Below are 48,403 nucleotides of genomic sequence, written 5' to 3'. Positions count from 1 at the left end.
TCTCGAAAGACCTTATCGTCGGGAGCAGCGGCACGCCGCTTTTTTCGAAAAAACACCGATGGCAATATAGATATCTTATCCTTTTTCCGACTTCTCTCGTGGCCGAATTGCATCGGTGGCCATCCCGCTCGTCGATCATCGACGAAGGTTCGAGCGATATGCAATCACGGCGCGATCACCTTGGCGGGGGTGCGGGACAAGCGCGTCTTCGAGGCCCCTTCGAAGGCCATGGTCGCAAAGACCGCATTGCCGAGCATGATCATCGACGCCGCCCCTCCGGCGGACTCGACCTCTTCGATCGTACGCCGCACGCCGACATGGTGCAACAGACCGCTCTCGTCGGAAAATTGCCTGGCGACCGCTACATAGCGGGCGAAATCGTCCACCTCCCGCTCGGCCAGGTGCGAGATCGCCGTCAGGGTCGCATCGGCGGCGGCATTGATTCGTGCCACCCGCCCGGGGTCACTCAGGATATCCTCGGTATGGATGGGGGAGAAATATCGATAGAACACATCCTGTTCGGGGACCGGCAAGGCCCTGGCGGCCAAGGGATCACCCGGCACCAGCTTGATCAGACAACCGCCATGCAGCTGCCCGCAGACATCGCCCAAGCCGGTCAGATTCCTGACTTCGGCGACATGAGCGATCATCGCCAACTCGCCGGCGGTCTTGCCGAGATCCAAAGCATGATCGAGGGCGAAGGCGGTGGCCAAGGCCGAAGCCCCGCTCAATCCGAAACCTCCGCTCAAAGGAAGAGGGCTTTCGAGACGAACCCGAATCGATCGCAAAGGGCAAAGGGCCTCGACCACGTGGCGCACGGTGGCGAAATCGAATATCTCGCCGTTGAAGGATATCTCGCTCGAAGCCCCTTCCTCGACGCTTGCGATGATCCCTTGGGCGACCGTGAAGCCCATCCCCAAGGCATGCATCCGCTCGGGACGCTCGGCTCGAACGATGCGAAATATCCCGGAGAGATTGCCCGGAGCGAATGCCGATGCCTGCATGAAAAATCCAAAGGAGGAAGTCGAAAAACCCGTATTCTATAAGAATGCTTGCCATCGGGGATGGAAGCGATTTTCGAATCGCTCGATGGATTTGCATCGGCCGCAATGCGCAATGGAGGAAGAATGGAGGATCGTCACGATGCCATCATCATCGGCGCCGGGGTCATCGGCGCCGCCACCGCATTGGAGCTGGCAAGGCTCGGCTATCGCTGTCTCGGTCTGGATCGCCTCCCGGCCGCCGGCTACGGATCGACCTCGAATTCGTGCGCGATCGTCCGCGTGCATTACTCGACCTTCGACGGCATCGCCTTGGCTTGGGAAAGCTATCACTACTGGCACGATTGGGCGAAATACCTCGAAGTCCCCGCCTCGCACGATATCGCTCGCTTCGTCGAATGCGGGTGCTTGGTGATGAAAACCGAGCACAATCATTATTTGGAAAAGCATCTGCGATTGTCTGATGAACTCGGCATCCCTTATGAACAGTGGAGCGCTCAAATGATTCGCAAGCGGCTTCCGATCTACGACACCCGCCGCTTCGGCCCGCCCCGGGCGATGAACGATGACGACTTCGACAAGGCGACCGGCAGCGAACTCGCCGGGGGCGTTTTCTGGCCCACTGCGGGCTACGTCTCCGATCCCCAATTCTGCACCCGCAATCTGCAATCGGCGGCGGAGGCCAAGGGCGCCGAATTCCGCTTCGGCTGCGAGGTCGTGAGTATCTTGAAAAGCGATGACGGGCGAGTGCGCGGGGTGCGCCTCGAAGATGGCACGGAAATCGCATCGAATATCGTGGTCAATATCGCCGGACCGCACTCGGCGGTGATCAACGAAATGGCCGGGGCCGACGAGGACATGACCATCACCACCCGGGCGCTGCGCCAGGAGGTAGTGCATGTACCGGCTCCCGAAGGATTCGATTTCGAGCGCTTGGGGATGGTGGTCTCCGATAGCGATATCGGCTGTTATGTCCGTCCGGAAACCGGCAACAATATCTTGATCGGCAGCGAGGATCCCGAATGCGATCCGCGCGAATTCGTCGATCCCGACGACTACCAAAGCAACTTCACCGAACAATCGCTGACCCAAGCCTGCCGCTACGCCCTGCGGGTGCCGAATCTCGGCATTCCCTCGACCCCGCGCGGGGCGGTCGACCTCTACGATGTATCCGACGATTGGATACCGATCTACGACAAAAGCGGAATTCCGGGTTTTTATATGGCCATCGGTACCTCCGGCAATCAGTTCAAGAACGCTCCGGTGGCCGGGAAAATGATGGCGGCGCTGATCGACCATTGCGAAAAAGGCCACGATCACGACCTCCAACCGCTGTCGTTTCATCTGACCCATATCGATCGGGATATCGATATGGGTTTTTATTCACGTCGTCGATCGATCAACAACGAAAGCAGTTTCTCGGTGCTCGGTTGAGCCTTAAAGATGCCGGCGGATTGCGCCTTCGAGCGATCGACGATGGCGATAACGATAAGAAGATAAAGGATGGATAACATGAATATCTACGGCGATCTCGATTCCGGCAACTGTCTCAAGGTGAAATATGTCGCCGATTATCTGGGGCTTTCGTATCGATGGATCCCGGTGGATATCATGCAAGGGCAAACCCGAACTCCCGATTATCTTCGCATCAACCCTATGGCTCAGATCCCGGCCGTCGAATTCGAGGACGGCCGCTGTCTTGCGCAATCGAACGCCATCTTGCGCTATCTTGCCTCGGGCAGCGATCTGCTACCGAACGATGCTTATCGACAAGCCAAGATCGACGAGATGCTCTTTTGGGAGCAATATAGCCACGAACCCTATATCGCGGTTTGTCGCTTCGAAATGGTCTATCGGGGAAAATCAGCCGACCAAAGAGAGGCTTGGCGGGTGGAAAGAGGGGAAAAGGCCCTTGATTTCATGCAAGATCACCTAAGAACAAGGCAATATCTGGTCATGGATCGCTTTTCCATCGCCGATATCGCCCTGCTGGCCTATACCCGGCTGGCTCCCCAAGGGGGATTCGATCTCGGCGCTCGTTCGCACCTTCGGCAATGGATCGAACGATGCGAGGATGAGCTCGACTTGGGGTCGGTAACGCCCCCCTGACGCTTCGCCGGCAACGCCCTCTCGACGCTTGGCCTCGAAGCGGATGATTCGATAGCGAGTCGGGTAGGGGATTTCAAAAATCCGTCGGGGCTCCGCCCTCTTGCTTGCGACGTTCCACGAAATCCGCAAGAGCCTCGCGATCCGCATCGAGCATCGGGGGCGTTTCGTACTCCTTCATGATCTTCTTCCATAAGGCGTTGGAACGCCTCGGGGTATCGATCGCGCCGCGCTCTTCCCAGTTCTCGAAATTGCTCCAATCCGATACGAAGGGCTCGTAAAACGCATGCTCGTAGCGAGCCCGGGTGTGATCGCAGCCCAGAAAATGACCTTGCGATCCGACCTCTTGAATCACGTCGAGCGCGATATCGTCGCCGGTTGCGGATACCGGCTTCATATAGGCGATCATCTGTTGCAGGGTCTCGCAATCCATCACGAATTTTTCATACGAGGCGCATAGCCCTCCCTCCAACCAGCCCGCGGCATGGTAAACCACGTTCACCCCGGCGGAGACCACCGCCCACAGGGAAAAAGCGCTCTCCCATGCCGCTTGGGCATCGGGGCAATTCGCGGCACAGGCGTTGGATGCGCGCAATGGCAATCCGTAAAAACGCGCCATCTGGCCGGAGATTTGGGTCGCGCGCAGGTATTCCGGGGTGCCGAAAGCGGGGGCCCCGGTGCGCATATCGACATTGGAGGTGAACGATCCGAGCACGCAAGGCGCCCCGGGGCGAACGCATTGCAGCAAGACGATGGCGGATAGCCCTTCGGCGACGAATTGCGCGATCGCTCCGGCGAGGGTTACCGGGGCCATCGCCCCCGCCAAAGTGAAGGGGGTGACAAAAACCGGCTGGCCGCGGCGCGCCAAGCGCATCGCTCCGTCGAGCATCGGCCAATCGTGCTTGAGGGGCGAGGAGGAATTGATATTGGTATACATCCTCGGGGCGGACTCGAATTCCTCGTGCGTCAGCCCACCGGCGAGCCGCACCATTTCCATCACATCCTCCACTCGCTCGCTACCGAGCGAGTAGGCATGCGCCACCTTGTCGGTCATCACCAATTTGTCATACAGGCAATCGAGATGGCGCGTCGATGGATGGAGATCCATCGGCTCCACCGGATATCCCCCGGCCATGTGGATGCAGTTGAAATACTGCACCATCTTCAAAAAATCCCGATAACTCTCGCGATCCCCCACCCGCCGCCCGCGATCGATATCCGAGCAGTTCGGGGGGCTCGATACATTGACGAAGACCATATTGCGCCCCCCGATCGGCACCGCCCGTTCAAGGTTGCGAGGGGTCATCGTGAAACTCGAGGGCGCAAGCGCCAGTTTTTCCATCACCAAGGCGCGATCCATGCGCACATTGGTCCCGTCCTTCGAGGTCTCGCAGCCCGCCTCTTTCAGGATATTTCGAGCCTCTTGATTCAAAAATTCGATCCCGATCTCCTCGAGGATTCGCATCGCGGCGTCATGCACCGCATGCACCTGATCGGCATCGAAGGGTTCGGTCGGGGCGTCGCCGTTGACGGGAATCTGCCATTTCAGTTGCCGGATCGCCGGCCCCGAGCCCCGACGATTGGCGCTTCGGCCGCCGCTTCGGCGAGAAGTCCGCTTCGTCGCACCGCTTTGCGAATCGCTCATCGAATCCCCTTTGATCGTCTGATGGTCCGGCAATGGTCGATGATATGCAAAATCCCGAGGTCTTTTCGAAAGAATTTCATCGCAAGGATCGAATCCTTCGAGAGGAGAACGGGTATTTCGGCGGCTTTTCCCGAGTATCGAGGCGAGATTAAGGCGAAGGAAATACGAAGAATGAATAGCCATCGGTCTTTCGAAGATTCAAGGAAACGATATCGATCATAAAATGCAATCGTCTCTTTCGATCCCGAACCATCGAGTCTCGAGCCTTCGAGGATCGACGAACATCGATGGCGGCGGGCTTTTATCGGCTCGATGCGAAATACGAGGGAGCGACAATTCGTCTTCGAATTCGCCTTCGAAATATCCATCCCCGATGCCGCCTGCGAAAGAAAATCCGGCATTTTCCCATCTTCGGAAAAGGATTGAGAATATGGCTTTGAAATCGATTGAAAAGAAACGCTTCGGACGCAGCGGGCATCAAAGCACCCGAACCATCTTCGGAGCGGCGGCGCTCAAGAACGCAACCCCGGACGAGGCGAGTCGGGCCTTGGATATCCTGCTCGAATACGGGGTGAATCATATCGATGTGGCCCCCCGCTACGGCGACGCCGAGCTGCGGGTGGGATCATGGATGCAGGCGCATCGCGATCGCTTTTTTCTGGCCACCAAAACCGGGCTTCGCAGCTACCGAGAATCCAAAGACGAGATCCGGCGCTCGCTGGATCGGCTCCGCGTCGATTCGGTGGATCTCCTTCAACTGCACTCTTTGGCCCATCCCGGGGATTGGGAAAAGGCGATGGGCGAGGGGGGTGCGCTCGAGGCGGTCATCGAGGCCAAGGAAGAGGGACTGACGCGCTTTATCGGGGTCACCGGACACGGCTGGACCATCGCCTCGATGCATCTCAAGAGCCTCGATCGATTCGACTTCGACTCGGTATTGATGCCGTGGAATTTCGTGATGTACGAAAACGAGCGCTATCGCGGCGATTTCGATGCCCTGTGCCGACGATGCTCGACGCGCGATGTGGCGGTACAAACGATCAAATCCATCGCCCGCGGCCCGTGGGGGACGACCACCGAGAATCGCAATACTTGGTATCAGCCTTTGGAGGATCCCGATGATATAAAAACCGCCGTCCATTGGGCACTCGCCCGCCCGGATATCTTTCTCAACACCGTCGGCGATCTCGACCTGCTTCCGCTGGTGCTCGATGCCGCCGCTTGCTTCGAGGGATCGCCCGGCGACGATGCGATGCGCAAGGTCGCCCGAGGCCGCAATGCCACATCGCTGTTCGGTATCGGCACCTGATCGGGGAGGTTTAGAGACGGCGATACGAGCCGATGATACGAAGCGGCGATCAGGTCAACGAGAGCCTCAGGGGGGAAAAAGAGCGGGCGATCAGCTATCGACCCCCGAGATCGACCACGATTTCGTCCACTTCTTATCCTTGCTGTCGATGGCCTTGACTTCGAGTTCGCCCGGGGCATCGGGGACGAAATAAAAGTGAAGGCTCGGATCCTCGCTCAAAGAGATATCCGACTCCACCGTCAGTATCGGTTCGTTGCGATAGAGCACTTCCATCTTCTTGACGAAATGCGCCGGGACATAGTGCCGAGTCACTTGGTCCATCTGCATCCCGGTGCTGTTGGGGTGGCTAAGAAGAACCTGAACCGGGCTCGGCTCCCCCAATACCGGGGCTTCGGATTGGCGCAACTTCATCTTGCCGATGCGAGCCATCGCCGCATCCATATCCTTTCCCGCCGGCGCCGAACATCCACCCGAGGCCTTGACGAATCGCTTCGTCATATAAAGCTCGCCGTCATCGGTTTCGGCGATGGCCCGCACATTGGTATAGGAATTGACGCGCACCCTGGTGCTGACGGCGGCGATGCCGCTTTTCTCGGTGAAGTGAAAGCGACCGGCGATCGGAGAGGGGTTGTCATCGATCACCAATGTGATCGTTTTGATATGGCGATCCGCGCTTTGGGCGAAGGCGGGTCGGATGCTGATGGGAACGATCGCGGCATCATGCGCCCGCTTCGGGGCTTCCAAGGCCAGCAAGGCCTCGCCGTCGTGAATCGTCCGATCCTGAAAAAGCATCTCCCGCAAATGATTCCAGCGAGTCTCATCCTTCTGCGCACCGAATGCAGCGGATGTCAGTCCTAAACAAAGCCCGAGCAGCCCGGCAAGGGCCATCGCCTTCGAAAATATCCTCGTCATGGATTCACCCTCCCCCCGAAAAGGCGTCGATATTCGGCTCGATCTCAATATGCTTTTGAAAGGCCCTCCCTTATCGGGGAGTCGTCGATTCCGATCGGCCATCGGCAAAGTCTATCCCAAAAAATATCGATCCTCGATGCGATATCGACCCATCGAAGCGAGACGGCCGGGAATCGGTGAAAAAACCCATCTTTTTCGAGCGCACAGGGATATCTTCCGTTCGCCCTTGACCCAAGATACATCTCCATCGAGCGTTTTTCGAAAATCGGGCGGGCGAGATTTATACTATCCTTCTTGCGGGATCGAACATAATGGGCTCGTATACGATTTTCCGCGAATCCGGCGATCGCCCAACCGATCTTCGAAGGCGATCTCGAAAATAAAGACGATCTCCTCGATAGGGCATCTCGATGAACGAAACGCAGGTTTTGCGAATCGAGGGCCTTTGCAAGCGCTTCGGGGGGGTCAAGGTGCTTGATGGGGTATCGTTCGCCGCCTACGAACACGATGTGATCTCCATTTTGGGTAGCAGCGGATCGGGGAAAAGCACGATGCTTCGCTGCATCAACCTCTTGGATACGCCGGATGCCGGGGATGTCTACATTCGAGGGGAGCTGATCCGGATGCGAATGCGCGGCCGAGAGCGAGTCGCCGAGGATCTGCGTCAAGTGGAGCGGATCCGATCCCGCCTTTCGATGGTTTTCCAGCAGTTCAACCTATGGTCGCACATGACCGTGTTGCAAAATGTCATCGAGGCCCCGATACGGGTTCTCAAGGTTCCCAAGGCCGAGGCCGTCGAACGCGCCGAGGCGGTGCTCGAACGAGTCGGCATGGGGGATCGTCGAGATGCTTGGCCCGCGCATCTTTCCGGTGGCCAACAACAGCGGGTGGCCATCGCTCGCGCCTTGGCGATGGAACCTCAAGTCATGCTCTTTGACGAGCCGACTTCCGCTTTGGATCCCGAATTGGTCGGCGGGGTGCTGAAAACGATGCGGGATCTGGCCGAAGAGGGTCGCACGATGCTGGTCGTCACCCATGAGATGGATTTCGCGCGGAATGTTTCCAACAAGGTCATCTTCCTCGATGCCGGGAAGATCGAGGAAAGCGGCCCGCCCGATGAGGTCTTCGACCATCCGAAATCGGAGAGATTCAAGCGTTTCTTGGCACAATGAATCTCGGATTTCCGGGACGAAGATCGATCGAGACGGAGTCGAGCCTTGACTTTTCGATCCCTCTCGCAGTCATTGATCGATGGCCGGGAATCTGCATTCGATCATTTTCGTTTTCAATGTCAATCCCACTCATCAATCCCACTCAAAGGAACCCGGATAATGATAGGTACCACCGTGAAAAAGACGATCCTGATCGCGATCACCACCGCCATGGTCGCATGGTCCGCCCTCGCCGGCGCCAAGGATTGGTCGAAGATACGCATCGGCGTCGAAGGGGCCTACCCTCCCTTCTCGATCGTGGATCAGGACGGGGAGCTCAAAGGCTTCGATATCGATATCGCCCGCGCCCTTTGCAAGCAGATGGAGGCCGAGTGCGAGCTCGTGCAGCAGGATTGGGACGGCATCATCCCCGCCCTGATCGCCCGGAAATACGATGCGATCATCGCCTCGATGTCGATCACCGAGGAGCGTAAAAAGAAGGTCGCCTTCTCCGATAAGTACTACCAGACTCCGGCGAAGTTCGCCCGCATGAAAGGCAGCGGGATCGAGATTTCGAAAGCGGGGCTGATGGGCAAGAGCGTCGGGGTGCAGCGCGGGACCATCCACGATACCTTCTTGGAAGCCGAATTCGGCGACGGCACCGAAATCAAGCGCTACGCCACCCAAGAGGAGGCCTATCTCGATGCGCTGGCCGGAAGGGTGGATCTGCTGCTCGCGGACTCCATCGCCATGGCCGATGGATTCCTCGCCACCGAAAACGGCAAGGATTGGGAATTCGTCGGCCCCGATTTCACCGAAGTGAAGTATTTCGGTGAAGGAGCGGGGATTGCCATCCGCAAGCAGGATGCCGACTTGGTGATGAAATTCAACGAGGCGATCAAGGCCATCCGCGCCGACGGCACCTATCAATCCATCCAGGATCGATACTTCGACTTCAATGTCTACGGGGATTGATCGATCCCTAAGAGCGTTATCGAAGACGACATCGGGCGTTCGCCGAAGGCTTGCAAGATAGCGGGCCTTGGCGAACGCCCGCCGGTTGTCGATGATCGATGGAAACGAAGGATTCGAAATCTTCTTCGCTTTACAAACCCCGAGCGAAAAAAAGCATGCCTGCCAAATTGGCGATGGTCTACGACTTCGACGGAACTCTGATCGACGGGATCATGAGCGATTCGATCGTCGAGGGCTTAGGATTGGATCCCAAGACCTTTTGGGAGGGTTGCAGTGATTATGCCCACCGGCATGGGATGGATAAAATCTGCAGCTATATGTTTTTGCTGCTGCGGCAGGCGAAATCGAAAAACAAGCCATTGACCTTGGAGTCCATGCAAGAAGTCGGTCGGGGCTTGGAGTTGCGGGCGGGCTTGGAGGGCGATGATTCGTGGTTCGAGCGGATCAACGGGCTTTGCAAGGATGCCCGGGCGAGTGTCGAGCACTATGTCGTGACCTCGGGCCTTGCCGAGATCGTGGAGGCCAATCCGATCGTGGGCGAGGGCAGGATCGCCCGCGTTTTCGGATCGCGCTTTCACTATGACGAAGACGGCGCTCAGTGGCCCGCCAAGGTCGTCAACTACACGACCAAAACGCAATATCTATTTCGCATCAACAAGGGAGCGCTCGACGAGGGCGACGAAGACGAGCCCAATCGATATATGCCGCCCGAAAAACGCCCGATTCCTTTCGAGAACATGATCTTCATCGGCGACGGCTTCACCGATATCCCCTGCTTTTCCCTCGTCAAGGCCAATAAAGGGCACGCCTTTGCGGTATTGGGCGCCGACGATGACAAGTCCAAAAAGACCATCGAGCGCCTCGTCGCCGACAAACGCGTCGATGGGATCAGCTTGAAGGATCACTTCAAACCCGATGGTATCCTCTTCAAGTCGATCGGGCGCATCGTCGAAAGGATAGGGGCGAGGGGATAGGAAGAAACGGCAAGGGCATCGAAAGGCGACGATCCGAGCGGCGATTTCGGCCGCATCGAACCTTCGATCTCTTGACTTGTTACCACTTCGAGGAGAGAAATTATGTACTTTGTGATCTCTTTCGGTGTCTTGCTGGCCTTCGTTCTGGTGATCTTTACCGCCATCAAATGGTGGAATATGGAGCTCGTCGGCAAAGATCCCGTTCCTCTTCTCGTATTTTGCGCCATCTTGTTCACCTCCGGCTTGGATGTCGGCTTGATCATGTTTCCGCTGGCCTTCGATTTCCCCCTCTACGCCGATATCGACACCACCCCCGCTTATGCCTTCACCAATCCCTTGGCCATCGAATTCGGCTATTGGGGATTCTTGATATGGGCCTTTTATTTCCTGACCGGATTTTATTTCTGCGTGATCGAACCTCGGGTGAAGTTCTTCGAAATCCCTTGGGTCAAGATCGTCAACAATATCGTCATCATCGCCACTTGCGCCTTTACCGGATCGCTCTTTCTCATCTATCTTCCCTATTACATCCCGGGGATCGGCGACGGCGAAACGGTGGTTCCCGCTTTCTATGCCCTGACCTTTTTGGTGATCCTCGCCGCCGCCTACTCCTCCACCGATATCAAATTCGTCAAAAGACTCTCGGTCGCCTCCACGGTGCTCTTCTTCGGGTTGATCATCTTGGCGTGGACGATGGCCGGTATGGGGCTCGGGGATTTCGGCAACTCGGTGGCGAATCTGCAAGGCTATTTCCGAAATTTGCATCGCTTCGTTCTACCGATGTCCGACTATCATCAATTCTTTCTCTTTTGGTGGTTTGCATGGTCGATCATGATCGGCCAATTCACCTCCCGTTTCGTCGGCGGCCTCAAGACATGGCAGTTTCTTGCCGCCTTGCTGGTGATCCCCTCGATCCCGCTGGCGTTGTGGTTCGGTGTTCTCTATCACTACTACACCGCAGGGATCTCCACCACGGGACTGATGAACTGGGCCATGGTCGTGGTCGGGGTGATCTTCGTGGTCAACTCCTTCGACAGCCTGATCCGCCTTTATACCGACAACCTCGGGATGACCACCGAAAAGCTGGGCAAAGGGCGTTATCTGGCATTGAACGTGATCTTGCTGTCGATCCTGACTTTGCTTTTCGAAAGCCAGTGGCTGCAGATCGAGTGGATCGGAACGGTGGTCATCGCCCTCTATGTCTTTTGCCTTAGCCTTATCGTATCGAGGCATCGAAAGGAGGTGATGGGCATTCGCACGATGCCCGAGGGCCAAAGCCTTTGACTTGGGCGAGATACGCACATGCAAGCCGATTACATCGTCGTCGGGGCGGGGAGCGCCGGTTGCACGGTCGCCTTCCGCCTTGCCCAAGCGGGGCATTCGGTCATCGTCATCGAGTACGGGGGCTCGGATAAAAGCCCCCTGATCCGAATGCCGGGAGCGCTGAGCTACCCGATGAACATGCCGATCTACGATTGGGGGTATCGCACCGAACCCGAACCCGGATTGAAGGATCGGCGCCTTGCCTGCCCCAGAGGCAAGGTGATCGGGGGCTCGTCTTCCATCAACGGCATGGTCTATGTGCGCGGACACGCCAAGGATTTCGATACTTGGGAGGAGATGGGAGCCCGCGGCTGGTCCTTCGCCGATGTCCTACCCTATTTCAAACGCCAAGAGGCATGGGAAAGCGGTGGGCATGGCGGAGATCCGGTGTGGCGGGGGACGGATGGTCCTTTGCATGTCACGCGCGGAGAACGCCGCAATCCCTTGACCCTGGCCTTCGTCGAGGCCGGAATCCAAGCGGGCTATCGATATACCGGCGACTATAACGGTCATCGACAGGAAGGCTTCGGACCGATGGATCGAACCATCTATCGAGGGAAGCGATGGTCGGCCGCGAATGCCTACCTCTATCCGGCACTCGAAAGCGGTCGCTGCCGCATCGTCCGCGGGCTTGCACAACAAATCATCATCGAAAAAGGCTGCGCCCGCGGCGTGCGGCTACGCCAAGGGAAAAGCAGCCGAACCCTCTTCGCCGACCGGGAGGTCATCCTCGCCGCCTCCTCGATCAACTCCCCCAAGCTCCTGATGCTCTCGGGGGTGGGGCCGGCGGATCATCTGCGCTCTCACGGCATCGATGTGGTCGCCGATCGCCCAGGTGTGGGGCAAAATCTGCAAGATCACCTTGAGGTCTATATCCAATACGCCGCAAAAAAACCGGTCTCCCTCCATCGATACTGGAATCCCTTGGGGAAGATGAAGGTCGGCTTGCAGTGGCTGGCGAATGCCTCCGGCCCCGGGGCCTCGAATCAATTCGAAAGCGGAGGGTTCATCCGCTCCGCTGCGGGCATCGAATATCCGGATATACAGTTTCACTTCCTGCCCCTTGCGGTGCGCTACGACGGCCGATCCGCCGCCCGAGGACATGGCTTCCAAGCCCATGTGGGGCCGATGCGAAGCCTCTCCCGGGGGCGGGTGCGACTTCGAGGTGCGGATCCGGCGCAAGATCCGATCATCGAATTCAACTATCTGTCGCACGAAAACGATTTCAAGGATTTTCGCAACTGCATCCGCCTGACGCGGGAGGTCTTCGCGCAAAAGGCTTTCGAGGACTTGATCGATCGCGAGATCCAGCCCGGGATATCGGCACAGTCCGATGCGGATATCGATGAATTCGTTCGCAATCATGCCGAGAGCGCCTATCATCCCTGCGGGACCTGTCGGATGGGGTATGCGGACGATCCGATGGCGGTCGTCGATCCCGAATGCAAGGTCATCGGGATATCGAGGCTGCGCATCGTCGATACCGGCATTTTTCCTCGCATCACCAACGGCAATCTCAACGGCCCGGCGATCATGGTGGGAGAAAAAGCCTCGGATCACATTCTTGGCAAGGATCCCCTCCCCAAGATCGCAGATCCCCCTTGGATCCATCCGAACTGGCGCGATTGTCAACGCTAGGAGCGTAAATCCCCTCGATCCGCTCGATCGTCGGCAACAGGCCCTCATCCCTTTTTCGTCAGCGCTTTTTCATCATCGGGAGATCTCTGATGCGACTTTTTTACTCGCCCTCATCGCCTTATGCGCGCAAAGTGCGCATCCTTGCCCATGAAGCCGCACTCCTCGATCGAATCGAGCTCGTTTCGACGGCTCCTTCGCCCACCGCTGTGGCGATGGATCTGAATGCGGCCAATCCCTTGGGAAAAATCCCTTGTCTTATCACCGACGAGGGCGAGAGCCTCTTCGACTCCCGCGTGATTTGCGAATATATCGACTCCATGCACGACCAAGCGCCCTTCTTCCCGGCCTCGGGTGCAAGTCGCTGGCAAGCGCTGACGATGCAGTCTTTGGCGGACGGCATTTTGGATGCCGCGGTCATCACCCGCTACGAGACCTTCTTGCGCCCGAGCGATCTTCGCTGGAACGACTGGGTGGAGGCTCAACTCGGAAAAATCCGACGAGCGCTGGATCGAATCGAATCCGCGCAGGAAAGGCCGAATCGAAATCCGGATATCGGATCGATCACCCTGGCGGCGGCATGCGGCTATCTCGATTTTCGCTATGCCGATGAAAACTGGCGCGACTTGCGCCCCAATCTTGCGCACTGGTACGAGGAATTCGCCGGGCGCCCCTCGATGCAGGAGACGGCTCCCGAATAAGAAGGCTTTTCTTGGATCGGGGGAGGGGGGTGCCAAGGGGGGAATAAGGAAAAAGCGAGCATCGTTCACCCGCTCCCGCCCTTGCCTACACCGCTCCTCGCATAACGACCATCTCGACCATGTCCACCATGCCCTCGATCCCGAACCTCTCCTCGATTCGCTTCGACGATCCCCTGCCCGAAGCGGTCGATGTCGTGGTCATCGGGGGCGGGATCGTCGGCGTCTCCACCGCGTGGTTCTTGGCCCGACGAGGCGTTCGGGTCGCGCTGATCGATAAAGGTCGGATCGCCGCCGAGCAATCAAGCCGCAACTGGGGTTGGATCCGCCAGCAAGGACGAGACCCGGCGGAGATCCCGATCGCGATGGAATCGAGAAGGATCTGGGAGGGGCTGGCACGAGAAACCGGCGAGCGCGATCTGACCTTCACGGTCTCCGGCTGCCTTTATCTTTCGAAGGACAAGGACAGCCTCGAAGGACACGAAGCATGGAGGGAGCGGGCCAAGGAATATCAGCTCGATACCGAAATGCTCTCGGCCGACCAAGCCCGGGGGGCAGCTCCCGGCATCGAGGGCCATTGGGTCGGAGGCTTGCTCACCAAGAGCGACGGACGAGCCGAACCCTTCGTTGCCGTTCCGGCGCTGGCGCGGGCCGCGCAAAGGGTCGGGGCTCTCATCACCGAGGGCTGCGCTGCGCGCACCATCGAGAGCGAAAACGGCGAGGTCTGCGCCGTTCATACCGAACGCGGCCGTATCCGCTGCGAGAGCGCGGTGCTTAGCGCCGGGGTGTGGACAAGCATCTTCGCGGGCAATCTCGGACTCGATCTCCCTCAGCTGGGAGTCCGCTCATCCGTCGGCCGCACCGGGCCCGCACCGGATGCGGGCCTTCCCAATCTTTTCGCACCGGGGCTTGCGCTGCGCCGCCGCGAGGATGGCGGCTATACCGTGACCACCGGCGATATCGCGGAACATTTTCTGGGAAGGAATTCGCTCAAATACGCGATCAAATACCTGCCGCTGGTACGCAAGGCGAATCGGGATATCAGGTTGCGCCTCAAATCGCCCGCCGATTGGCCCGGGGCATGGGGGGCGAAGACCCGTTGGAGCGCCGACGAGATCACCCCTTTCGAGAGGATGCGAATCCTGAACCCGGCGCCCTCGGCGATGGTCAAAAAGCGGCTGTTGAAAAGCCTGCGCCGCTGCGCACCTTGGCTGCTTCGAGCGGGGATCGCAGACTTCTGGGCCGGGGTCATCGATGTCTCCCCCGATGCCGTTCCCTATCTTTGCCATGCCCCCTCGCCCGCGGGGCTCGTGATCGGAACCGGCATGAGCGGGCACGGCTTCGGAATCGGTCCGGCGGCGGGGAGGATCCTTGCGGATCTGGTGCAAAATCGTCCCGTCGGGCATGATCTGAGTCGCTTTCGTTTCGAACGATTCAGCGACGGCTCTCGGGTGTCTCCCGGTCCTTATTGATCCTACCGACCCGATTCGTCGGATCGTTGAAAAGGCTCGCTTTGCGAAAAGGCGGCTCAAAAGATTCTCGATGCCCGAAGAGCGTCTTTCGTATCCTCGAGCCGATTCGTTCACGATCTAGAAGATCCACTACCGAACGCCGAACCGCTGACGGATAATCAATGAATCTCGGTCTTCGCTATACATCCTTGGTCTCGAGCCTGCCCGCCACCACCCCCTTCGTCGGTCCCGAAGCATTGGAGCGAGAACGAGGCGATGCCTTCCGACTGCGCTTGGGGGCCAACGAGAGCGCCTTCGGCATCTCCCCGAAAGCGGCGCAAGCGATGCGGGCGAGCGTCGAGCACATCGCTTGGTACGGCGATCCGGAAGGCTACGATCTGCGCCGAGCGCTGGCGAAACGCCACGGGGTGCGGCTCGAAGAGGTACTGATCGGTGCCGGTATCGACGAAATGCTCGGCAATGTGGTGCGGATGCTCGTCGAGCCGGGAACGCCGGTGGTCAGTTCCTTGGGCGCCTATCCCACCTTCAACTACCATGTGGCGGGCTTCGGCGGGGCGCTCGAAGCCGTGCCCTATCGCAACGACCGCATCGATCTCGAAGCTCTCCTCGATAGGGTGCGCAAACGACAAGCCCCTTTGGTCTATCTCGCCAACCCCGACAATCCGATGGGGACTTGGCATAGGGCCGACGATCTGCACAATTTCATCGCCGACCTCCCCGATGGCACCCTCTTGGTATTGGACGAGGCCTATATCGAATTCGCTCCCGCCACCGCCTTTCTTCCCATCGACGTCGGCGATCCGAGGGTGATTCGGATGCGCACCTTTTCCAAGGCCCACGGGATGGCCGGAGCGCGCATCGGCTATGCCATCGCCGATGCGGAAACGATCGCCGCCATCGGCAAAATCCGCAATCATTTCGGGATCAACCGCATCGCCCAAGTCGGGGCGCTCGCCTCCTTGATGGACGAGGAATTCGTCGCCGATGTCGTCCGGGAAGTCGGCTTGGGACGAGACGAATATCATGCCTTGGCCCATCGACTCTCACTGGATTCGCTCCCCTCGGCTGCGAATTTCGTGGCCATCGACGTCGGCGACGGAGACCGCGCCCGCGCCTTGCTCGCCCGACTTGCAAAGCACGGAGTCTTCGTACGAATGCCGGGCGTTGCCCCCCTCGATCGCTGCATTCGGATAACGGTGGGAACCGCCCCGATGCGAGCGCTCTTCGCCGAAATCCTCGAAGAGGTTTTATGACTCGAATGGCTATTCAATAAGATAGCTTCGATAAGTCGCCGACACTCGAAGCGCTCTTGGGCGTCGGCTGTCAGGTCATCGATGATCGAAGCATCCCGGAAGCGGGATTCCGCTTTCGGCGATCCAAACGGTACAAATTATCAGCCTGCCCTTATGCCTATCCCTTCGATGGTCGATCGGAAATCGGCGGATGGGGCGGGCCTGTTATTTATCAAGACAACGTGTGTCTGCGATATTCGAGTTTCACCGTCCACCTGATATTTTCCATCGAAATATCCTTGCTTTTCATCGACCCTCGATCGATCGAGCTTCGTCGATCGTCGAGGGCCGGGGTTCGACAGGGTTGTCGATATCGTCGAGGGCTTAGGCATCTCGATAGATTTTTCCGCCGCTTTCTCTGAATTCCTGGGCCTTTTCTTCCATGCCGCGAGCGATGGCTTCGTCGTCTTGGGCGATGCCGTGTTTGCGGGCGTAATCGCGAACGTCCTGGGTGATCTTCATCGAGCAGAATTTCGGCCCGCACATCGAGCAGAAATGAGCCACTTTATGCCCCTCCTTGGGGAGGGTCTCGTCGTGGAAATGGCGCGCGGTATCCGGATCGAGGGAGAGGTTGAACTGATCCTCCCAGCGAAATTCGAAGCGCGCCTTGGATAGGGCGTTATCGCGTATCTGAGCGGAAGGGTGTCCCTTGGCGAGATCGGCGGCGTGGGCCGCGATTTTATAGGTGATGATCCCGGTTTTTACGTCGTCCTTGTTGGGCAGGCCCAAATGCTCCTTCGGGGTGACATAGCAAAGCATCGCGGTGCCGTACCAACCGATCATCGCCGCCCCGATCGCGGAAGTGATGTGATCGTAGCCCGGGGCGATATCGGTGACCAACGGACCCAAGGTATAAAAAGGGGCCTCGGAGCAGTGATCGAGCTCTTTATCCATATTCTCCCGGATCCTTTGCATCGGTACATGCCCCGGCCCCTCGATCATCACCTGAACATCGTGCTTCCAAGCGATCTTCGTCAGTTCCCCCAGGGTTTCGAGTTCGGCGAATTGGGCTTCGTCGTTGGCATCGGCGATCGAGCCCGGGCGCAGGCCATCCCCGAGGGAGAAGGAAACATCGTAGGCCTTCATGATCTCGCAGATTTCCTCGAAATGCTCGTAAAGAAAGCTCTCCCGATGGTGGGTAAGACACCATTTGGCCATGATCGAACCCCCGCGGGAGACGATCCCGGTAACCCTTCGTGCGCTCAAAGGCACGTAGGCAAGGCGCACTCCGGCATGGATGGTGAAGTAATCGACGCCCTGCTCGGCCTGCTCGATCAGCGTATCGCGATAGATATCCCAAGTCAGATCCTCGGCCACCCCACCGGTCTTCTCCAATGCTTGGTAAATCGGTACCGTGCCGATCGGCACCGGGCTGTTGCGGATGATCCACTCGCGAGTCTCGTGGATATGCTTGCCGGTCGATAGATCCATGACCGTATCTGCGCCCCAGCGCGTCGCCCATGTCATCTTCTCCACTTCCTCGCCGATGCTCGAGGTGACCGCGGAGTTCCCGATATTCGCATTGACCTTGACCAGGAAATTGCGCCCGATCACCATCGGCTCGCTTTCCGGGTGGTTGATATTCGAGGGGATGATCGCCCTTCCTTGCGCAACCTCCCGGCGCACGAACTCGGGGGTGATCTCCTCGGGCAATGTCGCCCCGAAACCCATGCCGGGATGACGATGGCGTTTGAGATCCTCGCTGCAAGCCTGGCGCATGCAATTCTCTCGAATGGCGATGAATTCCATCTCGGGGGTGATGATGCCCTTGCGGGCATAGTGCATCTGGCTGACATTGGCCCCGGCCTTGGCCCGTCTGGGCTCGCGCCGATGTCCGAAACGCAGCGCCGCAAGAGCGGGATCTCCGTGACGCATGCGACCGTATTCGGAGCTGGCGCCGCTCAACTCCTCGCTATCGTCGCGCTCCTCGATCCACCCCGCGCGAAGGGCCGGCAATCCCGCTCGAATATCGATCCGCGCCTGCGGGTCGGTATAGGGGCCGGAGGTATCGTAGACATGGAGCGGGGGATTGGGATCGGAGCCTTGCAAAGAATGCGTTCCGGCAAGGGTTATCCGGCGAAAAGGCACTTGGATATCGGATCGGCTGCCGCTTTGGTAAACCTTCTCCGATTTCGGAAAGGGTTGCACCGATTCGGGGTCGACGGCGGCGTGATCGCCGAGAAATTCCTTGGGGATGGCACTCATGGGGAGATCCTCTTCGAAGGCTTCGGGTGATCGGTATCGGCCTTGATGACAAGCCCGTGGAATGAGGGGGATTCGCGCCGAAAGATCGAGCCTTGCGCGAATCGCAAGGTCGATCGAAGTATCAGGTCAGGGCGAGTCGGGAGCCGTCGAAATCGGTCGCCGAGAGCGCTTCGAGCAATGCCTTGCCCTCGTCATCGTCGAGAGCGAGCAGAGGCGGGCGAGGACTTCGCCATACCGGATCCTTGCGAAAACGGGCGATCAGCCATTTTTGCGCCGGGATGCCGGGAAAACGATCGATGGCCCGGCGGATGGCCGTCGCCTGGGCTTGGCGTTCATCGGCCTCGTCTTCTCGCATCGCTCGATGAGCGTCGAAGATCGCCCTTGCACCGGCGGCATTGATATTGGATGTGGCGGTGATGCATCCGGCACCGCCCGCTCGCAACCCGTCGAGCAGAAAAATCTCGGAGCCGGGAAAGATGGCGAGCCCGGGAAAAGCCTCGATCAGCATCTTCGTATTGGCCCAATCCGAAGAGCTGTCCTTGACCCCGGCGATGATACGGGGGAATCCCTCGACCAATCGCCGGATCAATCCTTCGGTCAAGGGAATCTGCGAAATCTTCGGAAAGTGGTAGAGAAAGATCCTGAGATCGTCGCTTCCGATTCGCTCGATCGCCTGCGCATAGCTTCGATAAAGACCCTCGTCGCTCATATTCTTGTAGTAGAAGGGGGGCAGCATCAATACCCGGCGGCAGCCGAGATCGAGCGCATGGCGCGTCAATGCCACGGTATCCCCAAGGGCGCAACATCCGCTCCCGACCATGAACGAAACTGCGGGGATTCCGTCTTTGACCGCCGATTCGAGCAGGGCCATGCGCTCGGCCACCGTAAAGGAATTCGCCTCTCCGGTGGTGCCGAAAATGGCGAGCCCATGGCAGCCTTGCGCCAGCAGCCACTTCGCATGAGCGATGAAGCGCGGGGCGTCGATATCGAGATCCGGGCGAAGCGGGACCAGAACCGGGGACCACACGCCATGCGCGGGTAGGGAATCGAGAGGGCGAAGCCTCGAAGCGAGGTCCGATGCGCCCAAGGGAAGTCCGTTTTCGGCGTTCATGTCGGAATTCGAATCCTTCGAATGATGGGTAAGGATTGACGGGATCCTCAGGCGATGGTCGCTGGTGAAGATCCGGTGATTGCGCACTCGTTTCAGACGATGCACTCTTTCTCCGATGCCGGCTCCGGGGCCGGTGCCGTGCGAGCCGGGCCGGGAAAAGCGCGAACCGGTCGCTGCGGCGCCTGGGCGAAATAGCGCTCGAGGTATTTTGCAAAACCGAAGCGATCCGAATCCTCGATCTCGGCCTGCGCTTTCAATGACCGCGCCGCCCGCTCTTGCAAGCGCGCCCGAGAGCGGGCGGGGAAGGGCTCGGCGATCAGCGCATCCCGATGGGTTTCGGACAAGCGCATGGCGAAGACGAAGAAATCCTCGCCGCTATCTTGCAAGGTCTCGAGGATACGCGCCGCCGGCAGCAGTTGCGGATCATCCAAGTGGGAAAGACAGGTATCGACCGCCCTCGCATAATGCCGCTTTTCGTTGGCCTGATCCAAAATATCGGCGATCGCTCGCACCGATTCGAGGATCGTTCGCGCTCGATCGAAAACCGGCACCCCTTTTCCATCGACCTGAATATCGAGCTTGGGGTCGCGGCCGCGCACCGCCACTTGGCGTTGATTCTCGTCGATCTCCTCTTGCTCGTTTGCAGATATCACCGGGCTTTTATCCAGCATGCAGTGAACCAAGAACGCCTCCATGAAGCGCATCACATCCTCGTCGATGCCGACCGGGGAGAAGGGATCGACATCGAGCGCCCGGATCTCGACATAGCGTACCCCTCTTTTTTGCAAGGCGACGGTCGGCATTTCGCCGGTGCGAGCGATCTGCTTCGGGCGCACGAGGCTGTAATACTCATTCTCTATCTGCAAAAGGTTGGTATTGAGCTGGCGGTGCCCTCCCTCCTCGTCGAGCAGGCCGAGCGCTTCCCATGCGGGCCATGAGGTGCGAGTGGCGCCGTGCAGGGTATCGACATAGCGATCGAGGCTGTCGCAGGAAATCCCGAGTCGCTTTTGGGAATCGTTCCGATAGCCCACATCGCTCATGCGAAGAGAGGTTGCAAAGGGTTTGAAAAGCGTTCCTCGGCCCATGCGCGAAAAGGATGAAAGACCATCGATCCGATCGCCCATGAAGGATCGACAGATCGCCGGGGAGGCCCCGAACAGCAGCAACAATATCCATCCATGACGATGGAAATTCCGCACCAGCGCGAAATAGGCGCGGGAGATGAAATCCCGCAACGACTCGTCATTCCCGGACTCGATCCCCCGATAGGCGGTGAAGAAGGGCCGCGATAACGAGAAATTGAAATGCACCCCGGAGATGATCTGCATCACTCGGCCGTAGCGATGACCCAAGCCTCGTCGATAGACCTGCTTCATGGTGCCGATATTCGAATCCCCATAACGGGCGATGGGGATGGAGTCGTCGTCGATGACCATGCAGGGCATGCTGGTCGCCCACAGCAATTCATCCCCGATCAATGGATAGGTGAATTGATGTAAATGGCGCAGATGACGCGCGACCTCGGATACGCTGCGACCGGGAGGGGTGATGAATTCGATCAACGCATCGGAAAAATCGGTAGTGATCTCCGGATGGGTCAGGGCCGAACCCAGAGCCCGCGGATGCGGCCGCTGCGAGATATAGCCCGCACGATCCACGCGCAGGCTCTCTTTTTCGATACCCAAACGTCGGCCGCGAAAAGGATCAAGGCCCAAGGCATCGACAAGCGCGTGCAATCGCTGTTTCACGAGGCGGGACAAAGGCCAAGCCCTCCGGGGATGGAAAAGATCTCGAAAAAATCTTCATGCGGATTTTGCGCGATCCTCGGCCGGATTGCACACCGCAAGGGATGGAGGCATCGAGGCTCGGATCTTCTTCGATGAGACGATCGAAGGCGCGGCATTCCACCCGAGCGCTCTTTCTTCGATCGACTCCGCCTCGAAAAGGGAGGGGATCGAGGAAAGGCGGTGCATGAGTGTCAGGTTTTTTTGCGAACCCCTCCCTCTTCCAAGAGTCGTCGAGCCCGCTTGCGGACCGATCCCGAGGTCGACCAGCGAAGAGCGTCCTTTCTTTTTCGCAGCCTCAAGACCAGCAATACCAGCCCGGCGCCCACGAAGAGGAAGGGCCCGAACCACAAGAGGATCGTATCGCTTCGAAGTCGCGGGCGATAAAGGACGAATTCCCCGAAGCGGGCGGTCATGAAATCGGCGATCTCCTCGTCGCTGCGTCCTTGCTCGATCATGCGATGGACTTCGCGCCTTAGGTCGGTCGCCAGATCCGCATCGGACTCGGCGATGGTCTGGTTCTGGCAAACCAGACAGCGCAGCGAGTTGATCATGCGCAAATAGCGTTCCTCGTGCGCAGGAAAGGAGAAATCCCGCGGCTCGAAGAGATCGCCTTGGGTGGCGATAACCGGACCGGCACCGAATAGAGCGAAAGCGAGGATGGCGACGATCTCGAAAAGGATCGATCCCGCCCCGAAGGCTCGAGGCCCTTTCAGGCCGAAGGGATGTGCATTCGATGCGCTCAAGACCTGAATATCCCAAAGACCCGGTCGATCGCTAGTGCGTTTGCAGCGATCGACTCGATACCGAAGACCCTCCCTCGGCGAGTACCGGGGAGGGCTGTCGACGAAGAGACAGACGATAGCGTCGATCGCCGGCCGCCAGCAGGCCCCCTATCGCCATCAGCAAGGGACCGAGCCATATCCAGCGTACCAAGGGCTTGTACTGAAGGCGCATGGTCCATGCGCCATCTGCGTGTTCCTCGCCCAAGGCGACATGGAGATCTCGCCAAAATCCGGCCTCGATCCCCGCTTCCGTCATCGGCTGCAACTGACTGAAATAGGTACGCTTTTCCGGGAAGAGGGTGGTGATGGGCTCATCACCGCGAAAGACCTGCACGATCCCCTGTTGCGAGCGATAGTTCGGCCCGGCCAGCGGGCCAACGCCCTCGAAACGGAAGGTATGACCGACCATATCGACGCTCTCGCCCGGTAATAAGCGAACATCGCGCTCGACCCCGGCACCGCTGGTCCAAGTGACTCCGGCGATGAAAAATGCGACCCCGAGATGCGCAAGGCTCATCCCGATGAAGCCGCGCTCGGCGATCGTGCGCTGAAATCGTCGGAAAAAACCGCCTTCGCGGCGATGACGAAGCCGATCGCGCAAGCCCCCTGCGACCCCGGCGACGATCCAAAGGGCGCAGGCGCTGCTCGCCGCCATGGCCCACGAGGCGGGGCTTGCAAGAAAAATGCCGATACCTACCAAGATGATCAGCACGAGGGGCCAACGAAGGGCCTCGAATACCCGCTTCGCGCCATCACCCTTCCAGCGCACCAAAGGGGCGAAACCCAAGAGCAACGCCAGCGGTAGCGTCAGCGGAATGAAAACCGCATTGAAATAGGGCGGGCCGACCGAGATCTTGCCTGCATCCAGCGCATCGAGGAAAAGCGGGTAGAGGGTGCCCAAAAGAATCGTGGCCGAGGCCGCGACCAAGAGCACGTTGTTCACCAACAAGAAGGTCTCGCGCGAAAAGAGATCGAAGCGACCCACGCTCGTGAAATGCGCCGCGCGAAGGGCATAGAGCATCAAGGCGCTACCGATCACCACCGCCAGGAAGATCAGGATGAATACCCCTCGCGCCGGATCGGTGGCAAAGGCATGCACCGAGACCAGCACCCCGGATCGCACCAGAAAAGTACCGAGCAGGCTGAGCGAAAAACCGAAGATCGCCAGCAACAAGGTCCACGAACGAAATGCGCCTCGCTGCTCGCTGACCGCCAGAGAATGGATCAGCGCCGTTGCCACCAACCACGGCATGAACGAGGCATTCTCGACCGGATCCCAAAACCACCATCCTCCCCAGCCCAATTCGCTGTAGGCCCACCAACTGCCGAGCATGATCCCGGCGGTGAGAAAGGCCCATGCGACAGTCGTCCATGGCCGCGTCCAGCGCATCCACGCCAGATCGAGGCGACCTTCGAGCAGCGCGGCGACGGCGAAAGCGAAAGGCACCACGAGCCCGACATAACCCATATAAAGCAAGGGGGGATGCGCCGCCATGCCCGGATCTTGCAGCAGCGGATTGAGATCGCGTCCTTGCAAGGGTGCGGGGAGGATGCGCTCGAAGGGATTGGAAGTGGCGAGCATGAAGAGCAGGAAACCGGTCCCGGCCAAGGCGATCACCGCGAGCACGCGGGCGCGGAAGGTCGCGGGCAATGCGCCGCTTAGATGGGCCACCGCAAATCCCCATCCCGCCAAAATCAGCATCCACAGCAACATCGAACCCTCATGGGCTCCCCACGCCGCCGATATGCGATAGACAAGGGGCAGGTCTTGGCTGGAATTCGTCGCGACATAGGCGAGGCTGAAATCGTTGGCCACGAAGGCGATTTCGAGGCATAGCCAAGCAATGGCGAGCAATGCGAATTGCGCTCCGGCGGCGGGGATCGCAAGCGCCATCCACGAACGATTCCCTCGCCATGCGCCGACCAAGGGCACCGTTGCCTGAACGATGCAAACGGCGAAGGCGAGGATCATCGCCAGATGACCGATCTCCCCGATCATCCCCCCTCTCCTTGCGCACCCTTTTCGACGATCCCGCGTTGAAGGGGATATTCGCTTGGATATCCGCCCTCGGCGTCGGCATCCGGCATCGGCATCTTGCCCCCGCTTTTCGCCAACTCCATCGCTTCGGCAACCTCCGGTGGCATGTAATTCTCGTCATGCTTGGCAAGGACTTCCTCGGCGGCCAAGCGTCTTCCATCGAGTATCCCGTAGGCCACCACCCCTTGGCCTTCGCGGAAAAGGTCGGGGAGGATGCCGGTATATTCGACCTCGACCTCCTGCGCGCCGTCGCTCAGTGAAAAATCGATCTTGAGCCCCTCTCCCCGCCGTACACTGCCATCGACCACCAAGCCGCCCACCCGGATCTTCGCCCCTTGCGGAGCCTCGCCCGCCTGCACTTGGCTCGGACTGTAAAAATAAAGGATATTTTCCCCCATGGCGGCGATGACCAATCCGGTCGCCACCGCCACCCCGCCCAGGATCAGCCCGACGAATAACATCCGTTGTCGCCGCCGGTTCATGACGAAGATCCTCCCGGGGTCGAAAGGGATTTGCGAGATCCATCGGCGGGCTCGGAATCCGATCCTTCGGGCGCATCATCGGAGCCTGCGTCCGAGCGGGAAAGGCGGGCTTGGTGGGCCAAGGTCCGTCGGATCGCTCGCCGCCGCCGCTGCGGTAGCCACCAGTTGAGCCCCAGCACCGCAAAGGTGATGGCGTAGGAGGTCCATACATAGAAGGCATAGCCACCCATGCGGAAGTATTCGGCGAGGATCTCGGTCATGGCTCTCTCGCTATACCCGTCGCACCGCCGCCTCGGGTTCGAGCGCGAGCTCGCGCACCCAACGCGAATGGCGCTCCCGCTCCAATAGCTCGCAGCGCATCCGAAACAACAAGACCGTGAGGTAGAAAAGCATGAAGGCCACCGCCATCGACAACAGGGGAATCAGCATCGACAGGTGGATCGACGGTGCGGAAAACTTGGTGATGGTCGGCCCTTGATGCAAGGTGCTCCACCATTCCACGGAGTAGTGAACGATCGGGATATTGACCACCCCGACGACACAAAGGATAGCCGCCGCCCGACTTGCGGTGCGACGATCCTCGATCGCCAAGGAAAGAGCGATCACCCCGAAATAGAGAAAGAGCAGGATCAACTCCGAGGTCAAGCGCGCATCCCACACCCACCACGTTCCCCACATCGGTTTGCCCCATAGCGAGCCGGTGACCAAGGCGAGAAAGGTGAAGGAAGCCCCGATCGGGGCGCTGGCCACGGTGACGATTTCGGCCATCTTGATCCGCCAGATCAAGGCGATGCCCCCGGCAACGGCCATCGCGGTATAGATGAACAGCGACATCCAAGCACTCGGTACGTGCACGAAAATGATCCGATAGCTATCCCCTTGCTGATAATCGGGCGGGGCCGCGATCAAACCGCCGTAAAGCCCGGCCCCCAACAATCCGAGGCAGATCCAACCCGTCCATCGGGCAATATCCGCAGATAGGCGATAGAAATAGGGAGGGGATGCGAAGCGGTGCAGGAAATTCCACATCGTCGTCTTTTGATTCACCCTTCGCTTGCATTCATACCGAATCCACCGAATCGAAAATTCATTCGCCGAGGAATCGAATGCCCGCCCTTGAAAACGACGATTGATTCTTCGAGGCTATCGATCTCTTTCAAAGGCTCGTATTTTAGAGTATCCGATGCCGGTTTTTTTCGAAACGGTCATGGAAAAAGGATCGACCTTGGACTTGCGTCGGCGACCTCGGCGGGCCGAATTTCCCAATCCCCTCTTCGGGTTTTTCCTTATTCCATGCTTGGGGTCGTGTCGATGGAATTTCAAGGCTCGGAAAAACGAGCGGCGCATCGATAACGCCATTTTGTCGAAACGAGATCTTCGGCTTCGAAAACGATCTTCACGAAGCCCCGTCATCGATACGCTCGAAAATCGGATGCCGCTTCTTCGGGCTTTTCTTCGCTCCCTTCTTGCACCCGGGGATGCTTGAACGCGTGGGCCGATGATCTGCCGGAGCGAAAGGGTGAGGTGACGGATACGGACAACGATCGATATGGAAAACGACGACGATATCGGGGCCAAGCAGGTTCCGGTTCAAAACGATGCGATCTTTCTCGATCATATCGCCCATTGGGTATCCGATCCGGAAGGGGCGAGGGAGGCTCTTTTGCGGCTCGGATTCCTGGCAACTTGCGAATCGGCGCAAACGCAGGCTCCGGAGCGCAGGTCGCAAGCAAGCGAAGACGATGGTGCCTCGGCAGGCATTTCGGCCGGAGCGTCCAATCGCTGCGTGATGCTGCGCAAGGGATATATCGAGGTGCTCTGGCCGACCGCCGACACCCCGATCGGTCTGGAAATTCGCGCCGGGATCGCACGTCACATCGGGGTGCATCTGGCGGCCTTCGGTGTCGCCGATGCCAAGGCGCACCACCGGCGACTGGTCGATGCGGGCTTCCCCCAGCGACCGGTCGTCTCCTTGACCCGCAAGGCGAGGCTCCTTTCGGGGGATGAGCGGATTTTGCGCTTTACCGTGGCTCGCCCCGAGCGGGGGAGCCTGCCCGAGGGTCGAGTCCAGTTCCTGACCCATCACACCGCGTCCATCGCTTGGGAGGGCGGACGCCTTGCGCATCCGAACGGGGCCAACGGGCTGACCGATCTTTTCTTTTGCGTCGCCGATATCGAGGAGGCGATCGAGCGCTATCGCCTTTATCTGAACCGGCCTTTCTTGCGCATCGAAGGAGGCGCTCGTTTTGCGCTTGACCGAGGCTTCCTATGGATCCTCGACGAAGCCGGCACCCTCGATCGGATCGGGCTGGAACCCCCTTGCCTGCCTTGGATGGCCGGATACGCCCTGGCTTTCGATGATCCGAGTCAGATCGCAAAATACGCCTTGCAATCCGGGTTGCGCCTGCACACCGCCTCCGATGGACTGGCGACGATCATCCTTCCTTCGGTCTTGGGCGGGGCGATCGTCTTGCATCGAGGGTCATATCGATCGGGGCTTTGAAATCCGCAGCGATTCATCGCCCCGGTTGGCGAGCGGATATCGATCGCTATCGAGGAGCGAGCGTTCACTCTCGCTCGGGCACCATCACCGGACAATCATCGATGCGATTGCCCCATTCCTGCCACGAGGAGATGTAGTTGCGTACCTTGCGATGACCGATGAGGCGCAGTGCGAGGTAGGTATGGGCGGAGCGATAACCCGTATTGCAATAGGCGATCACCTGAGTGTCGTCGGTGATGCCCAAGGCGGTGTACTCGGAACGAATCTCCGCTGCGCTCAATAAACAGCCGTCATCGTCCAGATTTTCCGACCACTCGCGATGCAAGGCACCGGGTACCGCCCCCCCTCGCTTCGTTCCGCGGGTATCCTCGCCATACCACTCCTCTTCGCTTCGGGTATCCAAGATCACCGTTTGCGGATCGTCGATGGCCGCTTTGACATCCCGCCAACTTGCACACACGGATGCGACGGACTCTTCCAAGGGGTAGGACACGGGAGCGGGAGGGGTGGCATCTCGGGTCAGGGACCGACCCGATTTTTCCCAAGCCCTGACGCCGCCGTCGAGCAAGGCCACCTGCGGATGGCCCAAGTACTCCAAGAACCAAAAAGCGCGGGCGGCGGTATCGTCGCTGCGAGCGCCGCAAACGACCACCGTATGTTCGCGCCGGATGCCGGTGAGCGCCACTTGGAAAGCCCACATCTTGGTGAACGATGCCACCGGGGCGGGATCGCTGTCGTAGGTGTTGATCCCGAAGACGCTGAAATGGCGAGCCCCCGGGATATGGCCGTTGGAGTAATGCTCGCCCCGCCGTACATCCAAAACCACGACATCCTTCGAGCCCCCATCGATAAGGGCGGCGAGTTCATCGGGGGTCAGGAGAAGGCAATCCGCCGATCGGAGATTGGTCATGACATCCATCCTTCTTTATGCGCGTAATCCAAAGCATCGTCCAGCGCTCGCTGCCAGCGATCGAAGAGCATCTCGATCTCGTCTTCGCCGATGATCAAAGGGGGACAAAAAGCCACTCGCAAGCCTCCGCTGATACACGAGCGCAAGATCAGTCCTTGGCGGATACAGGCATCGTTGATCCAAGGGGCGAAGGTGGATGGAAAGGGCTCCTTGGTCTCCTTGTTCTTGACGAGTTCCACCGAGCCGATCAAGCCGACTCCGGAAGCCTCCCCGACCACCGGATGGTCCCCCAAAGCGCGAAGGCGTTCTTGGGCTACTTGCGATACCTTGCGCACATGGCTGCCGATATCCATCTCGTCGTAGATCTTGAGCGTTTCCAAGGCGACGGCGGCGGGCACCGGATGACCGGAATAGGTAAAACCCGTACCCAATATCCCGTTCTGTCCGGATAGATCGCGGATCGCTTTGTACATCTCCTCGCTCAGCATCACCGCCGAGATCGGCAAATAGGCGGAGGAGAGCTGCTTGGCCATGATCAACATATCGGGCTCGATCCCGTACGTCTCGCAGGCAAAACGATTTCCCGTGCGAAAGAATCCGGTAATCACCTCATCGGCGATCATCAATACATCGTATTTCTTCAATACCGCTTGGATATGCTGAAAATAGCCGCGAGGAGGGATGATCGCCCCGCCCGCCCCCATGACCGGCTCGGCGATGAAGGCGGCGACCGTCTCCGGTCCCTCGGCGAGGATCAGCGCTTCGAGCTCTTGCGCCCGGCGGGCGGAAAACTCCTCCTCGCTCTCATCCGGCCGACCGAAACGATAGTGATGGTGGCTTCCGGTATGGAGGATATTGGGGATCGGCAGATCGAAACCCTTATGCATCGCAGGCAACCCGGTCAAAGAGCCGGAGGAAACCGCGATGCCGTGATATCCATGCTCCCGGGCGATGATCTTTTTCTTGTTCGGCCGCCCCCGGGCGTTGTTGTAATACCAAACGAACTTCACCGCATGATCGTTGGCCTCGGAGCCGGAGTTGGCGAACCATACCCGCCCCATCGGCACCGGCGAGAGCGAAAGCAGTTTCTCGGCCAGATCGATGGCGGGCATATTCGAGCGGTGAAAGAACGTGTGGTAGGTGGGTAGCTTGCGCATCTGCTTCACCGCGGCCTCGATCAGCCGACGGTTGTCGAAACCCAAAGCGGTGCACCAAAGCCCGGCCATCCCCTCGATATACTCGTTGCCCTCGATATCCTTGACGAAAACCCCGTGGCCTTCATCGAGGATCAACGGCCCTTCCTGCTCATGCCGAACGAGATTCGTCATTCCGTGCATGATCGAGGCGATATCGCGGGCGTGGGGGGAGTTGACCGCGCGAGGAGGAGTCGATACTTCGGACATATCCGTGATCTCCTTGATGGGTTGGGGGGCTTCGAAGGATACGATGGCAACGGGCGCCGATGATTATACGGATATCGAAATCATCTTCGGGCGATCGTCGAAAGAGGATGATGGTATCTCGGCAAATCCCGTCGGCGTCGAGCGGGGGATCTCGGCAGATTCGGTCGACATCGCCTTTCGATCCGGCGTCGATCGCTCATCTTCGCGTTTTTCTGTCAAAATCGAGGACATTCGCCTTTCGGATATCATCGATCGCTCGGCGAGGGATGTCGATCGGCGAAGGGCGATCGATGAGCGATGAGGGCTTATCCTTCACCCCTTGGCCGGGATCGAAAAAAACGAGGGACCGGTTTTTCGATATCCCCCTTGCATAATGCGCTCTTCGAAGGGATTTTCGCCGACTCCGACTTTCCGCCGATTTCGATGGATACCCCCCTGCCTAGCATAAAAACCATGCCTTCCGCCACCGATTCCGCCGACCCGTCCACTTCGAATTCCGCTTCGAAATCGGCCGGGAATTCAGCTGGGAATTCCACCGGGAATTCCACCGACTTCGAATGGCGCCGACTGCTCAATCCGCATCTGGCGCAGATCGAATCGTATGTCCCGATCCATCCCTCGGACATTTTGAGCGAACGGCTCGGTATTCCCGTCGAGCGCCTTATCAAGCTCGATGCGAACGAGAACCCCTACGGTCCGCTGCCCTGCGTCCACGAAGCCTTGGCCCGATGCTCCGATCTTCATCGCTACCCCGACCCCGAACAGTCGCATCTGCGCTCGGCATTGGCGAGGTTCTTGGATGTGCCCGCTTCGAACATCCTCGCCGGTCAAGGGGCGGACGAACTGATCGATTATCTATGCCGGCTTTTTCTCTCCTTAGGCGATCGGGTGATCAACGCCCCGCCGACCTTCGGCATGTATCGTTTCGATGCCCGTCTTGCCGGGGCGGAGGTGATCGATATTCCTCGATCGAGGGATTTTTCGCTGGATATCGAGGGGATCGTGCAAGCGGCAAAAGATCCGAGAGCCAAGATCGTCTTTCTCGCCTCGCCCAACAACCCATCGGGGCACTGGCTCGATGACGAGAGCCTGGAACGATTGCTGGCGCTTTCGATCATCGTGGTCCTCGATGAGGCTTATGTGGAATTCGCCGAGCAATCGAGTCGAGCCAAGGAGGTCGAAATGCGCGACAACCTCGTGGTCCTGCGCACCTTCAGCAAGGCCGCGGGGATCGCCGGGCTGCGCTTGGGCTACGGCATTTTTCCGACTTGGCTGATGCCGGAGCTGTGGAAATTCAAACAACCCTATAACGTAAGCGTGGCGGCGAATGCCGCGGGGCTTGCGAGCCTGCGTCATATCGACGAGATCGAAGCCGTCGTCGAACGCATCAAGGCCGAGCGCGAGCGGCTCTTTGAAAGCCTGTGCCGGATCGACTCCTTGGAGGTGGTCTCCGGCTCGCAGGCGAATTTCATCCTCTGCCGGGTGCGAAAGGGCGACGCTCGAGTTCTCAAGGGCGCATTGGAAGAGCGGGGGATCTTGGTGCGCCACTACGACTCCCCGGGACTTGACAACTGCATCAGGATTTCGATCGGGCGACCGGAGCATAACGATGCCTTGATCGAAGTCCTGTCGATGCTCGACGGGGGGTGCGAACGATGAACGCCGACGATCCGCAAGGCGGTGCCGAGGGTATCGTCGGCAATCGCCTCTTCGGCCGCGAGGCCTTCCTTCGCTTGCTCGAAAGCGAGGGGATCCGCCATCTATTCGGCAATCCCGGCACCACCGAACTGCCGATCATGGCCGCCTTGCCGGATACCCCCTCGATCCGTTACATCCTCGCCTTGCAGGAATCGCTGGTGGTGGCGATGGCGGATGGCTATTCGCGGGCCTCGGGGGAGTTGAGCGCGTGCAACGTTCATGTCGCTCCGGGGCTCGGCAATGCGATGGGTTCGCTTTACAACGCGAAATGGATCGGCTCGCCGGTCATCGTCAGCGCCGGACAGCAAGAGCAGGGGCACGGTTTGACCGAGCCCATGCTTTACGATCCCTTGGTGCCGATCGCCACCCCCTTGGTCAAGTGGGCGGTGGAAGTAACTCGCTTCGAGGATCTGCCGCGAATCATGCGGCGGGCGGCCAAAATCGCCCTGACCCCGCCGACCGGGCCGGTATTCATCTCCTTGCCCGGGGATATTCTCAACGAAGCCGGGGCGATCGATCTCGGTCGCCCGACCAAGGTGGATGCCGTCGCCCGCCCCTCCGACGAGGCGCTGGATCGTCTGGCGAAGCGGCTGCTTCGGGCCGAACGACCGGTGGTGATCGCCGGACACGAGGTCGCTCTTAGCGATGCCTTCGCCGAAACCGTGGCCATCGTGGAACTGCTCGGCGCTCCGGTCTACCAGCAAACCGTCGTCCACGGGGCGCACTTTCCCTCGGCGCACCCGGCCTTCATGGGCGCTTTGGGCCGCGATCAACGCGCGGTGCGCGATATCTTGGGCAAATACGATCTGATGTTCTGCATCGGCTCGGATGTGCTGCGCATGTCGGTGCACAGCGCGGTGGATCCGATGCCCGATGATATGGCGCTCGTCCAGCTGGGGCAGCGCGATTGGGAGATGGGAAAGAACTATCCGGCGGAGATCGCCCTTCGGGGCGATGTCAAGGAAAGCCTGCGGGCCTTGGCTCCCCGCTTGGAAAAAAGACTCGGGACCGCGCGCAAGGAAGATGCCCGCCTGCGAATCGAGGGACTGGCCTCGTCGAACTGGAGCGCAAAGCGCCCCGTCGTTATCGAGCGGGCGCAAGGTCATCGGCGGCGAAAGCCGATCCCTGCGGATCTGATGGTCCTTCGGGTGATCGAGGCCATCCCCGAAAACACGGTGATCGTCGACGAGGGACTCGTCAGCACCTATTCACTCCCGGCGCTTTACCCTTTTCGCGATCCGAAATGCTATTTCGGTCTTGCCAGCGGCGGCATCGGTTTTGCGATGGCGGGCGCGGTGGGCATCAAACTTGCCCTGACGCATCGACCGGTAGTCGCGATCATCGGAGACGGCAGCGCGATGTACAGCATCCAAGCCCTATGGACCGCCGCCAACGCCAACCTTCCGATCATCTACATCATCGCCAATAACGCAGGTTATCGCATCATCAAGGAACGGCTGCGGGCCTTTCATCGCATCGAGGACTATGGCGGGATGGAATTCAAGAACCCCGCCATCGATTTCACGGCCTTGGCTCGATCGATGGGGGTCGATGCTCGGCGCATCGAGGATGCCGATGAAATCGGTCCGGCGATCAAGGCCGGCCTCGAACGATCCGCTCCCACCCTGATCGAGGTGATGGTCGATGACGGCTTCGAAAACGAGGGCCGTTGACGAGGGCCGTTGACAAGAAAGCGTCATGGATGAGCGTCGACGAGGGATATCGACGACGCCCGTGACCGATGCCCGTGTCCTTGGAAGCAAGGGGGAATCGCTTCGGCCAAGCGGACCGACCCCGAACCGACGCCGGGATCGGGCAAACGCTCAACTCCTGGGTCTTTCGTTATTCGGATCCCACGGGGATTCGTCGATCACGCTCACGCTATGGGGGGTGCCCAAGATATCCATCGTCAGCTGCGTGCCGATCTCGGCGCACTCGGGACGCACCATCGCCAGCGCCAAGGATTTGTCGATGCGAAATCCGTAGCCGCCGCCCGTCGCTCGACCCACCAATTCCCCATCGGCAAAAATCGGATTGCTGCCCAAGGCATCGGCATCGCTCGTTCCATGCACCTCCAAAGTGACCAAGCGATTGGAAAAACCCCGCTCCTGCCAGCGCTTCAAGGCGGCTCGACCCAAGAAATCCCCCTTGTCGAGATGGACGAAACGATCCAAGCCCGACTCCAACGCCGCATATTCGATGGAGAGTTCCGTACCCACCATGCGATAGGATTTTTCAAGGCGCATCGAGTCCATGGCTCGAATGCCGAAAGGGGCGAGATCCAAATCGCGCCCGGCATCCATCAAGACATCGAAGAGATGGTTCTGGCATTCGATGGGGTGGTGCAGTTCCCATCCGAGCTCGCCTACGTAATTGACCCGCAAGGCAAGGCAAGAGGCGAGGCCGACATCGATCCGGCGCCCGCTCAGCCACGGGAAGGCGGGGTTGGAAAGATCCGCATCCGTCACCTTGGCCAATAAATCCCGGGATCGAGGGCCCGCTATCACCAAAACCCCGAGTTTGGCGGTGATATCCTCGAAGTGCACCGAGCCGTCTTTGGGAAGATGGCGTCGAATCCAATCGTGATCGATTCGGGCGAAGGCCCCGGCCGAAACGAGATAGAAACTCTCCTCGCTTTCGCGCCAGAGGGTGAATTCCGAATGCACTCCGCCGCTCGGATCGAGGGAATGGACAAGGCGAACCGGTCCGCTGCGAGCCGGGATGCGATTGGCCAACAAGAAATCGAGGAATTCCTTTGCCTTGGGACCTGCGATCCGACATTTGGCGAAGGCGCTCATATCCAACAGGCCGACACTCTGCGCGACATGGCGACATTCTCTTGCGACATGCTCGAACCACTTCGAGCGGCGAAACGACCAGTGATCCACCGGCTCGACCCCTTGCGGGGCGAACCAGTTGGCCCGCTCCCAACCGAATTTCTGGCCGAATACCGCCCCCCGATCGCGCAGCCGATCGTGGCAAGGCGAGGTGCGCAAAGGTCGGGCGGCGGGGCGTTCCTCATCCGGATAGTGGACGGTGAAGACGTTGGCGTAGGCCTCTTCGTTCTTCTTTATCAGATAGGCTCGGGTTGCATAATCGCCGAAACGACGCGGATCGACGCCCATCATGTCGATGGTGGGCCGGCCCTCGACGATCCATTCCGCGAGCTGAAATCCCGCGCCGCCGGCGGCGGTGATCCCGAAGCTATGTCCCTCGTTGAGCCAGAAATTATCGAGCCCCCAAGCAGGGCCGATGATCGGACTGCCATCGGGCGTATAGCAGATCGCCCCGTTGTAGATATTCTTGACCCCGACCTCGCCGAAGGCGGGTACCCGGTGGATGGCGGATTCGATATGCGGGGCGAGACGCTCTAGATCCTCTTGAAACAGTTCGTACTCGCAATCCTCGGCGGGGCCGTCGACATAGCAAGCGGGCGCCCCTCGCTCGTAGGGACCCAAAAGCAACCCGCCCCGCTCCTCTCTCATATACCAGGAACCCTCGGAATCGCGCAAAACCCCCATCTCGAACAGCCCCCGCTCGTGTCGCGCCTGTATTTCAGGATGGGGCTCGGTAACGATGTATTGGTGCTGCACCGGAATGACGGGGATCGACAGCCCGACCATCGCCCCCGTCCGCCGAGCGAAGTTCCCGGTGGCACAGATGACATGCTCGCAAACCACCCGACCTGCAGTGGTATCGAGGCACCATTCGCCCCCGGGGGTGCGCGAAATGGCGGTGACTTCGACATTGCGATGGATCTGCGCCCCCCCGGAACGAGCGCCGGCGGCCATGGCTTGGGTCAGATCCGCAGGCTGCACATAGCCATCCCCGGGATGGCGGATCGCCCCGACCAATCCTCGGGTATTGCACAGCGGCCAAACCTCCTTGACTTCATCGGGCTCCAAAAAGCGCACATCCACCCCGATGGTGCGCGCCACCCCCGCATACTGACGGTATTCATCCATCCGATCCCTCGTCGTGGCCAACCGGATATTGCCGACCGGACGCAGGCCGGTATCCTGACCGGTTTCCTCGACGAGCCGATGATAGAGATCCACCGAATATTTATGGATTTGCCCCACCGAATAGCTCATGTTGAACAAGGGCAACAATCCAGCGGCGTGCCAAGTGGAGCCGGAAGTCAATTCCTTGCGCTCCAACAACATCACATCCGACCAGCCTTTTTTGACGAGGTGATAAAGCGTACCGACCCCGACCACTCCTCCGCCGATCACCACTGCGCGAGCATGCGTTTTCATCATGAATCACTCTTGGAAAGATTGCGGGTACTGAAAAGATTGCACCGAAGACGGTGGTATTTTCGAGCGACGACCATCTTCGGATACCGATCGGCCGAAACGAGCGTTCCGCGATACCCCCTTTTTCACCCGGCCCCGATGGCATCGAAGGGCACGATCGATTCGCCGGGGCGAGGCAGGGGGCGGGCTCGGATGCTTCGAACTCGGATACTTTAAGGGGCTTGGGCCGAAATCGTATCGAAAAATCGTATCGAGAAATCGTATCGAGAAGTCTCATCGAAGGAAGGAATCGATTGGCCCCGTCATCGCAAGCGTCGTCCCCGGCATCGATTCCGCCCCCCTTGCCATCGATGGCCTCGCTGAAATACCGCCTGTCAATCGTGCTTATGTCGGGGATTTTTCGCCCGAATATCCGCCTCGCCTTTCCTTTTCGCCGCTCTATCTATAAAGCGCAAACACCCTACAAGCCTTCGATATCGTTGCAAGATTCGAAGATGAGAATATCATCGACACCTATCCTGAGGCAAATAGTGCCTTCGACCGCTCGATAAGGAGATCGACGGGCAAAGCGACCACCTAACATCGTTCACCGACATCGGCGGTATCGAATGATTGTCGCGGATGATTTTCGCAAAGACGGGCTCGATCGTCTCGAATACCGTCGCCACCGGCGACACCCTTCGATATGCGCCTTTTCGATCGCGAGGACCCGAAGATCGCCCTTGTGTAAAACGAGATACCCCACCATGACAACAAGAGGTCATCCGCATGAGTAGCGAAAGACGAGGGCGTGGAAGAAGCGGAGGGCGCGAGGCCAGAAAGGCCGCCAGAAGTGCAACCCCCGCACCCGAGGCCGCCTTCATCACGCGCCGGGTTCCGGTTTACGATGTGCTATCGAACGAAGGGCTCGAATTGATCGAGCGCAATGCGGAAACGATCCTCGAGGAAGTCGGGGTCGAGTTTCGCGACGATCGCGAGGCCCTCGAACTGTGGCGCGATGCCGGCGCCGATATCGACGGGGAGCGGGTACGGATCCCCCGAGGTCTCGCCCGTTCGCTGGTCACCGCCAACGCCCCGGCGGAATTCACTCAGCATGCCCGCAATCCCGATCGCAGCGTTCGGATCGGGGGGGCTCATACGGTCCTCGTCCCCGCTTACGGTCCGCCTTTCATCCGCAACCTCGACGAGGGCCGCCGTTATGCCACCATCGAGGACTTTCGCAACTTCGTCAAACTGGCCCAGGACTCTCCCGGCCTTCATCTAAGCGGAGGGACGCTGTGCGAACCGGTCGATCTCCCGGTCAATAAACGACACCTCGATATGGTGTACAGCCATCTTCGTTTCTCCGACAAACCCTTCATGGGCTCGGTGACCGCTCCCGAGCGGGCCGAAGATAGCGTGGCGATGGCGAAGATCGTCTTCGGGGAGGATTTCGTCGAGGAGAACACCGTCATCACCAGCCTCATTAACGCCAACTCCCCCTTGGTATGGGATGCGACGATGATCGGGGCTCTCAAGGTCTACGCCCGCCATCGGCAAGCGACCATCGTCTCTCCCTTTTGCATCGCCGGAGCGATGTCCCCGGTCACCATCGCCGCCACTTGCGCCCAGCTCTTCGCCGAGGCCCTCTCGGGGATGGCCTTCGCCCAGCTCGTACGCCCCGGAGCCCCGGTGATCTTAGGCACTTTTTCGAGTTCGATGTCGATGCAATCCGGGGCTCCGACCTTCGGCACCCCCGAACCGCAGCTCGTGCTCAATGTCATCGGATCGCTGGCCCGGCGTTTGGGAGTGCCCTTTCGCAGCGGCGGCGGTCTATGCGCATCGAAATTGCCCGACGCCCAAGCGGCCTACGAGGCCGCCAATACCCTTCAGCATGCGATGATCGCCGGGGTCAACTTCATGCTGCATGTCGCCGGGTGGCTCGAAGGCGGACTGGTGATGGGATATGAGAAATTCGTGATGGATGCCGATCAGGCGCAGATGATGGCGATCTTTTCGAAGGGCGTGGAGCTGACGGAGAACGCCCAAGGGCTGGATGCGATCCGAGAGGTCGGCCCCGGCAATCACTTCCTCGGAGCGGCCCATACCCGCGCCAATTTCGAACATGCCTTCTACCGCTCGCCCTTGGCCGACAACAACAGCTTCGAGCAGTGGCAAGCGGAAGGATCGCTCGACAGCATCGCCCGCGCCAACCGTCTATGGAAGGGGATGCTCGAACGCTACGAGAAGCCGGCGATCGATCCGGCGATCGACGAGGCGCTTCTCGCCTTCATCGCCGAACGCAAGGCATCCGCTCCGGATATGAATTACTGAATCCCTCGCTATTTCGGGACGTGGTCCGAAAGGCTCGATTCGAACTCGGATCGACGGCGGGCGCGGCTGCGACCCACACGCACTCGATACTCGGCATCGATATCGATGCCGAACCCTCGAAGAGAAGCGAATATCTGCGCAGGCCGAGCCTTCGAGGGGTATCGCCCGGCCACCCGGATGTCTCGTCGCTTTATGACCCTCGCACTTCGAAGATCGATGACTTGAATGCTCTGATAGGGGCATCTCTTCCGCCTTTTCAAAATCCTTTATTTTGCAGAAACAAAATTTCAGCACTTGCAATATCGATCATCCGTCTCTATACTCTTATCCGCCATGAACTGCAGGAAATGGATTTCCGCAAAAAAATGAACCGTCGATTGAGTGAAATCGCCGATGTGGGCTTGGGCGTGCCCTTTAGGACCCGCTTGAAGCACATTCGGACGGGCTCCATCAACGTCATCCAAATGCGCGATCTTCCACATATCGGAAATGAAATCGATCTCGAGGGGCTGGTTCGCACCGACCTGAACCGGTTGCGGAGAATTCAGATTTTGCGAGCCGGGGATTTGATCTTTCGATCTCGCGGACTGACTTTCACCTCGGTGATGGTCGAAAGGCCGCTGGGGAATACCGTCATCGCCGCCCCGTTGGTACGCATCCGACCGGATATCACCGTTGTGGATCCGAGCTACCTCCTGTGGTGCATCAACAGCCCCGTCATACAAAGACACTTGCGCAGTCGAGCCGAGGGCTCGGGGGTGTTGGCCGTCAACCTCTCGGAGCTGAACGATATCCGAATCCCGCTGCCGCCCCGCGAACGCCAGCGGCGCATCGCTCGTATCGCCCACTTGGCGATGCAAGAACGGATACTGCGTACCCGGATCGATCGCATCAGCCAGCAACGGACCCACCAAGTCCTGTCGAAAACCGTATTCGGGGCATCGCACTTCGAACACCGGGGTAGGGTTTGGTGAGCAAAAACACTGTCAGTTTGGAAGACATCCATCGGGCGGTCTGGCGGGCCTGCGATACCTTCAGGGGAGTGATCGACGCCACCGATTACAAAGACTATATCTTGGTGATGCTCTTCTTGAAATATATTTCCGATGTCTGGGCCGAGAGAAAAGAGATGCTCGAACGGGAATACGAGAACAACCCGGAGCGAGTCAAGATACTGCTCGGGCTCGAGCGCTTCGTTTTGCCCGACGGGGCCAGTTTCTATGACCTTTACGATAATCGAAACGATATCGATATCGGCGATCGTATCAACAAGGCCTTCGCCGCCATCGAAGCCAAGAACAGAGCCAGTTTGGAAGATATCTTCAGCGTCGACTTCAACTCCGAGAGGGAGTTGGGGGAAACCAAAGAGAGAAACGCTCTGCTCAAACAACTGCTGGAGGACTTCAATCGGCCCGAGCTGGATTTGCGGCCCTCCAAGGTCGATCGGGATATCATCGGCGATGCCTATATCTACCTCATCGAACGATTCGCCACCGATGCCGGTAAAAAAGCCGGGGAATTCTTCACTCCTCGAAAGATTTCGTGGCTGGTTGCCAAGTTATGCAATCCGCAACCGGGAGCCTTGATCTGCGATCCCGCCTGTGGATCGGGGGGCTTGTTATTGCAGGCCGCCAAATCGATCAGCAACCAGGACTACGCTCTGCACGGGATGGAGAATATCTACAAGACATGGGCCCTATGCCGTATGAACATGTTCTTGCACGGGGTGGATTCGGCCCGTATCGAGCGCTGCGATACACTGCGAAATCCGAAGCTCATCGATCGGGATCGCCTGATCAAATACGATAATATCGTTGCCAACCCCCCCTATTCTTTGGATGTATGGGGCGCCAACGAAGCGAAAACCGATATCCACGGCCGTTTCTGGCGAGGCATACCCCCGAAATCACGCGGCGACTATGCCTTCATCATGCACATGCTGGAGGTTGCGAAACCGAAGCACGGTCGGATTACGGTGGTGGTATCGCACGGGGTCCTCTTCCGGGGCGGCTCCGAGAAACGGATCCGCCAGAAGATCATCGAGGAAAATCTGGTGGATACGGTGATCGGGCTACCTGCCAATCTTTTCACGACCACGTCCATACCCGTCGCCATCGTCATTTTCGATCGGGCTCGAGAGCCCGGCGGAGCGCGCGAACACGAGCGGGATGTGCTGTTCATTGATGCCAGTTCCGAATATACCTCCAGCAAAAACCAAAATACCCTCGAAGACGCTCATATCATGAAAATCCTGAATGCTTATAGGGCTCGCCGGGATATCGATCGATATGCGTACCTTGCACCCCCGGAAGAGATTATCAAGAACGATTTCAACCTCAGCATCTCTCGCTATGTCAATACCTTCGAGGATGAAGAGGAAATCGATATCTTAGCCATCGATCGTCAGATCTCCCAACTCGAAAGCGAACTGTCCGATCTTCGGGCGGAGATGAAATATCTCTTGGACGGCATGCTCATGGGAGAGGAAAAATCCAGCGAACCTCGCTAGATGATTCGAAGGGTTGTTCGCTTGCCTCTTCCAAGGATGATCCGAGAGGGCGAACCCTGCAATGCCGCATATTCCTTCGATCTTTCTTTCGATGATCGCTCGCAAGGCACCGATCCTGCGGGTTTTTCGAATGCACGATTAGCCTCTCGCCCGTTATGGATTTGCAAGAGGGATATGAAAACGGCGCGCCCTACCCAAAATAATGCGCCGGCGTTTTAGCCGATATTGAAACCCCGTCGATATTCTTATCGGTCCATCTCCACGGGGCAAAACGAGATGCAAAGAAAATCCCGCCGAGCCGAGAGCCCGGCGGGATTGGAATGTACGCGTTAGTCGCAGGAGGGGTGGAAGCAGCCGTGATTGCTTGCAAATACGCCGAATATCCCGACGTCTCGGATGATCGGGCTGTCATCATCCGTACCGTTGAAGCACGCCCAAGCATCGGTGCCGCAAATCGGCTTCGGATCGCCGATGCGGATATCGGCGAACATCGTCGGGTTTTCGACCTGCTCATTGCTAGCCTTAGGCGGAGAAAGGAATCCGCCGTTACCGGTCGGCTGGGCGGTCATCAGCGGCTCATCGGTCGGCTTGGTTTCGATCCATCCGCTCTTTTCGCTTTCGGCGACCATCGCCTCCGGCTTGTTCGAATCGGGCAGCCGCTCGAACCACTCGAATTCATCGAGCGAAGCGGAGTCGCTGGGCGGGCATCCTTCGGCATCGCAGGAAACGCCCGCATGGGCCGAACCGACGAGCCCGGCAAGCATCGCAACTATCGCAAATATTCTCATTGACTTATCCCCGGTTGAGTTCGTACCTCAACCTTTACCAAATCCGAGAGCGAATGTCAAGCCCCCTCACCGCCGTCTCGGTCATCGGATCGATGGAACGAAGATCATGATGCGTTTGGAACCCCGCCGGTCATTTTAAGATATCCGACAAAGAAAGGGCGCATCGCTTGCCGGAAGATTCGTCTTACGATCTTTCCACCATGCTTGGCTTTCCACCACACTTGGCATGAATTCGAGAATAAGACTTCCCGTCATTCACAAAGGCGGTGCGCCGAAAGTCAAGCGCGAGCGGATCGGGTAGAAGAGGGGCCAGAAGGTCAAATAGGTCTTACCCTACCCGAGCCCTTTATCCCTTCCCGACTTTGTCCGATGACGACGGCATCCTCGTAACCGGCATCGCGCAGGCGTTCCACACACTCATCGGCTTTGGCCTCGGGGAGCGAGGCCAAGAGTCCGCCGGCGGTTTGGGGGTCGAAGAGCAGCGGCCAACGGGGGTTTCGAGGCAAGTCCTCGGCGATATCGCATGTGGAAAGAGCGCTTTCGAGATTTTGCGGGTGCAAAGTGCTCTTGATGCCGGCGGCGAAGCAATCGAGCGCCCCGGCAAGCACCGGAAGGGCGGCGAGTTCCACTTCGACATCGACCTGCGATGCCCGCACCATCTCCGTCAAGTGCCCTAGCAGCCCGAATCCGCTGACATCGGTGCAAGCGCTTGCCCCGTATTCCCGTAGAAGGTGCATCGCTCGGCGGTTGGAGCGCTGCATCATCGAGCTTGCCCCGGCCAGCCACGCCCCTTTGGCCTTCGCTCTCATATCGGCGGCGAGCAGAACTCCGGTGCCCAGAGGTTTGGTCAGAACGAGTCGTTCCCTTGGCCCGATCGGGCCTTTGCGCAGGAGGTCGCAGGCCAAGACGAGTCCGTCGATCGAAAAACCCAGCGCGAGCTCCGCCCCCTCGCCGCTATGACCGCCGACCAAGGAGGCTCCGGCCTCCCGCAGCACCTCGCCGGCGCCGATCATCATCGAAGCCAAGGTATCCTCGATCCTCGCATCGGGACCGTAAGGTAAGGTGGCGATCGCCAGCGCGCTTTGCGCTTCGGCGCCCATTGCATAAATATCGTTCAGGCCGTGATTGGCGGCGATGCGGCCGAAGACATAAGGGTCGTCGATCATCGCGCGGAAGAAATCGACGCTGCGCACGACGAGCATCCCCGGCGGGATATCGAGCACCGCGGCATCGTCGGGGGCATCGAGACCGATCAGCACGTCGTCGCCCATCGAGGGCTCGATCCCACCGATCGCTCGCGCAAGAGAGTCCCGCCCCACCTTCGCTGCGCACCCTCCGCATCGCATCGCATCGGATAGCCTCGACGATCCGCTCTCGTCCTTCGCCACCGCCATCGGCGCCGGGGATGCTTTTATCATCTCCGGGAGGTCGGAAAAACGGCGCATGAATCGGCGATCGATCCAATCCTTCCACCCCCACACCCATGCCCCCCTCAATGTCGGCAATCCGCCCCGGGTGGCGATTGCATAACGGTCTCCGGTGCTGATCAGGCTCAGATAATTCCGTTGGGGGGTGAATCCTCGAGGAGGGCGACCGTAGAGAACCCGACGGAGATTGCCCTCGAGTTCGGGTCCTTGGCGTACGGCGAAGACGCCGGCCTTTTCTCGGGGGTGCATCGATACCGAGGCGCAATCCCCGGCGGCGAAGATGCCGGGATGCGAGATCGATTCGAGGCTAGGGTGGACCGCAACGAAGCCGCGCTCGTTCGTTGCAAGTCCACAAGCGGCGAGCCAGTTCTGCGAATCGGCTTGCGTGATCCAAAGCACCTCGTCCAAGACGTGCTTTTCGCCTCCGGCAAGGTGCAAGATGCAAGGCAGCGGCTTTTCGAACGCCGCTCTTACAGCCTTCGGGTCTCGAAGTGAGCGCTCACTTGCATCGATGGATCGGCTCGGATCGTCGATATCGGCGGACTCGAGATCTGCCGGATGCTCTCTCGGTAAATCGATCTCCGCCGAGTCGGTAAGAGAGTGAGCGTTCACATACCTGCTGACCCGCTCGACCCGATGGCCGCTGTGCAAGTGCACCCCTCGTTTGGCCAATACCCCGGCGAAGATGTCTTGAACCTTGGCGGATGCGCGAGGAAGAAGGCCGGATTCGCCCGCGAAAAGGTCGAATCGAAAACGACTCGGATCGTCTCCGACGGCTTCGAGCCGCTTGCGCAGTCCGTGCTGCATCGCAAGCACCATCTCCACTCCGCCGACCCCGGCGCCGACCACCCCGATCCGCATCGGTCTTTTGCGAGTGAGCGCTCGCTCCACGAGGGCGTGCCAACGCGAGACGAATTCGCCGATCGGTTTGACCGGGATCACCGCCGGTTCCTTTCCCGAAGCGGGCGCAGCGCCCGGGGTGTCATGCAGGCAAGGAGCGGAGCCGATGTCGATCGAGAGCAGATCGAAGCGCACCGGCGGACGGTTGCGACACTGAACGAGGCGGCGTTCGAGATCGAGCCCGATGGCTTCGTCCCGGAAGAAGCGGGCGTCGGCAAAGCGGGTCAGCGGGCCGAGATCGATGTGGATATCGTCGTATCCATAATGCCCGGCGACGAAACCGGGAAGCATGCCGGAATAAGGAGTTTGCGAATCGGGGCTGATCAGGGTAATCCGAAGCCCCGGTATCGGCTTCATGCCCAATCGCCTAAGAACGATGACATGGGCGTGCCCGCCGCCGATCAAAACCAGATCCTTGAAGATCGGGGGAGGAGAAGGCCAAAGACTCATGAGGCGATTTTCAAGCCCAAGTTCCGATGCGCGATCATGCGATGCATTATCGTCTTGATGCAAAAGGCGAGGGGAGGCGGCGATGGAAATTCGAGCGATGCCGGTATGTGAAAAGATCCATCGAATCGAAGGGGATCATGGATCCTTGGAATTCGAAACGAGAGCGCGAGAGATCGATCGAGTCCGATGAAGATCGCACAAGGGGTATGTAGAAGATCATGCCACCCGACCGTCGGCATCGGATCTTCCGCTGCGCTTTACGATCCATGTTTTCGAGTCGGGCGAGCATCCGCAGGAGGGGGAACTTGTCTTGTCCTATCCGAAACCCTCTCGGTGCGAGGGACATGAATTCAGCGCCGCCGATCCCGATGCCTTGTCAAGGCGGGGACTCGATGCGCTTGGTTTGCGATCGATGGACGGGAATTCGGTCGATCGAGCCCATCGCCTTGAAAATCGCTCCGCGCGCGGCGACCTCCGGCGATCGTCGATGACCGCCGATAGCGAGCGGCGCTCAACCTCCCGATCCGATCCTCACCTCCCCACCGGCGCTGTTGTTCACCAGCGCCCCGCCGCCCCCGGTCCGTGTCAATATCTGCACCGTGAAGGGGGCGTCCGAACGCAGCTCGCATGTCATTCCCATCCCCTGCCAGCGATGATTGATCATCCCCGCCAGCTCCTCGCTTTGCACGTGGCGCACCACCGAGGCTCCGATCTCGAAGGTGTCGCTCTCGTATCGCGTCCCGTCATCCTCATAGCAGGTGAACCGGGTCGATGTGCAGCTCATGGCGCCCGACGCCGTGCAGCGGATGCGGATATTCGATTTCTCGAAGCCATCCGGCGAGGTGATCGACTCGATATCCGCCCGATACCTCTGACCTTCGAGGTAGCTGCTGAGATAGGCGCTGTTATTGACCAACACGCCATCCCCCGAACGGGTCCAGACTTGGGAGTCGATCCGGTGCGCACTCCTCAGCGCACAGCCCAACCGTCCCTTGCCCGACCATGAATCACCGACATGCGTCTCGATATCCTGCGCCGTCAGCATTCTTATCCCTCGAGCCGGTATCTCGCCCGGGATCGCTCCTTGGAGGGCCGAGCCGTCGCTTTGCGCCGAGCAATCGAGATAGACCGTGCACGGGGTATCCTGCTTGCAGTGGACGAACAAGGTGGACTGATCGCCCGAAACCGCCGACGGCATCGCCAAGGCCTGCGTTTTCACCGGATCCGATAGCGTCGCCGGCGGTTGCGAACCGCCTTCGGTATAGGACACCGAGATTGTCCGGCTCGCACTCGAATAGTTCCCGCCGGTGGCGGCCAAGGTGATGATATCCAATCCGCCCTGTCGATCGCTATCCGCAGCGGCTTTGGCACCGGCGCTTTGACCCGTATCCCAATTGTCGGCGGTGAAGATGAGCGAGGGCGGGGTGATCTCGATACCCGGATTCGAACTCGACAGCGAAACGATGACCACCTGCGTGCCCGTCGGCCTCATCCCGAGCCGGACGACAAAGGAGACCGGATCGCCGCCACCGACCAGCCCGATCCGATCGGTGGAGACTTCTATCGTGCCCGGATTGTCGATGCCGACGACCGCAAGGCTCCGCCTCGCTCGGTCATAGCCGCCGCCGATGGCCGACAAGGTGATGGTGTCAGCATCGTCCACCTCGTCGTCATCTTGGGCCAGTGTCACCGTGATCACCTGATCCGATTCCCAATTCGATGAATCGAAGGTCAGCGATTGCGGTGATATCGCGATATCGTCGTTGGTCTTGCCCAGCAAGACGTTCACGTTCCCAAGGGGTGCATTACCGACGAGTCTGGCGGTGAAGGTCTTCGACGAGCCCTCGCCGATCACGAGGGTTCCGGGGTTCACGACGATGGTGCCCCGTTCACCCGCCGCAGACGATTCTTCGTCGTCTCTCACGCTGACGCTCACTTGCCTCGATGGCACATCGATACCGGTGGCGGCGAGGGTGATGGTATCGCTATCGTCGATACCGTCGGCATCGCCGGACACTTTGATGGAGATACGTTGATCCTCGTTCCAATTCGAGGGGGTGAATGTCAGAGTGCTCGGCGAGAGGGTGATATCGGGGTTGATATTCGTCAAGAACACGGTGACATCCGAGGCTTGGGCGATACCGTCGAGCCCGACATCGAGGGAGCCCTGCGTGCCCTCGTCGATCTGGATGGCCTCCAAACTCACGGTAATCATGCCTTGAGTATTGGCCGGGAGCGTGGTCGAAGATTCGTCGTCATCGACGATCTCGACGCTCACATCGCCCGATACCGAATCATAGCCGGACCCCGATGCGGTGTAGAGAATCACCAATCTCTCGTCGCTATCGTCGGCGTCATGGTTTGCGCTCACCCTCACCGTTTGGCTCGTATTCCACGCACCGCTGGTGAAAGTGAGCGTCGTCTTGTCGAGGGTCACGTCGGGGTTGTTCTGCGCATCCAGATTGACGATCACATCCCCGCTCGGCTGCCTCACCAATCTCATCGTGAAAAGGGCGCTGCCGCCTTCGTCGATCCGCAGGCTTCCCGGCGAGACCGTCAGTCCCGCGGCGTCGTCATCGGTGACCACGATCCTCTGCGCGGAACCGACCCCGTCGTAGCCGCCGCCGGAAGCCGATAGATCGACGGTGGCCTCGTCCGATTCGATATCGTCATCTTGAATCGAGGTCGCGGTGACGGTCTGCTCCTCTTTCCAGTTCGCCTGGGTGAAGGTCAACGAAGTCTTGTCGAGCGATATATCGGCGTTATCGCTCGGCTGCACCGCCACCGTCACATCCGCGCTCGGCAGCGTCGCCAGCCTCACGGTGAAGGTGCCGCTCTCGCCCTCGGCGAAGTTCAAGGGATTGGGGGTGATCACCAGGGCATCGCTATCGTCATCCTCCACCTCGACACCCACACTCCCGGTCTTGCCCGCATAGCCGCCGCCGGTGGCCGACAGGGTGATGCTCGCGCTCTCGTTCGACGAATCATCGTCATCGCCCACGAGCACCGCCACCAATTGTGGGGTGTTCCAGTTCGAACTCGTGAAGGTCAACACGGTCTGCTCGCCGTTGGCATCGGGATCGGCATCCACCCTCACATCGGGGTTGCTCGGCTGGGTGAGCGTCACCGAAACGGTGCCGCTCGGCAAGGTCGCAAGGCTCACCGCGAAGCGACCGCTCCCCCCCTCGGCGATCTTCAACGCATTGGGCGGGAGCACCAAGGATTCTTCGTCGTCGTCCGTCACATCGACGCTCACGCTTTCGCTCAGATTGTCGTAGCCGCCGCCCGACGACGCCAGGGAAATGACGCTCGTGCCGTCGTCCACGGCATCGTCGTCTTGGGCCACCCTCACCGTGACCGTCTGCGTCTTATCCCAATCGTCGTCGGTGAAGGTGAGCGAGGCCTTGTCTGCGCTCACATCGGAGCCGCTCGGCAAGGTCAAGGTCACGCTGACATCGTCGCTCGGGCGCTTCGTCAACCGCACGGTGAAGGTGCCTTGCCTGCCCTCGGTCAGATCGAGGGTGGTCGGCGAAACCGTCAGACCCGCATTGTCGTTATCTGTAACCGTGACGTTCACACTCTCTTCGACACTGACATAGTCGCCACCCGAGGCCGACAAGACGATGCTTTCGCCATCGTTATCCAGATCGTCATCCTCGGCGGCGCTCACCGTCACCCTCTGCGCCGTATTCCAGTTGGCGGGGGTGAAGGCAAGCGTCGTCTTGTCCACGCTCACGTCGGGGTTTCTACCCGCGGTCAGCGTCACGTTGACATTCGCGCTCGGCAGGGTCGCCAACTTCACATCGAAGGTAACGCTACCGCCTTCGGTGACGCTCAGCGAACTCGATGTGAGGGATAGGGCCGGTGTGTCGTCGTCCGTTACGGAAATATTCACGCGGCCGGTTCTACCGCTATAACCGCCGCCGATGGCCGATACCGAGATGGTCGCGCTATCGTCCGAGGCATCATGGTCTTGGGCTGCAGTCACTTTCACCGGCTGCGCCGTACTCCAGTTGCCGACGGTGAAGGTGAGCGCTGTCTTGTCGAGTTTCAGATCGGTGCCGCTCGGCAAGGACAAACTCACCGTGACACCACCGCTGGGCTGGGTACTCAAACTCACATCGAAGGTGGCGTTGCCGCCTTCGGCGACGGTCACGGTGCCCGAAGGCAGGTTCAAGTTCTCGCTATCGTTATCCGTGATGGTGATCTTGACCAGACCGGTCGCGCCACCATAATTCGAGCCGGCCGTCAAGGTGATGTTCGCGCTATCGTTCACGGTATCCTGATCATGGACCGTGCTTACCGTCACCGTTTGGTACACGTTCCAGTTGGTGGTCGTGAAGGC

At 59.3% G+C, this 48,403-nt stretch carries 34 protein-coding genes; 17 read left to right on the top strand and 17 right to left on the bottom strand.

All coding sequences use genetic code 11. From position 1 onward, the window contains the following. Positions 1-164 precede the first annotated feature (164 nt). Positions 165-1,004, bottom strand: coding sequence for a pantoate kinase (locus tag BF99_RS0103145; RefSeq protein ID WP_025769723.1), 840 nt, complete (start codon positions 1,002-1,004; stop codon positions 165-167). 123 nt (positions 1,005-1,127) lie between these two features. On the opposite strand from BF99_RS0103145, the gene BF99_RS0103140 reads away from it, so the two are divergent. Both BF99_RS0103140 and BF99_RS0103130 read left to right on the top strand, forming a co-directional pair. Further along, positions 1,128-2,435, top strand: coding sequence for an NAD(P)/FAD-dependent oxidoreductase (locus BF99_RS0103140; protein WP_025769722.1), 1,308 nt, complete (start codon positions 1,128-1,130; stop codon positions 2,433-2,435). Positions 2,436-2,513: 78 nt separating this feature from the next. Continuing rightward, positions 2,514-3,110, top strand: a complete 597-nt coding sequence (locus tag BF99_RS0103130; protein WP_025769721.1) for a glutathione S-transferase family protein — start codon at positions 2,514-2,516, stop codon at positions 3,108-3,110. 73 nt (positions 3,111-3,183) lie between these two features. On the opposite strand, the gene BF99_RS0103125 is transcribed toward BF99_RS0103130, so the two are convergent. Beyond that, positions 3,184-4,752: a trimethylamine methyltransferase family protein gene (locus tag BF99_RS0103125; RefSeq protein WP_025769720.1), complete on the bottom strand. Its 1,569-nt coding sequence runs from the start codon at positions 4,750-4,752 to the stop codon at positions 3,184-3,186. A gap of 430 nt (positions 4,753-5,182) precedes the next feature. Here BF99_RS0103125 and BF99_RS0103105 point away from each other — a divergent pair, with 430 nt between their 5' ends. After that, positions 5,183-6,061 (top strand): aldo/keto reductase, encoded by an 879-nt coding sequence (locus tag BF99_RS0103105; RefSeq protein ID WP_038097083.1) that lies wholly within the window; start codon positions 5,183-5,185, stop codon positions 6,059-6,061. A 90-nt stretch (positions 6,062-6,151) separates the two neighbouring features. Here BF99_RS0103105 and BF99_RS0103100 read toward each other — a convergent pair whose 3' ends face one another. Next, complete coding sequence (locus tag BF99_RS0103100; RefSeq protein ID WP_025769718.1) at positions 6,152-6,973, bottom strand: quinoprotein dehydrogenase-associated SoxYZ-like carrier; 822 nt, start codon at positions 6,971-6,973, stop codon at positions 6,152-6,154. A 410-nt stretch (positions 6,974-7,383) separates the two neighbouring features. Here BF99_RS0103100 and BF99_RS0103090 point away from each other — a divergent pair, with 410 nt between their 5' ends. From BF99_RS0103090 to BF99_RS20090, 8 genes are all read left to right on the top strand, one after another. Next, positions 7,384-8,145 (top strand): ABC transporter ATP-binding protein, encoded by a 762-nt coding sequence (locus BF99_RS0103090; RefSeq protein WP_025769716.1) that lies wholly within the window; start codon positions 7,384-7,386, stop codon positions 8,143-8,145. A 159-nt stretch (positions 8,146-8,304) separates the two neighbouring features. Continuing rightward, a complete protein-coding gene (locus BF99_RS0103080; protein ID WP_156013137.1) occupies positions 8,305-9,099 on the top strand; it encodes an ABC transporter substrate-binding protein in 795 nt (264 codons plus the stop codon). 155 nt (positions 9,100-9,254) lie between these two features. Beyond that, positions 9,255-10,073, top strand: coding sequence for an HAD family hydrolase (locus tag BF99_RS0103075; protein WP_038097100.1), 819 nt, complete (start codon positions 9,255-9,257; stop codon positions 10,071-10,073). A gap of 102 nt (positions 10,074-10,175) precedes the next feature. Next, complete coding sequence (locus tag BF99_RS0103070; RefSeq protein ID WP_025769713.1) at positions 10,176-11,357, top strand: choline transporter; 1,182 nt, start codon at positions 10,176-10,178, stop codon at positions 11,355-11,357. A gap of 18 nt (positions 11,358-11,375) precedes the next feature. Further along, positions 11,376-13,034 carry a choline dehydrogenase gene (gene betA / locus BF99_RS0103065; RefSeq protein ID WP_025769712.1) on the top strand — a complete coding sequence of 553 codons (1,659 nt, stop codon included), beginning with the start codon at positions 11,376-11,378 and terminating at the stop codon, positions 13,032-13,034. An 89-nt stretch (positions 13,035-13,123) separates the two neighbouring features. Next, positions 13,124-13,732, top strand: a complete 609-nt coding sequence (locus tag BF99_RS0103060; protein ID WP_025769711.1) for a glutathione S-transferase — start codon at positions 13,124-13,126, stop codon at positions 13,730-13,732. A gap of 119 nt (positions 13,733-13,851) precedes the next feature. Further along, a complete protein-coding gene (locus BF99_RS0103055; RefSeq protein WP_051482751.1) occupies positions 13,852-15,201 on the top strand; it encodes an NAD(P)/FAD-dependent oxidoreductase in 1,350 nt (449 codons plus the stop codon). Positions 15,202-15,362: 161 nt separating this feature from the next. Further along, positions 15,363-16,454, top strand: a complete 1,092-nt coding sequence (locus BF99_RS20090; protein WP_038097079.1) for a pyridoxal phosphate-dependent aminotransferase — start codon at positions 15,363-15,365, stop codon at positions 16,452-16,454. Positions 16,455-16,817: 363 nt separating this feature from the next. On the opposite strand, the gene thiC is transcribed toward BF99_RS20090, so the two are convergent. The 8 genes from thiC to BF99_RS0103000 all read right to left on the bottom strand — a co-directional run bounded on the left by thiC (position 16,818) and on the right by BF99_RS0103000 (position 25,927). After that, positions 16,818-18,698 carry a phosphomethylpyrimidine synthase ThiC gene (gene thiC, locus BF99_RS0103045; RefSeq protein ID WP_025769709.1) on the bottom strand — a complete coding sequence of 627 codons (1,881 nt, stop codon included), beginning with the start codon at positions 18,696-18,698 and terminating at the stop codon, positions 16,818-16,820. A 121-nt stretch (positions 18,699-18,819) separates the two neighbouring features. Further along, positions 18,820-19,809, bottom strand: a complete 990-nt coding sequence (locus BF99_RS0103035; protein WP_025769708.1) for a dihydrodipicolinate synthase family protein — start codon at positions 19,807-19,809, stop codon at positions 18,820-18,822. A gap of 92 nt (positions 19,810-19,901) precedes the next feature. After that, on the bottom strand, positions 19,902-21,569 hold the full coding sequence (gshA, locus tag BF99_RS0103030) for a glutamate--cysteine ligase (RefSeq protein WP_025769707.1): 1,668 nt from the start codon (positions 21,567-21,569) through the stop codon (positions 19,902-19,904). Between the two features lie 218 nt (positions 21,570-21,787). After that, positions 21,788-22,339 (bottom strand): cytochrome c-type biogenesis protein, encoded by a 552-nt coding sequence (locus BF99_RS0103020; protein WP_025769706.1) that lies wholly within the window; start codon positions 22,337-22,339, stop codon positions 21,788-21,790. A gap of 31 nt (positions 22,340-22,370) precedes the next feature. Beyond that, on the bottom strand, positions 22,371-24,377 hold the full coding sequence (locus BF99_RS0103015) for a heme lyase CcmF/NrfE family subunit (protein ID WP_025769705.1): 2,007 nt from the start codon (positions 24,375-24,377) through the stop codon (positions 22,371-22,373). Continuing rightward, complete coding sequence (gene ccmE, locus BF99_RS20080) at positions 24,374-24,898, bottom strand: cytochrome c maturation protein CcmE (protein ID WP_025769704.1); 525 nt, start codon at positions 24,896-24,898, stop codon at positions 24,374-24,376. The genes BF99_RS0103015 and ccmE overlap by 4 nt, the downstream gene beginning before the upstream one ends. After that, a complete protein-coding gene (gene ccmD, locus BF99_RS0103005) occupies positions 24,895-25,158 on the bottom strand; it encodes a heme exporter protein CcmD (protein WP_025769703.1) in 264 nt (87 codons plus the stop codon). Before ccmD ends, ccmE begins: the two co-directional genes overlap by 4 nt. Before the next feature lie 10 nt (positions 25,159-25,168). Next, complete coding sequence (locus tag BF99_RS0103000; protein ID WP_025769702.1) at positions 25,169-25,927, bottom strand: heme ABC transporter permease; 759 nt, start codon at positions 25,925-25,927, stop codon at positions 25,169-25,171. 520 nt (positions 25,928-26,447) lie between these two features. Here BF99_RS0103000 and BF99_RS0102985 point away from each other — a divergent pair. Continuing rightward, the gene (locus BF99_RS0102985; protein WP_025769700.1) at positions 26,448-27,401 is read left to right on the top strand and encodes a VOC family protein; all 954 of its coding nucleotides are present in this window, start codon (positions 26,448-26,450) and stop codon (positions 27,399-27,401) included. 64 nt (positions 27,402-27,465) lie between these two features. Here the strand turns inward: BF99_RS0102985 and BF99_RS0102980 are convergent, their stop codons facing one another. Both BF99_RS0102980 and BF99_RS0102975 read right to left on the bottom strand, forming a co-directional pair. Further along, positions 27,466-28,311 carry a sulfurtransferase gene (locus BF99_RS0102980; RefSeq protein WP_197019023.1) on the bottom strand — a complete coding sequence of 282 codons (846 nt, stop codon included), beginning with the start codon at positions 28,309-28,311 and terminating at the stop codon, positions 27,466-27,468. Then, entirely contained in the window at positions 28,308-29,714 is a 1,407-nt protein-coding gene (locus BF99_RS0102975) for an aminotransferase (protein WP_025769698.1), read from the bottom strand. The genes BF99_RS0102980 and BF99_RS0102975 overlap by 4 nt, the downstream gene beginning before the upstream one ends. A gap of 453 nt (positions 29,715-30,167) precedes the next feature. Between BF99_RS0102975 and hisC the strand changes: the two genes are divergently transcribed. Next, a complete protein-coding gene (gene hisC, locus BF99_RS20075) occupies positions 30,168-31,373 on the top strand; it encodes a histidinol-phosphate transaminase (RefSeq protein WP_081759085.1) in 1,206 nt (401 codons plus the stop codon). Then, positions 31,370-33,085, top strand: coding sequence for a thiamine pyrophosphate-binding protein (locus BF99_RS0102960; protein ID WP_025769695.1), 1,716 nt, complete (start codon positions 31,370-31,372; stop codon positions 33,083-33,085). The genes hisC and BF99_RS0102960 overlap by 4 nt, the downstream gene beginning before the upstream one ends. Positions 33,086-33,235: 150 nt before the next feature. Here the strand turns inward: BF99_RS0102960 and BF99_RS0102955 are convergent, their stop codons facing one another. Continuing rightward, positions 33,236-35,671: a GcvT family protein gene (locus tag BF99_RS0102955; RefSeq protein WP_025769694.1), complete on the bottom strand. Its 2,436-nt coding sequence runs from the start codon at positions 35,669-35,671 to the stop codon at positions 33,236-33,238. A gap of 768 nt (positions 35,672-36,439) precedes the next feature. Between BF99_RS0102955 and BF99_RS0102940 the strand changes: the two genes are divergently transcribed. The 3 genes from BF99_RS0102940 (at position 36,440) to BF99_RS0102930 (ending at position 40,493) form a co-directional block, all read left to right on the top strand. Then, positions 36,440-37,984: a trimethylamine methyltransferase family protein gene (locus BF99_RS0102940; protein ID WP_025769692.1), complete on the top strand. Its 1,545-nt coding sequence runs from the start codon at positions 36,440-36,442 to the stop codon at positions 37,982-37,984. Between the two features lie 365 nt (positions 37,985-38,349). Continuing rightward, positions 38,350-38,958 (top strand): restriction endonuclease subunit S, encoded by a 609-nt coding sequence (locus tag BF99_RS22760; protein ID WP_156013136.1) that lies wholly within the window; start codon positions 38,350-38,352, stop codon positions 38,956-38,958. Next, positions 38,955-40,493, top strand: coding sequence for a type I restriction-modification system subunit M (locus BF99_RS0102930; protein ID WP_038097085.1), 1,539 nt, complete (start codon positions 38,955-38,957; stop codon positions 40,491-40,493). Before BF99_RS22760 ends, BF99_RS0102930 begins: the two co-directional genes overlap by 4 nt. Before the next feature lie 329 nt (positions 40,494-40,822). Here BF99_RS0102930 and BF99_RS0102920 read toward each other — a convergent pair whose 3' ends face one another. The 3 genes from BF99_RS0102920 to BF99_RS23280 all read right to left on the bottom strand — a co-directional run. Continuing rightward, the gene (locus BF99_RS0102920; protein ID WP_231471291.1) at positions 40,823-41,281 is read right to left on the bottom strand and encodes a hypothetical protein; all 459 of its coding nucleotides are present in this window, start codon (positions 41,279-41,281) and stop codon (positions 40,823-40,825) included. 317 nt (positions 41,282-41,598) lie between these two features. Continuing rightward, entirely contained in the window at positions 41,599-44,058 is a 2,460-nt protein-coding gene (selD, locus tag BF99_RS21780) for a selenide, water dikinase SelD (RefSeq protein WP_156013135.1), read from the bottom strand. Positions 44,059-44,569: 511 nt separating this feature from the next. Then, positions 44,570-48,403, bottom strand: a 3,834-nt coding sequence (locus BF99_RS23280) for a beta strand repeat-containing protein (RefSeq protein WP_025769683.1), incomplete at its 5' end; no start/stop codon positions are given.

The organism is Thioalkalivibrio sp. HK1, assembly GCA_000583135.1.
In the GTDB taxonomy this organism is placed as follows: Bacteria; Pseudomonadota; Gammaproteobacteria; order HK1; family HK1; genus HK1.
The sequence above is the reverse complement of the archived record's forward strand: the minus strand, read 5'-3'. Positions and strand labels throughout refer to the sequence as shown.

What these genes read in the sequence shown, in the direction of transcription:
- BF99_RS0103000 (WP_025769702.1), bottom strand. Translation starts at nt 25,927, where the DNA reads ATGTGGAATTTCCTGCACCGCTTCGCATCCCCTCCCTATTTCTATCGC.
- BF99_RS0103130 (WP_025769721.1), top strand. Translation starts at nt 2,514, where the DNA reads ATGAATATCTACGGCGATCTCGATTCCGGCAACTGTCTCAAGGTGAAA.
- BF99_RS0102940 (WP_025769692.1), top strand. Translation starts at nt 36,440, where the DNA reads ATGAGTAGCGAAAGACGAGGGCGTGGAAGAAGCGGAGGGCGCGAGGCC.
- BF99_RS0103060 (WP_025769711.1), top strand. Translation starts at nt 13,124, where the DNA reads ATGCGACTTTTTTACTCGCCCTCATCGCCTTATGCGCGCAAAGTGCGC.
- BF99_RS0103035 (WP_025769708.1), bottom strand. Translation starts at nt 19,809, where the DNA reads ATGAACGCCGAAAACGGACTTCCCTTGGGCGCATCGGACCTCGCTTCG.
- betA (WP_025769712.1), top strand. Translation starts at nt 11,376, where the DNA reads ATGCAAGCCGATTACATCGTCGTCGGGGCGGGGAGCGCCGGTTGCACG.
- BF99_RS0103105 (WP_038097083.1), top strand. Translation starts at nt 5,183, where the DNA reads ATGGCTTTGAAATCGATTGAAAAGAAACGCTTCGGACGCAGCGGGCAT.
- BF99_RS0103055 (WP_051482751.1), top strand. Translation starts at nt 13,852, where the DNA reads ATGTCCACCATGCCCTCGATCCCGAACCTCTCCTCGATTCGCTTCGAC.
- BF99_RS0103090 (WP_025769716.1), top strand. Translation starts at nt 7,384, where the DNA reads ATGAACGAAACGCAGGTTTTGCGAATCGAGGGCCTTTGCAAGCGCTTC.
- BF99_RS0103125 (WP_025769720.1), bottom strand. Translation starts at nt 4,752, where the DNA reads ATGAGCGATTCGCAAAGCGGTGCGACGAAGCGGACTTCTCGCCGAAGC.
- ccmD (WP_025769703.1), bottom strand. Translation starts at nt 25,158, where the DNA reads ATGACCGAGATCCTCGCCGAATACTTCCGCATGGGTGGCTATGCCTTC.
- BF99_RS0102985 (WP_025769700.1), top strand. Translation starts at nt 26,448, where the DNA reads ATGGAAAACGACGACGATATCGGGGCCAAGCAGGTTCCGGTTCAAAAC.
- ccmE (WP_025769704.1), bottom strand. Translation starts at nt 24,898, where the DNA reads ATGAACCGGCGGCGACAACGGATGTTATTCGTCGGGCTGATCCTGGGC.
- BF99_RS0102980 (WP_197019023.1), bottom strand. Translation starts at nt 28,311, where the DNA reads ATGACCAATCTCCGATCGGCGGATTGCCTTCTCCTGACCCCCGATGAA.
- BF99_RS0103100 (WP_025769718.1), bottom strand. Translation starts at nt 6,973, where the DNA reads ATGACGAGGATATTTTCGAAGGCGATGGCCCTTGCCGGGCTGCTCGGG.
- hisC (WP_081759085.1), top strand. Translation starts at nt 30,168, where the DNA reads ATGCCTTCCGCCACCGATTCCGCCGACCCGTCCACTTCGAATTCCGCT.
- BF99_RS0103140 (WP_025769722.1), top strand. Translation starts at nt 1,128, where the DNA reads ATGGAGGATCGTCACGATGCCATCATCATCGGCGCCGGGGTCATCGGC.
- BF99_RS0103080 (WP_156013137.1), top strand. Translation starts at nt 8,305, where the DNA reads ATGATAGGTACCACCGTGAAAAAGACGATCCTGATCGCGATCACCACC.
- BF99_RS22760 (WP_156013136.1), top strand. Translation starts at nt 38,350, where the DNA reads ATGAACCGTCGATTGAGTGAAATCGCCGATGTGGGCTTGGGCGTGCCC.
- BF99_RS0102955 (WP_025769694.1), bottom strand. Translation starts at nt 35,671, where the DNA reads ATGAAAACGCATGCTCGCGCAGTGGTGATCGGCGGAGGAGTGGTCGGG.
- BF99_RS20090 (WP_038097079.1), top strand. Translation starts at nt 15,363, where the DNA reads ATGAATCTCGGTCTTCGCTATACATCCTTGGTCTCGAGCCTGCCCGCC.
- BF99_RS0103075 (WP_038097100.1), top strand. Translation starts at nt 9,255, where the DNA reads ATGCCTGCCAAATTGGCGATGGTCTACGACTTCGACGGAACTCTGATC.
- BF99_RS0103015 (WP_025769705.1), bottom strand. Translation starts at nt 24,377, where the DNA reads ATGATCGGGGAGATCGGTCATCTGGCGATGATCCTCGCCTTCGCCGTT.
- selD (WP_156013135.1), bottom strand. Translation starts at nt 44,058, where the DNA reads ATGAGTCTTTGGCCTTCTCCTCCCCCGATCTTCAAGGATCTGGTTTTG.
- BF99_RS0103145 (WP_025769723.1), bottom strand. Translation starts at nt 1,004, where the DNA reads ATGCAGGCATCGGCATTCGCTCCGGGCAATCTCTCCGGGATATTTCGC.
- BF99_RS0102920 (WP_231471291.1), bottom strand. Translation starts at nt 41,281, where the DNA reads ATGAGAATATTTGCGATAGTTGCGATGCTTGCCGGGCTCGTCGGTTCG.
- BF99_RS0102960 (WP_025769695.1), top strand. Translation starts at nt 31,370, where the DNA reads ATGAACGCCGACGATCCGCAAGGCGGTGCCGAGGGTATCGTCGGCAAT.
- BF99_RS0103070 (WP_025769713.1), top strand. Translation starts at nt 10,176, where the DNA reads ATGTACTTTGTGATCTCTTTCGGTGTCTTGCTGGCCTTCGTTCTGGTG.
- thiC (WP_025769709.1), bottom strand. Translation starts at nt 18,698, where the DNA reads ATGAGTGCCATCCCCAAGGAATTTCTCGGCGATCACGCCGCCGTCGAC.
- BF99_RS0102975 (WP_025769698.1), bottom strand. Translation starts at nt 29,714, where the DNA reads ATGTCCGAAGTATCGACTCCTCCTCGCGCGGTCAACTCCCCCCACGCC.